Annotated in this window: 54 protein-coding genes (2 of these 54 running past the window's edge); 33 read left to right on the forward strand and 21 right to left on the reverse strand. The window is 71.1% G+C overall.

What is annotated here, in order from left to right; translation table 11 throughout:
- A protein-coding gene (locus tag JMJ55_RS14785) for an HWE histidine kinase domain-containing protein (RefSeq protein WP_202826325.1) crosses the window boundary here: on the reverse strand, window positions 1-17 show its beginning. Its footprint begins 1,378 nt before the window's first position; the window shows 17 of its 1,395 coding nt (coding positions 1-17); the start codon lies at window positions 15-17; its stop codon lies off the left edge, out of view.
- Between the two features lie 495 nt (window positions 18-512).
- Here JMJ55_RS14785 and JMJ55_RS14790 point away from each other — a divergent pair, with 495 nt between their 5' ends.
- The 10 genes from JMJ55_RS14790 (at window position 513) to JMJ55_RS14835 (ending at window position 15,060) form a co-directional block, all read left to right on the forward strand.
- Window positions 513-1,325 carry a glucose 1-dehydrogenase gene (locus JMJ55_RS14790; protein WP_202826326.1) on the forward strand — a complete coding sequence of 271 codons (813 nt, stop codon included), beginning with the start codon at window positions 513-515 and terminating at the stop codon, window positions 1,323-1,325.
- 68 nt (window positions 1,326-1,393) lie between these two features.
- Window positions 1,394-2,389, forward strand: a complete 996-nt coding sequence (locus tag JMJ55_RS14795; protein ID WP_328702655.1) for a Bug family tripartite tricarboxylate transporter substrate binding protein — start codon at window positions 1,394-1,396, stop codon at window positions 2,387-2,389.
- Between the two features lie 89 nt (window positions 2,390-2,478).
- Window positions 2,479-3,510 carry an SDR family oxidoreductase gene (locus JMJ55_RS14800; RefSeq protein ID WP_202826327.1) on the forward strand — a complete coding sequence of 344 codons (1,032 nt, stop codon included), beginning with the start codon at window positions 2,479-2,481 and terminating at the stop codon, window positions 3,508-3,510.
- 2 nt (window positions 3,511-3,512) lie between these two features.
- Window positions 3,513-5,336, forward strand: coding sequence for a glycoside hydrolase family 15 protein (locus JMJ55_RS14805; RefSeq protein ID WP_202826328.1), 1,824 nt, complete (start codon window positions 3,513-3,515; stop codon window positions 5,334-5,336).
- Window positions 5,337-5,462: 126 nt separating this feature from the next.
- Entirely contained in the window at window positions 5,463-6,452 is a 990-nt protein-coding gene (locus tag JMJ55_RS14810; RefSeq protein WP_202826329.1) for an ABC transporter permease, read from the forward strand.
- A complete protein-coding gene (locus JMJ55_RS14815; RefSeq protein WP_202826330.1) occupies window positions 6,452-7,591 on the forward strand; it encodes an ABC transporter permease in 1,140 nt (379 codons plus the stop codon). Before JMJ55_RS14810 ends, JMJ55_RS14815 begins: the two co-directional genes overlap by 1 nt.
- Window positions 7,584-8,588, forward strand: a complete 1,005-nt coding sequence (locus JMJ55_RS14820; protein ID WP_202826331.1) for an ABC transporter ATP-binding protein — start codon at window positions 7,584-7,586, stop codon at window positions 8,586-8,588. The genes JMJ55_RS14815 and JMJ55_RS14820 overlap by 8 nt, the downstream gene beginning before the upstream one ends.
- On the forward strand, window positions 8,585-9,583 hold the full coding sequence (locus JMJ55_RS14825; RefSeq protein WP_202826332.1) for an ABC transporter ATP-binding protein: 999 nt from the start codon (window positions 8,585-8,587) through the stop codon (window positions 9,581-9,583). The genes JMJ55_RS14820 and JMJ55_RS14825 overlap by 4 nt, the downstream gene beginning before the upstream one ends.
- A 23-nt stretch (window positions 9,584-9,606) precedes the next feature.
- Window positions 9,607-11,628, forward strand: a complete 2,022-nt coding sequence (locus JMJ55_RS14830; RefSeq protein ID WP_202826333.1) for an ABC transporter substrate-binding protein — start codon at window positions 9,607-9,609, stop codon at window positions 11,626-11,628.
- 309 nt (window positions 11,629-11,937) lie between these two features.
- Window positions 11,938-15,060, forward strand: coding sequence for a PAS domain S-box protein (locus JMJ55_RS14835; protein WP_202826334.1), 3,123 nt, complete (start codon window positions 11,938-11,940; stop codon window positions 15,058-15,060).
- 10 nt (window positions 15,061-15,070) lie between these two features.
- Here the strand turns inward: JMJ55_RS14835 and JMJ55_RS14840 are convergent, their stop codons facing one another.
- Window positions 15,071-15,817, reverse strand: coding sequence for a sulfite exporter TauE/SafE family protein (locus tag JMJ55_RS14840; RefSeq protein WP_202826335.1), 747 nt, complete (start codon window positions 15,815-15,817; stop codon window positions 15,071-15,073).
- A 94-nt stretch (window positions 15,818-15,911) separates the two neighbouring features.
- Here JMJ55_RS14840 and JMJ55_RS14845 point away from each other — a divergent pair, with 94 nt between their 5' ends.
- A complete protein-coding gene (locus tag JMJ55_RS14845) occupies window positions 15,912-16,796 on the forward strand; it encodes a LysR family transcriptional regulator (RefSeq protein ID WP_202826336.1) in 885 nt (294 codons plus the stop codon).
- Here JMJ55_RS14845 and JMJ55_RS14850 read toward each other — a convergent pair whose 3' ends face one another.
- Complete coding sequence (locus JMJ55_RS14850; protein WP_202826337.1) at window positions 16,797-17,600, reverse strand: IclR family transcriptional regulator; 804 nt, start codon at window positions 17,598-17,600, stop codon at window positions 16,797-16,799. It lies immediately after the preceding gene.
- A gap of 94 nt (window positions 17,601-17,694) precedes the next feature.
- Between JMJ55_RS14850 and JMJ55_RS14855 the strand changes: the two genes are divergently transcribed.
- From JMJ55_RS14855 to JMJ55_RS14865, 3 genes are read left to right on the forward strand one after another with little or no spacing between them, the layout of a single operon-like run.
- On the forward strand, window positions 17,695-18,921 hold the full coding sequence (locus JMJ55_RS14855; RefSeq protein WP_202826338.1) for a Rieske 2Fe-2S domain-containing protein: 1,227 nt from the start codon (window positions 17,695-17,697) through the stop codon (window positions 18,919-18,921).
- 7 nt (window positions 18,922-18,928) lie between these two features.
- Window positions 18,929-19,861, forward strand: coding sequence for a PDR/VanB family oxidoreductase (locus JMJ55_RS14860; protein WP_236033715.1), 933 nt, complete (start codon window positions 18,929-18,931; stop codon window positions 19,859-19,861).
- A gap of 44 nt (window positions 19,862-19,905) precedes the next feature.
- The gene (locus tag JMJ55_RS14865; protein ID WP_202826339.1) at window positions 19,906-20,868 is read left to right on the forward strand and encodes a Bug family tripartite tricarboxylate transporter substrate binding protein; all 963 of its coding nucleotides are present in this window, start codon (window positions 19,906-19,908) and stop codon (window positions 20,866-20,868) included.
- A gap of 12 nt (window positions 20,869-20,880) precedes the next feature.
- Here the strand turns inward: JMJ55_RS14865 and JMJ55_RS14870 are convergent, their stop codons facing one another.
- Both JMJ55_RS14870 and JMJ55_RS14875 read right to left on the reverse strand, forming a co-directional pair.
- Window positions 20,881-21,846, reverse strand: coding sequence for a D-2-hydroxyacid dehydrogenase (locus tag JMJ55_RS14870; protein WP_202826340.1), 966 nt, complete (start codon window positions 21,844-21,846; stop codon window positions 20,881-20,883).
- A complete protein-coding gene (locus JMJ55_RS14875) occupies window positions 21,846-22,631 on the reverse strand; it encodes a class II aldolase/adducin family protein (RefSeq protein WP_202826341.1) in 786 nt (261 codons plus the stop codon). The genes JMJ55_RS14870 and JMJ55_RS14875 overlap by 1 nt, the downstream gene beginning before the upstream one ends.
- Before the next feature lie 309 nt (window positions 22,632-22,940).
- Between JMJ55_RS14875 and JMJ55_RS14880 the strand changes: the two genes are divergently transcribed.
- Window positions 22,941-23,348, forward strand: a complete 408-nt coding sequence (locus JMJ55_RS14880; RefSeq protein WP_202826342.1) for a helix-turn-helix domain-containing protein — start codon at window positions 22,941-22,943, stop codon at window positions 23,346-23,348.
- A 2-nt stretch (window positions 23,349-23,350) separates the two neighbouring features.
- Here JMJ55_RS14880 and JMJ55_RS14885 read toward each other — a convergent pair whose 3' ends face one another.
- The 7 genes from JMJ55_RS14885 to hrpB all read right to left on the reverse strand — a co-directional run bounded on the left by JMJ55_RS14885 (window position 23,351) and on the right by hrpB (window position 30,732).
- Window positions 23,351-24,142 carry an enoyl-CoA hydratase/isomerase family protein gene (locus JMJ55_RS14885; protein WP_202826343.1) on the reverse strand — a complete coding sequence of 264 codons (792 nt, stop codon included), beginning with the start codon at window positions 24,140-24,142 and terminating at the stop codon, window positions 23,351-23,353.
- A gap of 141 nt (window positions 24,143-24,283) precedes the next feature.
- Window positions 24,284-24,547 carry a hypothetical protein gene (locus tag JMJ55_RS14890; protein WP_202826344.1) on the reverse strand — a complete coding sequence of 88 codons (264 nt, stop codon included), beginning with the start codon at window positions 24,545-24,547 and terminating at the stop codon, window positions 24,284-24,286.
- Window positions 24,548-24,606: 59 nt separating this feature from the next.
- Entirely contained in the window at window positions 24,607-25,929 is a 1,323-nt protein-coding gene (locus JMJ55_RS14895; RefSeq protein ID WP_202826345.1) for a sensor histidine kinase, read from the reverse strand.
- 83 nt (window positions 25,930-26,012) lie between these two features.
- Window positions 26,013-26,693 (reverse strand): winged helix-turn-helix domain-containing protein, encoded by a 681-nt coding sequence (locus JMJ55_RS14900; RefSeq protein ID WP_111467902.1) that lies wholly within the window; start codon window positions 26,691-26,693, stop codon window positions 26,013-26,015.
- A 28-nt stretch (window positions 26,694-26,721) separates the two neighbouring features.
- Entirely contained in the window at window positions 26,722-27,801 is a 1,080-nt protein-coding gene (locus tag JMJ55_RS14905; protein WP_236033716.1) for a trypsin-like peptidase domain-containing protein, read from the reverse strand.
- Window positions 27,802-27,910: 109 nt separating this feature from the next.
- Window positions 27,911-28,117, reverse strand: coding sequence for a hypothetical protein (locus JMJ55_RS14910; RefSeq protein WP_202826346.1), 207 nt, complete (start codon window positions 28,115-28,117; stop codon window positions 27,911-27,913).
- Window positions 28,118-28,179: 62 nt separating this feature from the next.
- Window positions 28,180-30,732, reverse strand: a complete 2,553-nt coding sequence (gene hrpB, locus JMJ55_RS14915) for an ATP-dependent helicase HrpB (RefSeq protein ID WP_202826453.1) — start codon at window positions 30,730-30,732, stop codon at window positions 28,180-28,182.
- Between the two features lie 147 nt (window positions 30,733-30,879).
- Between hrpB and JMJ55_RS14920 the strand changes: the two genes are divergently transcribed.
- The 13 genes from JMJ55_RS14920 (at window position 30,880) to JMJ55_RS14980 (ending at window position 41,643) form a co-directional block, all read left to right on the forward strand.
- Entirely contained in the window at window positions 30,880-31,503 is a 624-nt protein-coding gene (locus JMJ55_RS14920; protein ID WP_202826347.1) for a DUF4189 domain-containing protein, read from the forward strand.
- An 87-nt stretch (window positions 31,504-31,590) separates the two neighbouring features.
- On the forward strand, window positions 31,591-31,836 hold the full coding sequence (locus tag JMJ55_RS14925) for a hypothetical protein (protein ID WP_202826348.1): 246 nt from the start codon (window positions 31,591-31,593) through the stop codon (window positions 31,834-31,836).
- A gap of 59 nt (window positions 31,837-31,895) precedes the next feature.
- Entirely contained in the window at window positions 31,896-32,234 is a 339-nt protein-coding gene (locus JMJ55_RS14930; protein WP_202826349.1) for a hypothetical protein, read from the forward strand.
- A gap of 11 nt (window positions 32,235-32,245) precedes the next feature.
- Window positions 32,246-34,336, forward strand: a complete 2,091-nt coding sequence (locus JMJ55_RS14935) for a protein-disulfide reductase DsbD family protein (protein ID WP_236033717.1) — start codon at window positions 32,246-32,248, stop codon at window positions 34,334-34,336.
- An 87-nt stretch (window positions 34,337-34,423) separates the two neighbouring features.
- Window positions 34,424-35,020 (forward strand): PadR family transcriptional regulator, encoded by a 597-nt coding sequence (locus tag JMJ55_RS14940; RefSeq protein ID WP_202826350.1) that lies wholly within the window; start codon window positions 34,424-34,426, stop codon window positions 35,018-35,020.
- A 4-nt stretch (window positions 35,021-35,024) separates the two neighbouring features.
- Window positions 35,025-35,318 carry a DUF2218 domain-containing protein gene (locus JMJ55_RS14945; protein WP_202826351.1) on the forward strand — a complete coding sequence of 98 codons (294 nt, stop codon included), beginning with the start codon at window positions 35,025-35,027 and terminating at the stop codon, window positions 35,316-35,318.
- 70 nt (window positions 35,319-35,388) lie between these two features.
- Window positions 35,389-36,300 carry a lysophospholipid acyltransferase family protein gene (locus tag JMJ55_RS14950; protein ID WP_202826352.1) on the forward strand — a complete coding sequence of 304 codons (912 nt, stop codon included), beginning with the start codon at window positions 35,389-35,391 and terminating at the stop codon, window positions 36,298-36,300.
- Between the two features lie 189 nt (window positions 36,301-36,489).
- Complete coding sequence (gene miaB, locus JMJ55_RS14955) at window positions 36,490-37,896, forward strand: tRNA (N6-isopentenyl adenosine(37)-C2)-methylthiotransferase MiaB (RefSeq protein ID WP_202826353.1); 1,407 nt, start codon at window positions 36,490-36,492, stop codon at window positions 37,894-37,896.
- On the forward strand, window positions 37,893-38,978 hold the full coding sequence (locus JMJ55_RS14960) for a PhoH family protein (protein WP_407927541.1): 1,086 nt from the start codon (window positions 37,893-37,895) through the stop codon (window positions 38,976-38,978). Before miaB ends, JMJ55_RS14960 begins: the two co-directional genes overlap by 4 nt.
- 67 nt (window positions 38,979-39,045) lie before the next feature.
- Window positions 39,046-39,525, forward strand: a complete 480-nt coding sequence (gene ybeY / locus JMJ55_RS14965; RefSeq protein ID WP_236033718.1) for an rRNA maturation RNase YbeY — start codon at window positions 39,046-39,048, stop codon at window positions 39,523-39,525.
- Entirely contained in the window at window positions 39,522-40,439 is a 918-nt protein-coding gene (locus JMJ55_RS14970) for a hemolysin family protein (RefSeq protein ID WP_202826354.1), read from the forward strand. The genes ybeY and JMJ55_RS14970 overlap by 4 nt, the downstream gene beginning before the upstream one ends.
- A gap of 6 nt (window positions 40,440-40,445) precedes the next feature.
- Complete coding sequence (locus JMJ55_RS14975; protein WP_202826355.1) at window positions 40,446-40,880, forward strand: hypothetical protein; 435 nt, start codon at window positions 40,446-40,448, stop codon at window positions 40,878-40,880.
- A 22-nt stretch (window positions 40,881-40,902) separates the two neighbouring features.
- Window positions 40,903-41,643 carry an endonuclease III domain-containing protein gene (locus tag JMJ55_RS14980; protein WP_202826356.1) on the forward strand — a complete coding sequence of 247 codons (741 nt, stop codon included), beginning with the start codon at window positions 40,903-40,905 and terminating at the stop codon, window positions 41,641-41,643.
- Here the strand turns inward: JMJ55_RS14980 and JMJ55_RS14985 are convergent.
- The 6 genes from JMJ55_RS14985 to radA are packed head-to-tail and all read right to left on the reverse strand — an operon-like array spanning window position 41,564 to window position 47,595.
- Window positions 41,564-42,541: an NAD(P)H-dependent glycerol-3-phosphate dehydrogenase gene (locus JMJ55_RS14985; protein WP_202826357.1), complete on the reverse strand. Its 978-nt coding sequence runs from the start codon at window positions 42,539-42,541 to the stop codon at window positions 41,564-41,566. The genes JMJ55_RS14980 and JMJ55_RS14985 overlap by 80 nt on opposite strands.
- A gap of 4 nt (window positions 42,542-42,545) precedes the next feature.
- Window positions 42,546-43,373, reverse strand: a complete 828-nt coding sequence (locus JMJ55_RS14990; protein ID WP_202826358.1) for a 23S rRNA (adenine(2030)-N(6))-methyltransferase RlmJ — start codon at window positions 43,371-43,373, stop codon at window positions 42,546-42,548.
- Window positions 43,370-44,047 carry an SDR family NAD(P)-dependent oxidoreductase gene (locus tag JMJ55_RS14995; RefSeq protein WP_202826359.1) on the reverse strand — a complete coding sequence of 226 codons (678 nt, stop codon included), beginning with the start codon at window positions 44,045-44,047 and terminating at the stop codon, window positions 43,370-43,372. The genes JMJ55_RS14990 and JMJ55_RS14995 overlap by 4 nt, the downstream gene beginning before the upstream one ends.
- Window positions 44,047-45,528, reverse strand: a complete 1,482-nt coding sequence (purF, locus tag JMJ55_RS15000) for an amidophosphoribosyltransferase (RefSeq protein WP_236033719.1) — start codon at window positions 45,526-45,528, stop codon at window positions 44,047-44,049. Before purF ends, JMJ55_RS14995 begins: the two co-directional genes overlap by 1 nt.
- 10 nt (window positions 45,529-45,538) lie before the next feature.
- Window positions 45,539-46,099 (reverse strand): CvpA family protein, encoded by a 561-nt coding sequence (locus JMJ55_RS15005; RefSeq protein ID WP_202826361.1) that lies wholly within the window; start codon window positions 46,097-46,099, stop codon window positions 45,539-45,541.
- Window positions 46,100-46,158: 59 nt separating this feature from the next.
- Entirely contained in the window at window positions 46,159-47,595 is a 1,437-nt protein-coding gene (radA, locus tag JMJ55_RS15010; RefSeq protein WP_202826362.1) for a DNA repair protein RadA, read from the reverse strand.
- 94 nt (window positions 47,596-47,689) lie between these two features.
- On the opposite strand from radA, the gene JMJ55_RS15015 reads away from it, so the two are divergent.
- On the forward strand, window positions 47,690-48,259 hold the full coding sequence (locus JMJ55_RS15015; RefSeq protein ID WP_202826363.1) for a tyrosine phosphatase family protein: 570 nt from the start codon (window positions 47,690-47,692) through the stop codon (window positions 48,257-48,259).
- Here JMJ55_RS15015 and JMJ55_RS15020 read toward each other — a convergent pair.
- From JMJ55_RS15020 to JMJ55_RS15030, 3 genes are read right to left on the reverse strand one after another with little or no spacing between them, the layout of a single operon-like run.
- Window positions 48,256-49,827, reverse strand: coding sequence for an ABC transporter substrate-binding protein (locus JMJ55_RS15020; protein WP_456237076.1), 1,572 nt, complete (start codon window positions 49,825-49,827; stop codon window positions 48,256-48,258). The genes JMJ55_RS15015 and JMJ55_RS15020 overlap by 4 nt on opposite strands.
- 11 nt (window positions 49,828-49,838) lie before the next feature.
- Complete coding sequence (locus JMJ55_RS15025) at window positions 49,839-50,672, reverse strand: creatininase family protein (RefSeq protein WP_202826365.1); 834 nt, start codon at window positions 50,670-50,672, stop codon at window positions 49,839-49,841.
- A complete protein-coding gene (locus JMJ55_RS15030; RefSeq protein WP_202826366.1) occupies window positions 50,669-51,433 on the reverse strand; it encodes an FCD domain-containing protein in 765 nt (254 codons plus the stop codon). The genes JMJ55_RS15025 and JMJ55_RS15030 overlap by 4 nt, the downstream gene beginning before the upstream one ends.
- Before the next feature lie 67 nt (window positions 51,434-51,500).
- On the opposite strand from JMJ55_RS15030, the gene JMJ55_RS15035 reads away from it, so the two are divergent.
- The 4 genes in view from JMJ55_RS15035 to JMJ55_RS15050 are tightly spaced (at most 13 nt apart) and all read left to right on the forward strand, a layout consistent with a single transcriptional unit that may run on beyond the window.
- Window positions 51,501-52,400, forward strand: a complete 900-nt coding sequence (locus JMJ55_RS15035) for an N-acyl homoserine lactonase family protein (RefSeq protein WP_202826367.1) — start codon at window positions 51,501-51,503, stop codon at window positions 52,398-52,400.
- The gene (locus tag JMJ55_RS15040) at window positions 52,397-53,596 is read left to right on the forward strand and encodes an ABC transporter substrate-binding protein (protein WP_236033720.1); all 1,200 of its coding nucleotides are present in this window, start codon (window positions 52,397-52,399) and stop codon (window positions 53,594-53,596) included. The genes JMJ55_RS15035 and JMJ55_RS15040 overlap by 4 nt, the downstream gene beginning before the upstream one ends.
- A 13-nt stretch (window positions 53,597-53,609) precedes the next feature.
- The gene (locus tag JMJ55_RS15045) at window positions 53,610-54,458 is read left to right on the forward strand and encodes a DODA-type extradiol aromatic ring-opening family dioxygenase (protein ID WP_202826368.1); all 849 of its coding nucleotides are present in this window, start codon (window positions 53,610-53,612) and stop codon (window positions 54,456-54,458) included.
- Window positions 54,458-54,539, forward strand: the 5' end (the start) of a protein-coding gene (locus JMJ55_RS15050) for a hypothetical protein (protein ID WP_202826369.1). 242 nt of this gene lie beyond the right edge of the window; only the first 82 of its 324 coding nucleotides appear in the window; it begins with the start codon at window positions 54,458-54,460; its stop codon lies beyond the right edge, outside the window. The genes JMJ55_RS15045 and JMJ55_RS15050 overlap by 1 nt, the downstream gene beginning before the upstream one ends.

The following is a 54,539-nucleotide window of genomic DNA, read 5'->3' on the forward strand; positions in this document are numbered from 1 at the left end:
AGATCGAAGCAGGCCAACAGCTCCGTCGTCCGGTCCGGAGCTTTCCCGGAGGCGGCAGCCTTCCCAGCCGGCGGCGGAGCCGCCTGCCTGCGTCTGCGCTTAGAGGTTGCGATACTGGCCGCAGTCGCCACACCGACAGTTGTGGCCAACCAAAACGCCAGATGGAGCACGACAAGTGCCTTATGGGACGCGGACCGTTGTATCTTCGTATAGATGTCAGCCGCCGGCATCTAGAATCAACCAGACATTACTTCATTCCAATGCGGATCGTCCACTATGGGCCACACATAACCAAAGGTTGAAATATTCGCCCTGTTTCGACTTCTTTACCGCAACCACCGTTCAGCATGCGGCATCCCCGATGGAGATAACCGGCGCGGCGCGCCCGGCACTCCCTGCCTGCATGGCTGAAGCTCGCCGGCCGACATGCAGCCGGGGGGCGGGGCCGCGCGATACAGACCGCGAGCAGGAATACGGAGGGTGCGATGGCAGCTCCTGAGACAGGCCGGGGCATGGCGACGGCCGACAAGCCCCTGGCCGGGCAGATCGCCATCGTGACCGGCGGCAGTTCCGGCATCGGCGCGGGCGTCGTGCTGGCCATGGCCGCGGCCGGGGCGGCGGTGGTGGTGAATTACCGCTCGGGCGTCGAGGGCGCGGAGGCCATGGTCGGCAAGGTCCACGCGGCCGGCGGACGGGCCGTGGCCATCGGGGCGGATGTCTCGGACGAGGCGCAGGTCGAGCAGCTGTTCCGCGAGGCCGAGGCCGCCTTCGGCCCGCCCGATATCCTGGTCGCCAATGCCGGCCTGCAACGCGACGCCGCCTTCGCCGAGATGACGCTGGAGCAGTGGCGCACCGTGCTCGACGCCAATCTCACGGGCCAATTCCTATGCGCCCGCGCGGCGGTGCGGGCTTTCCGCCGCCGCGGCCCGCGCGCAAAGGTCTCGCGGGCGCTCGGCAAAATCATCTGCATGAGCTCGGTGCACGACGTGATCCCCTGGGCGGGGCATGTGAACTACGCATCCTCCAAGGGCGGGGTGTCGCTGCTGATGCGCAGCCTGGCGCAGGAGGTCGCGCCGGAGCGGATCCGGGTGAACGCCATCGCCCCCGGTGCCATCCGCACCCCGATCAACCGCGAGGCCTGGGAGACGCCGGAGGCGGAGGCGCAGCTGCTGCGCCTGATCCCCTACGGCCGGGTGGGCGAGCCGGAGGATATCGCGGAGGCCGCGGTCTGGCTCGCCTCGGACGCATCCGATTATGTGGTCGGCACCACGCTCTATGTCGATGGCGGCATGACGCTCTACCCGGCCTTCCGCGAGGGCGGCTGAGGAAGTTTTGGTTGCACGAGCGGGCGGTTCCGATTCTCTCCGCCCGAATCCTGGGAGGAACCGCATCCGTGACCGCATTCCGCACGCCCTCGCGCCGCCTGCTCCTTTCGGGCGCGGCCGCCCTGGCGCTTCCCGCGCTGTCGCGCGGCGCCCTCGCTCAGGGCGCCTGGCCCGACCGTCCGATCCGGGTGGTGGTTCCCTTCGGCGCGGGCACCAGCACGGATATCATGACCCGCCTGGTCACGCCGCGGATGTCGCAGGAGCTGGGGCAGCCGATGGTGGTGGAGAACCGCGTCGGCGCCGGCGGCATCGTCGGCTCCGAGGCGGTCGCGAAATCGCCGCCCGATGGCTATACCCTCTGCATGGGCAGCATCGCCTCGCATTCGGTGAATGTCTCGCTGATGCCGCGGCTGCCCTATGACGTGCTGCGCGACTTCACCCCGGTTTCCCTGGTGACCAATGCGCCGAACCTGCTGGTGGTCGGCCCCCATGTGCCAGCGACCACGCTGCAGGAATTCCTCGCCTGGGTCCGGGCGCAGCGGGGCGGTGCCTCCTATGCTTCGGCCGGCAATGGTACTTCCTCGCATCTCGCGGGGGAGTTGCTGAAGCTCAAGACCGGCGCGCCGCTCGAGCATGTGCCCTATCGCAGCGGGGCCCAGGTGTTGACGGACATCATCCCCGGCCAGGTCGCCATGACCGTCTATCAGGTGACGGCGGTGCTGCCCTTCGTGCGCGACGGCAAGCTGCGGGCGCTGGCCACCACCTCCGCCCGCCGCCTGTCCTGGACGCCCGATGTGCCGACGGTCGAGGAGCAGGGGGTTCGCCCCTTCGATGTCGCGGCCTGGCATGGGCTGTTCGCGCCCGCGCGCCTGCCGGCGCCGGTCCTCGAGCGCATCTTCCAGGCCCTGACCGTGGCGCTGAACGATGCGGAGCTGCGGCCGAAGCTGGCCGAGCAGGGGCTGGAGCCGGTCGGCATGGCCCCCGCCGAGTTCCGCCCCTGGCTGGAGGGCGACATTGCCAAATGGCGCGAGGTCGTCCGCGCCGGCAATATCAAGCCGGACTGAGCGCCGGCGCCGGAACGGCCCCCGGGATTTGCCGGCAACTCGCGCCTCGCCCCGCATGTTCACTGCCTGCCATTGGCAGGAGGCGCGGCATGGCGCGGGCAAGGATGACAGAGCAGGCAGTGGTGGTGACCGGCGCCTCGGCCGGCGTGGGCCGCGCGACCGCCCTCGCCTTCGCCCGTCGCGGCGCCCGCCTGGCGCTGATCGCGCGCGGGACGGAGGGGCTGGAGGTCGCGCGGCGCGAGGCCGAGGCCGCCGGCGCGGCACAGGCGATCGTCCTGCCCGCCGATACCGCGGATGCAGAGGCCGTCCTCGCTGCAGGTGACCGCGCCGCCGCGGCGCTGGGCGGCATCGATATCTGGGTGAATTGCGCCATGGCCACGGTCTTCGGGCCGGTGGTGGAGACCTCGCCGGAGGAATACCGGCGCGTCACCGAGGTGACCTATCTCGGCTATGTCCATGGCACGCTCGCCGCGCTGCGGCATATGCGGCCGCGCGATGCGGGCACCATCGTGCAGGTCGGCTCCGCCCTCGCCTATCGCGCGATCCCGCTGCAATCCGCCTATTGCGCCGCCAAATTCGCGATCCGCGGCTTCACCGATTCCCTCCGTTGCGAGCTGCACCACGACCGCAGCCGCATCCGGCTGACCATGGTGCAGCTGCCGGCCGTGAACACGCCGCAATTCGACTGGGCCCGCAGCCATATGGACCGCCGCGCCCAGCCCGTGCCGCCAATCCATCAGCCCGAGCCGGTGGCCGAGCGCATCGTGCAGGCAGCCTTGCAGGCGCCGCGCGAGCTTTGGGTCGGCGGGCCCTCGGTGCATGCGATCCTCGGCGAGATGGCAGCCCCCGGCTTGCTGGACCGCCTGCTCGGGCGCAAGGGCTATAGTGGGCAGCTCTCCGCCGAGGCCGAGCGTCCGGGCCGTGACGACAACCTCCTCACGCCCCTGCCCGGCGACCACGGCACGCATGGCCGGTTCGATGCCGAGGCCCGCACCCGCGTCGGCGCCTATGATCCCGCCTGGCTGCGCGGCGCGGCTGGCGCGGCGCTCGCATTGCTGCTGCCCCTGGCCTGGCGCGGCCTCTCGATGCGCGAGCAGCCCTTGCGCCGGCGGCTGCGCTGACCATGGCATTGCGCATCGAGGACTACGCGCTGATCGGCGATACGCATTCGGCTGCGCTGGTCGGGCGGAACGGCTCCATCGACTGGCTCTGCTGGCCACGTTTCGACAGCGGCGCCTGCTTCGCTGCGCTGCTCGGCACGCCGGAGCACGGGTGCTGGCGGATCGCGCCCGCGGATCCCGCGGCCAGCGTGACCCGGCGCTACCGCGACGGCACGCTGATCCTCGAGACCACCTTCCGCACCGGCGATGGCGAGGTGGTGCTGACCGACTGCATGCCGCCGCGCGATGGAGGCCCGGTTCTGCTGCGTCAGATCAGCGGCCGGCGTGGGCGCGTCGCCATGGAGCTCGACCTGGCGCTGCGCTTCGATTACGGCCGCAACGTGCCCTGGGTGACCCGCCTGCCGGAGGCCAATGGCATCCGCGCCATCTCGGGGCCGGACATGGTGGTGCTGCACTCCCCCGTGCCGCTGAAGGGAGAGGATCTCCGCACCCGGGCGCGGTTCGAGGTGGCGGAGGGCCAGACCCTCGTCTTCGAGCTCATCTACAGCCCGTCGCATCTGCCGCTGCCAGCGGCCACCGCGGCGCCGGAGACACTCCTCGCCCATACCGAGGCATCCTGGCGGGGCTGGTCCGACCGCGTGCAGGCGGCGGGACCATGGACCGAGGCGGTGCGGCGCTCGGTGATCACCCTGAAGGGGCTCACCTACCGGCCGACCGGCGGCATCGTCGCCGCGCCGACCGCCGCCCTGCCTGAAGAGATCGGTGGCGTGCGCAATTGGGATTACCGCTATTGCTGGCTGCGCGATGCGACGCTGACGCTGCTCGCACTCCTCCAGGCCGGCTATACCGAGGATGCGGTGGCCTGGCGCGACTGGCTGCTGCGCGCCACCAAGGGCAGCCCGTCCCAGATCCAGATCATGTATGGCATCGGCGGCGAACGCCGCCTGATGGAATGGGAGGCCAACTGGCTGCCCGGCTATGAGGGCTCGCACCCTGTCCGCATCGGCAATGCGGCGCATGACCAGCTTCAGCTCGATGTCTTCGGGGAGCTGATGGATGCGCTGCACCAGGGGCATCTCCGGGGGCTGCCGAACTCGGACGATGCATGGCAGCTGCAGAAGGCGTTGCTCGAGCATCTGGCCACGGTCTGGCAAGAACCCGATGAGGGCATGTGGGAGGTGCGCGACGGCCGCCGCTGCTTCACCTATTCCAAGGTGATGGCCTGGGCGGCGCTGGACCGGGCGGTGCATGGCATAGAATCCTTTGGCCTGTCGGGGCCGCTGGACCGCTGGCGCGCCCTGCGCGCCGAGATCCATGCCGATGTCTGCCGGCATGGCTATGATGCCAGCATCGGCAGCTTCGTCGGAAGCTATGGCTCGCGCGAGCTGGATGCGAGCCTGCTGCTGCTGCCCGCGGTCGGCTTCCTCCCGGCCGAGGATCCGCGCATCCTCGGCACCATCACCGCGGTCGAGCGCGACCTGTTGCAGGATGGGCTGGTGCGCCGCTACCGGCCGGAAAAGGCGCAGGATGGCCTGCCGGGCAGTGAGGGCGTGTTCCTGGCCTGCAGCTTCTGGCTGGCGGATGCCTATGCGCTGACCGGCCGGAAGGACAAGGCCCGCGCCCTGTTTGAGCGGTTGCTCGACCTGCGCAACGATGTCGGCCTTCTCTCCGAGGAATACGATCCTCGGGCGCGCCGCATGCTGGGCAATTTCCCGCAGGCCTTCTCGCATGTCGGGCTGGTCAACACCGCCTATGCCCTGGCCCGCTCCGGTGGCCAGTCGAAACCGGTGCGGTCCGGGACAGGCGATGGGTCGGAGCCGCGCTGAGGCCGCATCGCCCTGCCCGCTTGCCTAGGGCCGACTCTCACCGTCTAATGCCCAGGCAGGCGTGCCGGAGAGCAGCGCCGCCAGAGGAGACGGTGCCGTGATGCCACCCGGCAAGGCCAGGGCTGCATGCTGATCTATCTGCTGCGCCGGCTCGGCCTGGCCATCACGACCTGCGTCTTCATCTCCATCCTGACCTTCATCATCATCCGCCTGCCGCCCGGCGATTTCGTCGATGCCTATATCGCCAACTTGGCGGCCAGCGGCAGCTCCGTCTCCATGGAGCAGGCGGAGGCGATGCGCCGCGACTACGGCCTCGACCAGCCATTGCCGGTGCAATACCTGCGCTGGATGGGCCGCGTCCTGGAGGGCGATTTCGGTGTCTCCATGGTGTGGCGCCGGCCGGTGACGGAGGTGATCGGCGACCGGCTGTGGCTGACCATGCTGGTCTCGCTCGCGGCGCTGTTCCTGACCTGGGCGATCGCGCTGCCGATCGGTATCTATTCCGCAGTCCGGCAGTATTCCATCGCCGACTACATCTTCACCACGCTCGGCTTCATCGGCCTAGCCGTGCCGAATTTCCTGCTGGCGCTGATCCTGATGTATGTCGGCTTCCGCTATCTCGGGCTGAATGTCGGTGGGTTGTTTTCGGCGGAATATGTCCAGGCACCCTGGAGCCTGGCGCGGGCCTGGGACCTGGCGAAGCACCTGCCGCTGCCGGCCGCGGTGCTGGCGCTGGCCGGCACGGCGCAGCTGATCCGCATCATGCGCGCCAACCTGCTGGATGAGCTGCGCAAGCCCTATGTCGTCACCGCCCGCGCCAAGGGCCTGCCGGAGGCGCGCGCCATCCTGAAATACCCGGTGCGGGCTGCGCTGAATCCCTTCGCCAGCTCCATCGCCTATCTGTTTCCCTATCTCGTCTCCGGCAGCATCATCGTCTCCCTGGTGCTGGGGCTGCCGACGGTCGGCCCCCTGCTGCTGCAGGCGCTGGTCGCGCAGGACATGTTCCTGGCCGGCGCCATCGTGCTGCTGCTCGGCGTCATGACGGTGGCCGGCACGCTGGTCTCCGACCTGCTGCTGATGTGGATCGACCCGCGGATTCGGCTGGAGGGCCAGTGATGAGTACCACGGCTCTCGAACCCGCTGCCCTGCCAACCGGCGACGCCGCGGCGGAAGCACGCTATGCCCAGGCGACCCAACTTCAGCTGACATGGTGGCGCTTCCGGCGGCACAAGCTGGCGCTGGTCAGCCTGGTGGTCGTCGCCCTGTTCTATGGCGTCGCGGCCTTCGCCGATTTCCTCGCCATCAGCGACCCGCATGCGACCGATGCCCGGCGCAGCTTCATCCCACCCCAGGGCATCCATCTCTTCGACGAAGGCGGCTTCAACCCGCATGTCTATGGGCTGAAGGGCGTGCGCGACCCGCGGACCTTCAAGCTGGCCTATACGCCCGACCCGGCGCGGAAGCTGCCCGTCCGGCTCTTCGCCCGTGGCTACAGCTACCATCTGTTCGGCCTGTTCGAGACGGATATCCACCTGCTCGGGATCGAAGGCGGCGGCCGCAGCGATGGCATCTTCCTGCTCGGCACGGATCAGCTCGGCCGCGACCTGTTCTCCCGCATGATGGTGGCGACTCGCATCTCCCTGTTTATCGGCCTCGCCGGGGTCACGGTCAGCCTGCTGCTCGGGGTCATCCTGGGCGGCATCTCCGGCCTCTATGGCGGCTGGGTGGATACGTTGATTCAGCGCCTGATCGAGGTGCTGCGGTCGATCCCCACCATCCCGCTCTGGATGGGCCTGGCAGCGGCGCTGCCCAATACCTGGTCGGTGACCCAGGTCTATCTCGCCATCACCGTCATCATCTCCCTGATCGGCTGGACGGAGCTGGCGCGGGTGGTCCGGGGCCGCTTCCTCGCGCTGCGGGAGGAGGATTTCGTGGTGGCGGCGGAGCTGGCCGGGGCCAGCCAGATGCGCATCATCCTGCGCCACATGCTGCCCTCCTTCGCCAGCCATGTGATCGCCGCGGTCAGCCTGGCGCTGCCGGCGATGATCGTCAGCGAGACCTCGCTGAGCTTCCTCGGCCTCGGGCTGCGTCCGCCGGCGATCAGCTGGGGCATCCTGTTGCAGGATGCGCAGAACATCCAGGTTCTGGCCGGCGCGCCCTGGCTGCTCTCGGCCGCGGTGCCGGTGACGGTGGTGATCCTGGCCTTCAACTTCCTCGGTGACGGGCTGCGCGATGCGGCGGATCCCTATGGCTGAACGCAGCGTCCTCTCCATCCGCGACCTCGCGGTGCAGTTCCGCAGCGAACAGGGCACGGTCCGTGCGCTGGACGGCGTCAGCTTCGACCTGCGGGCGGGCCGGACCCTCGGCATCGTCGGCGAGAGCGGCTGTGGCAAGAGCGTGACGGCCCGTTCCATCCTGCGGCTGATCGATTGGCCCGGCCGCATCACCGGCGGGCAGATCCTGCTCGACCCCGAGGAGCCGCAACCGACCGACCTGACGGCGCTGGGCCCGGAATCGCGCCGGATGCGGGAGGTGCGCGGCGGCCGCGTCGGGCTGATCTTCCAGGAGCCGATGACGGCGCTGAGCGCCCACTACACCGTCGGCAACCAGATCATCGAGGCAGTCCTCCAGCACCGCGATCTCTCGAAGGCCGATGCCAAGGCCCAGGCGATTGCCCTGCTCGGGGAGGTCGGCATCCCGCATCCTCAGCGGCGGATCGATGCCTATCCGTTCGAGCTGAGCGGCGGGCTGCGGCAGCGCGTCGGCATCGCCATGGCGCTGGCCGGCGACCCCGACATCCTCATCGCCGATGAGCCGACCACGGCGCTCGACGTCACCACCCAGGCGCAGATCCTCGGCCTGCTGCAGCGGTTGCAGCGGGAGAAGGGGATCGCCCTGATGCTGATCACCCACGATATGGGCGTGATCGCCGAGATGGCCGATGAGGTGGCGGTGATGTATCTCGGCCGCATCGTGGAGACGGCGCCGGTCGCACGGCTCTTCGCCGCACCACGCCATCCCTATACCAGGGCGCTGCTGCGGGCCGTGCCGAGCATCCTGGCGACGCCGCGCCAGCGCCTGTCCACGATCGGCGGCGCCGTGCCGCATCCCGGCCTGCGACCGGGCGGCTGCAGCTTTCATCCGCGCTGTGCGGAGAACCTGGGCGAGCGCTGCCGGCGCGAGGTGCCGGCGCCGGTGCCGCTCAATGAGGATGGCGGGGCGAGCTGTTTCCTGGCGGAGGATGCCGCATGAACCTGCTCGAGGTTGCGGACCTCAAGAAGCATTTCCCGATCCGCGCCGGCCTGCTGCGGCGCGAGGTCGGGCAGGTGCGGGCGGTGGACGGCGTCAGCTTCCACATCGCCGCCGGCGAGACCCTGGCGCTGGTGGGCGAGAGCGGCTGCGGCAAGACGACGGTCTCGCGCTGCATCCTGCGGGCCCAGCGGGCGACCTCGGGCGCCATCCGCTTCATGCCGGAGGATGGCCGGGTGGTCGATCTCGCCACCATCCCGAAGCGGGAGCTGCGGCCGCTGCGGCGGCATGTGCAGATGATCTTCCAGGACCCCTACGCCTCGCTCAACCCACGCATGATGGTCGGCGACATCATCGCCGAGCCGCTCAAGGTGAATGGCGTGCCCGCGGCGGAACGCCGCGCCCGGGTGCTGGAATTGCTGGAGCTGGTGCAGCTTCCCGCCAGCGCCCGCACCCGCTTCCCGCATGCCTTCAGCGGCGGCCAGCGGCAGCGCATCGGCATCGCCCGCGCCCTGGCGCTGAATCCCCGGCTGGTGGTGGCGGATGAGCCGGTCTCGGCGCTCGATGTCTCGGTGCAGGCGCAGATCATCAACCTGCTGCTCGACCTGCAGGACCGGCTGCGCCTGTCCATGCTCTTCGTCGCGCATGACCTGAGCGTGGTGCGCCATGTCAGCGACCGGGTGGCGGTGATGTATGTCGGCCGCATGGCCGAGGTGGCGCCGACCGATGCCCTGTACCGCAGCCCCCGCCATCCCTATACCGAAGCCCTGCTGGCCGCCGTGCCGGCGCCCGATCCCGGACGGCGCGGCCGCCGCGCCCCGGTGGCGGGCGAGGTCGCGGACCCGGCTCGGCCGCCGCCCGGCTGCGCCTTCCATCCGCGCTGCCCCTATGCGGTCGATCGCTGCCGGGTGGAACGGCCGGAGCTGCGCGAGGTCGAGCCGGGCCGTTGGGCCAGCTGCCACCGTGCGCAGGAGTTGAGCCTGGCCGGGGTCACTTAGAACAACGAAATAGGGAGGACGCCATGCGCCGGAGGGAATTGGGGCTGACCGTATTGGCGGGCGTAGCCGCCACCGCCGCCATGGCGCAACCGGGCGGCTTCGAGCAGTCGGGCCTGGTCGGCACGCTGGAAGGACCGGCCCTCATCACCGATCCGGCGCGCCGGCCGGGGCAGTTCAAGGAAGCGCCGATGCTCGCCGAGCAGGTGCGCGCCGGGGCGCTGCCGCCGGTCGAGCAGCGCCTGCCCCAGGACCTGATGGTGGTGCAGCCGCTGCGCAAGGTCGGCACCTATGGCGGCACCTGGCGCCGCGGCTTCATCGGCCCCGGCGACAGCGAGAATGGCAACCGGCTGATGTCGGCCGACAAGCCGCTGTTCTTCGACGAGACCGGCACGAAGGTGCTGCCTTGCCTCGCCCGCGACCATGAGGTGAGCGCGGATGGCCGACGCATCACCCTGCATCTTCGGCGCGGGCTGCGCTGGTCGGATGGCACGCCCTGCACCGCCGATGACTGGCTGTTCTGGTTCGAGGATCTCTACAGCAACAAGGACCTGGTGCCCGCCCCGGCGCCTGAGCTCGCGGCCAATGGCAAGCCGGGGCGCATGGTGAAGGTCGATGACGCGACCATCGCCTTCGAATTCGCGGAACCCTATTTCCTCTTTCCCGCCCTCATGGCGGGGGACACGCTCGTCGGCGGCGGGCAGACGCGGCTGCAATCCAACGGCCAAGCCTATGCGCTCTATGCGCCGGCGCATTACCTGAAGCAGTTCCTGCCGAAATACAGCTCGGTCGAGGCACTGAACGCGCAGGCTCGCGCCGCTGGCTTCGGCAATTGGGTGCAGCTCTTCCAGTACAAGTCGGATTGGCGGCTGAACAAGGAGCTGCCGACGCTCGCGGCCTGGCGGATGGTGCAGCCGATCAACACCAGCCTCTGGGTGCTGGAACGCAATCCCTTCTACTACGCCGTCGATACCGCAGGGAACCAGCTGCCCTATATCGACCGCATCCAGATGACGCTGGCCGAGAATCCGGAGGTGGTGAACCTGCGCGCCATCGCTGGCGAATACGACTACCAGGAACGCTTCATCGACCTCGGCAAGCTGCCGGTGATCGTCGAGAACCAGCAGCGCAGCCGCTACAAGGTGCATCTGGATCTCGGTTTCAACGGGGCCGATTCGGTGCTCTTCCCCAACCCCAATTTCACCGACGACAAGGAGATCGCCCATTGGCTGGGCCAGGCGCAATTCCGCCGCGCTCTCGCCCTCGGCATCGACCGTGAGCAGCTGAACGAGGCCTTCTGGCTCGGGCTCGGCACGCCCGGTTCGGTCATCCCGGCCGAGGTGCTGCCGGAAAGCCCGGGCGAGGAATGGCGGCAGCGCTGGTCCACGCATGACCCGGCGCAGGCGAACAAGATGCTCGACGGGCTGGGCCTGAACCGCAAGGACCGCGAGGGCTTCCGGCTGCGCCGCGACAATGGCCAGCGCCTCCGCATCGAGATCACAGTGGCGCAGACACTCTCGCCGACCTGGCCGCAGCAGGCGGAAATGATCGTGCAGCATTGGCGGCAGATCGGCATCGCCGGCGATGTGAAGGTGCAGGAACGCAGCCTGGCCCTGACGCGCGCCCGCAACGACCAGACCCAGATCCTGCTCTGGACCAATAACGGGACGGAAAGCCTCTATCTCTATCCCCGCTACTGCTTGCCGGTGGACCCGACGGCCGGGGTGATGGGCAACGGCTATGCGCTGTGGTTCGCCTCGAACGGAGAGCGCGGCATCCGCCCGGCGGAGCCGGAGATGCTGAAGGCCTTCGACCTGATGCGCGCCGCGACCGGCCAGCGGGAGGAGGAACGGAACCGCACTGCGCAGGAGATCTGGAAGCTGGCGGTGGACCAGCAATGGGGAATCGGGCTGGTCGGACTGTCGCCGGCCTTCATGGGCGTGCGCGTGGTCAGCGAGCGGCTCGAGAACGTGCCCGGCCGCACTGGCATCTCCCAGCATATCCGCACGCCCTGGGGGGCGCATCCGGAGCAGTGGTATTTCAAATAGGCCGTGCCGGCCATGGAGTTCGGGGTGCCAGTAATGGTCCTGGCACCCACGCCATCTATTGCGGCCCACATGACGGGACATTCATGGAAAGGCCGGTCGGACTGCACTCCTTAGTGCGCTGAAATATTTTTTTCCGGTGACACCCCGCCGACGCCCGCATACGAAGCAGCATGCCTGTCCAGTGCAACTTCGACCTCGCCCCGTCGACGGAACTATTCCGGTTTGACGAGCGACTTGTCCGTTCGGAACATGGCGAGAGCTCCGGCACGCTCCTCTGCGGATCCGACACCCTGTTCCCGAACGGCATCCATGACCAGTCGCAGGGTTGATCTGGACCGCCATCACCTCCCGAGTCCGGGGCGCCTGGCCCAACTCGTCCTCGAAAGCTCCGCCGATTTCGCGGTTCTCACGATCGGCCTCGACGGCATCGTCACCAGCTGGAACAGCGCCGCCGAGCGGGTGATGGGCTGGTCGGCGGCTGAAGCGGTCGGCCAGGACGCCTCCATGATCTTTACGCTTGAAGATCAGGCCGCGGAGGCTTGCGCAACGGAGATGGCGCAGGCCCGGAGAACCGGGCGGGCGGTAGACGAACGCTGGCACCTGCGCAAGGACGGCAGCCGCTTCTGGGGCTCCGGCTCGATGACCCGCCTCCAGGATGACGAGACGGGCGAGCAGATCGGCTATGTGAAGATCGTGCGCGACCGCACGGACCAGCACCTGGCCGGCGAGCAGCTTCGTGCCAGCGAGGCCGTGCTGCGCGGGGTCTTCGAGAACAGCGCCGATTGCCTCAAGCTCCTTACCCCCGATGGGCGGGTGACCTTCATGAATGGCCCGGGCATGGCCATGCTGGGGGTCTGCGGCCTCGAGGAGATCAGGGGCAAGGACTATGCCGCCCTCTGGCCGGAGAAGGAGCAGGCCGGGGTCAGGGCGGCCATCGCCAGGGCCGCCGCCGGGGGCGTGGGCCGCTTTCACGGATTCGCACCCGGCGCCGACGGTATCGGCCGGTGGTGGGACCTCCAGGTCACCGCGGTGCCGGGTGCGGATGGGCAGCCGGATCTCCTGCTGGCCTCCTCGCGCGACGTGACCGAGCGCGAGCGCTCGCGCGAGGCCCTGCGGCTCAGCGAGGCGCGGTTTCGGGCCGCCCTCTCGATCAAGACGGTCGGGGTGATGTTCTGGGGCGAGAGCCTCGGCCTCACGGAGGTGAACGAGGCCTTCCTGCGGATGACCGGCTTCACCCATGAGGAGGCGCTTGGCAAGACCTGGCAGGAACTGACTCCGCCCGAATTCCACCCGCCCTCGCTCAAGGCGGTCGAGGAGGTCACGACGCGCGGCGAGACCACCCCCTACGAGAAGCAATTCTATCGCAAGGACGGCTCGCGCTGGTGGGGCCTGTTCGCGGCGCGGCGAATCGGCGAGGAGGTGGTCGAGTTCGTGCTCGACATCACCGACCGGAAGGAGGCGGAGGCGGCGCTGCGCGTCAGCGAGGAACGTTTCCGGGCTCTGGTGGCAACCTCCGCCGCGACGGTCTGGACCACGGATGCCGCCGGGCTGGTCAGGGAGGATTCGCCGAGTTGGCGCAGCTTCACCGGCCAGACGCTGGAGGAGTGGCTCGGCACAGGCTGGCTGAATGTCGTTCACCCCGCGGATCGCGCCCATGCCGGCACAGGCTGGACCATGGCCGTGACATCGGGAACGCCGCTCGATACCGAATTCCGGCTTCGCCGGGCGGATGGGGAGTGGCGGCTGACGGCCGTGCGTGCTGTCCCGGTCCGCCATGCGGATGGAACCATTCGCGAATGGGTCGGCACGAATGCCGACATCACCGACCGACGCCGGGCGGAAGAGGCGCGGCAGTCCATTGAGGACCGCCATCGCCTCGTCGTTCGGGCGACCAATGACGCCATCTGGGATTGGGACCTGCGGCGGGACCGGATCGAGTGGAACGACGCATTGCACGAGGCCTATGGCTATGCGCCGCAGGAGGTCGATCCCGCCGGCGACTGGTGGATCGAGCATATCCACCCGGACGACCGCGAGCGGGTCAGGACCTCGATCCACGCCGTCATCGATGGGGCCGGCAGCCACTGGGCCGACGAGTACCGCTTCCTGCGGGCCGATGGCAGCTATGCCGATGTGCTCGACCGGGGCTTCATGGTGCGCGGGCCGGATGGCGAGCCGCTGCGGATGATCGGCGCGATGCTGGACGTGACCGAACGGCGGCAATCCGAACGGGCCCTGCGGCGACTGAACGAGGAGCTGGAAATTGAGGTCTCCCGCCGCGCCGAGCAGCTTCGGCAGCAGGAGGAGGCGCTGCGGCAGAGCCAGAAGCTGGAAGCCGTCGGCCAGCTCACGGGCGGGGTGGCGCATGACTTCAACAACCTGCTGACCGTCATCCGCTCCTCGGCCGGGCTGCTGCGCCGCCCTGGCCTGCCGGAGGAGCGGCGGCAGCGCTATGTCGAGGCCATTGCGGAGACCGCCGACCGGGCCGCCAAGCTCACCGGCCAGCTCCTGGCCTTCGCGCGGCGGCAGCCCCTCAAGCCGGAGGTCTTCACGGTGAGCGGGCGGGCCCAGGCCGTCGCGGAGCTCATCCGCCCCCTCGTCGGCGTGCGGGTGGCGATCGAAGTCGTCGTCGAATGCGAGGGCAGCGCGGTCGAGGCCGATCCCAACCAGTTCGAGACGGCGCTGGTCAACCTGGCGGTCAATGCACGCGATGCGATGGATGGCGAAGGACGCCTGACCATCCGGACCTGGCTCGCCGCCGGGGTACCGCCCACGCGCGGGCATGCGGGCACGCCGGGCGCCTTCGTCGCCGTGTCGGTTTCCGATACCGGGGCGGGGATCGCGCCGGAGATGCTCGGCCGGATCTTCGAGCCCTTCTTTACCACCAAGGAGATCGGCAAGGGGACCGGGCTGGGACTGTCGCAGGTCTATGGCTTCGCCAAGCAGTCGGGCGGCGAGTTGCATGTCGAGAGCCGGCTCGACCAAGGCTCGACTTTCGCGCTCTACCTGCCGCGCGCCGATGCCAAGCCGGTGGTGGTGCCCCCGCAGCCCGAGGACCAGGGCGGCCAGCCCGAGGAAGGGCGGCGGAACGTGCTGCTGGTGGAGGACAATGTCCAGGTCGGCGAGTTCGCCCGGCAGATGCTCGAGGATCTCGGCTACCAAGCGACCTGGGCGCCGAATGCCAGGGCCGCGCTCGACCTGCTGGAGGAGGATACGAGCCGCTTCGATGTCGTGTTCTCGGATGTCGTCATGCCCGGCATGAACGGGGTGGAGCTCGGGAAGGAGATTCGCCAGCGCTGGCCGGAGCTGCGGATCGTGCTGACCAGCGGCTATAGCCATATACTCGCCCAGGGCGGCGCCCAGGGCTTCGAGCTGCTGCACAAGCCCTATTCGGTCGAGGGACTATCCCGCGCCCTGAAGTCGAAGCGGTAAGGCTCCGCCGTCAGCGGAACCCCCGCCAGAGCAGCTCCCCCCCGAGCACCAGCAGGCCGAGGAAGAAGCACAAGCGGAAGGTCTCCGGCCGCACCCGGGCGCGGAGCCATCCGCCCGCCGCCATCCCGAGCAGCGCCGGCACCAGGGCGAGCAGGGAGACGCCCGCAGTCCCTGCCCCCAGCGCGCCATGCCAGGCCAGGCCGGCGGCGAGCGCCAGGGTGGAGACGGTGAAGGACAGGCCGAGCGCCTGCACGAGGTCGTCCCGCTCCAGCCCGAGCGAGCCGAGATAGGGCACAGCCGGGACGACGAAGACGCCGGTCGCCCCGGTGACCAGCCCCGTCGCCGCCCCCGCCAGCGGCCCGGCCCAGGGCTCCGCCCCCGCCGGCACGCGAAGGCGCGGCTTGAACAGCCCGACGATGCCATAGAGCAGCAAGGCGCCGCCGAGGGCTGCCGTGGCGGCCGGCCCCGCCGCGCCCGCGATCAGCCCCGCCCCCGCCAGCGTGCCGGCGACGATGCCGAGCATCATGCCCCGGAGGCGATGCAGCAGAGCGCCGAAGCGCGGTCCGGCGAAAAGCTGCCAGAGATTCGTCACGAGCGAAGGCACGAGGAGCAGCGCCGCGGCCTCGACCGGGGGCATCGTCAGGCCGAGCAGGCCCATGGCGACGGTCGGCAGGCCGAGGCCAATGACGCCCTTGACCAATCCGGCAAGGAGGAAGGTGCCCGTGACGAGCAGGATGAGGGGAAGGGAATCGGTCATGGCCCGATGCTGCCGCTCGCCGGCTTCCCTCCACAATGCGGGATCGGTGTAGCCTGCCTTCGTTCAGAACGAAGGCAAGGCGATTGGCCCAGCGATGCATTTCGATCTGACCGACCTGCGCCTGTTCCTCCATGTGGTGGAGGCGGGCAGCATCACCGCGGGCGCCGCCCGATCCGGCCTAGCCCTGGCCTCGGCCAGCGCGCGGGTCCGGGGCATGGAGGAGCAGGCGGGCGTTCCGTTGCTGGAGCGCGGCCGGCGCGGCGTGGAGCCGACGCCGGCGGGCCGGACGCTGCTGCATCACGCGCGGCTGGTGATGGGCCAGGTGGAGCGGATGCGGGGCGAGCTCGGCGATTATGCGCATGGGGTGAAGGGCCATGTCCGGCTGCTGGCCAATACCGCGGCCGCCGCCGAATTTCTGCCCGAGCCGCTGGCCGCCTTCCTCGCCGCCAATCCCAGCGTCGATATCGACCTGGATGAGCGGCCAAGCCGCGAGGTCGCCCGGGCCGTCGCCGAGGGCCTGGCGGAGATCGGCATCGCCGCCGACCATGCCGACCTGTCGGGGCTGGAGGTCAGGCCCTTCCGCCTGGACCGGCTGGTGCTCGTCGTGCCGCGCGGGCATGCGCTCGCCGGTCGGGCGCGGATCGCCTTCGCCGAGGCGCTGGGCAGCGACTTCGTCGGCCTCTCGGGCGATACCGCGCTCGGCGAGCATCTGGCCGGCCATGCGGCCCGGACCGGCACCCGAATGCGGCTGCGCGTGCGGGTCCGGGGGCTGGATGCGGCCTGCCGGATGGTGGCGCTCGGCGCCGGCGTCGCCGTGGTCCCGGAGACCGCGGCGCGACGCTGGGCGGGCGGAGGCGCGCTCATTCTCCTGCCGCTGGAGGAGGCCTGGGCCGAGCGCCGGCTGGTGGTGGTCCTGCGGCGGCTCGATGCCCTGCCATCCCATGCGCGGCGGCTGGCGGAGCATCTGGCGGCGGGCTGATCAGGAACGCCGGCGCGCCGGACGCCGCCCCGCGGCGGAATGGGCCGCAAGGACAGGACGGCGTTCGGCCAAGCCCAGGCAGGCCTGCCGCAAGGCGGCGACCAGGGAGGGTAGTTCCGCCGCCACATGCGCCGTCGGTGCGCCGAGGCCCAGGGCCAGATCGGGCTGCCCTGCCATCCGCGGCAAGGCCGTGGCGACCACCGCGCGCCCCGGCAGCCCGAATGCGGGCCGCATCGACCAGCCTTGCGACCGGGCACGCCGCAGCTCCGCCAGGAAATCCGGCAAGGCCAGCCGCTGCGCCGGGTCTGGGACGGCCGCATTGCTCCGGCGCAGGATGCGCCCGAGCTCCGTATCGCTCTCGCCCAGCAGCAGCATATGGCCGATGGCGGAGGCACAGGCCGGCGCGATGAAGCCCGAGGCCAGCGGCACCGCATCCGGCCGCAATCCCCGCAGCACCAGCACCAGCCTGATCTGCACGCCCTGGCGCATGCCGACGAGGACCGTGAGCCCGGTGGAGCGACGCAGCCCATCCATGGCCGAGACCAGGCTGCCCTCGCCGAAGATCTCATCATGCAGCCAGGCGCCGAGCAGCATCACCCGCACCGTCGGGCGGTAGCTCCGCGTTTCGGCATCATGGCTGAGATAGCCGAGCTGCTCGAGGCTCGAGAGCAGGACGGAGGTGCTGGATTGCGGCCAGCCGAAGCGCCGGCTGATCTCCGCCACGCTGGCCGGCATATGGGTCTGCGCAAAATGCTCCAGCACTTCGAGGACCCGCTGCGCCGATTTCACCACACCGGCCGTCATGTCCCATCCCCAAACATCACATCCATGATGGCCCATTCATGCCCGCCGCGCATTACCTTCCTCGGCAGCGAGAACAAGCGTGAGGGAGCATCCGATGGTCACCAGGGCCGAGAACGAGCTGCTGACGCGCGTCGCGAACGGCGCCCCGATGGGTGCGATGATGCGCGCGCATTACTGGGTGCCGGCGGTGTTGTCCTCGCGGCTCGAAGCGGGCGGCGCCCCCGTGCGGGTCACGCTGTTCGGCGAGCATTTCATCGCTTGGCGCGCGGAGGATGGCCGGGTCGGCTTCTTCGACGAAGCCTGTCCGCACCGCCTCGCCTCCCTCGCGCTGGCGCGCAACGAGGACTGCGCGCTGACCTGCATTTTCCATGGCTGGAGCTTCGGCGTGGATGGCAGCGTGCTCCGCGCGCCGACGCAGCCGGGTGGCGAGGCGGAGTTCTGCCGGACCGTCAAGCTGAACCATTACCGCACGCGCGAGGGTGCCGGTCTCGTCTGGGTCTTCCTCGGCGACCAGGATGCCGCGCCGGATTGCCCGGCCTTTGAATGGATGGATCTCGCGCCGGAGCAGACCGTGGTCGCCGGCACGCTGCTCGGCGTCAATTGGCTGCAGGGCCTGGAGGCGACGATCGACAGCGCGCATGTCGGCCATCTGCACGAGGCCTGGGTCAAGACGGTGCAGGATGGGCGGGATCTCTCGCGCGTCACCAACGAGGTGGTGATGCGCTACGAGATCGACAGCCAGACCTATGGCTATACCGCCGCGGCGCTGCGGCCCACCGGAAACGGCGCCGTGCTGGCGCGCGTCACCGAATATGTCATGCCCTGGTACGGCATGATCCCGCCGAATTACGAAGGCCAGGACGGCGACCACACCGTCATCATCGCGGTGCCGGTCGATGACGAGCACACCATCCAGTGGTACCTCTGGTACAACACGAAGCGCCCGGTCGCGGCGATGCTGCGGGCCCAGTATGCGAACAGCATGGAGATGATCAAGGTCCGCGGCGGGCCCGAGGATATGTGGGGCCAGGACCGTGCGCTGATGCGGCAGGGCCATCCGACCGGCTTCCGCGAGCTGGTGATGGAGGATTTCGTGGTGGAGCTCTCCATGGGCCCCATCGTCGATCGCAGCCGGGAACAGCTCTCGGCCTCCGACCAGGCCATCGTCCGGGCGCGGCGTCTGCTGCTGCAGGCCGCGCGGGACTTCCAGGCCGGCAAGCCTCCGGTCAGCGCCCGGCATGAGGCGGTGGATTACCGCGCCATCCGCTCGCGTGGCGGCATGGTCGCGGCCGGTGCCGATTGGCGCAGCCTGCCCTACTGAGCGCGCCATGCACGCCGTCAGGCTTGAGGCCATCCGCTATGCCGCGCCGGGGGTGAGCCTGTTCGAGCTCGCCCGTCCGGATGGCCGGCCGCTGCCCGCCTGGGATGCGGGAAGCCATGTCGACCTGCATCTGCCGAACGGCCTCGTGCGGCAGTATTCGCTGCTGGGCAGCTCCGACCCGGGCCGCTACCTCCTCGGCGTCAAGCGCGACCCGGTTGGCCGCGGGGGCTCCGCCTGGCTGCACGACAAGGTGCGGGTTGGCGATGTCCTCCAGCTCGACGGGCCGCGCAACCACTTCCCGCTGGCGGAACAGGCTGCCCATTCGGTCCTGATCGCGGGCGGGATCGGCATCACGCCGCTCCTTGCCATGGCCGCGCGGCTGCAGGCGCTCGGGAGCAGCTGGACGCTGCACCATGCCGTGCGCAGCCGCGGGGATGCGGCCTTCACCGCGGAACTGGCCGCCCTCGGCGGCCACTGCCACCTGCATTGCGATGACGAGGCCGGCGCCGTGCTGGACATCCCGGCCCTGGTCGCCGCGGCTCCGGCCGAGGCGCATCTCTATTGCTGCGGCCCGGCGCCCATGCTGGCCAGCTTCGAGGCGGCAACCGCGGGCCGCCCGCCCGATCGCGTGCATGTCGAGTATTTCACCGCCAAGGCGCCGCCCGCGACGCAAGGCGGGTTCACCGTGGAACTGGCGCGATCGCGCCGCGAGCTGCGCGTGGCGCCGGGCCAGAGCATCCTCGATACCGTGCTCGAGGCCGGGATCGACTGCGGCTACGCCTGCATGCAGGGCACCTGCGGCAGTTGCGAGGCGCGGGTCCTCGCCGGCGAGCCCGATCACCGGGACGGGCTGTTGCCGCCCGAGCGGCGCCTCGCCGAGGGCACCATGCTGATCTGCTGTTCCGGCAGCCGCGGCGAGCGCCTCGTCCTGGATCTTTGATGCAAACGGCGGCGACAGACCGCGCCGGGGAGGAAAACATGCCAATGGTGAGCCGCCGGGGCCTGCTGGCCTCGCCCGTCCTGCTCGTCCCTGCATCGCAGGGTCATGCCACGGGCCGCTGGCCGGACCAGCCCATCCGCATCCTGACGCCCTCGCCGCCCGGCAGCAGCGTGGACGCCGCCGCCCGCGTGGTGGCCGATGGCCTGGCGCGGCGCTACGAGCAGAGCTTCGTGGTGGACAACCGCCCCGGCGCGGATGGCGTGGTCGCGGCCGATGCCTTTGCCAAGAGCCGTCCGGGGAGCACCCTGCTGTTCTGCGCCTCCGGCCTCTATACCGCCGCGCCGCTGATGTTCGCGCCCCTGCCCTATGACACCGAGGCGGAGCTGCTGCCGATCGCCTCGGCGGTGACCGATTTCCTCGGCTTCGTCGTGCCGCCCGGCGCCCTCGCCACCACCTTCGACGCCGTGATCGCCAGGGCGCGCGGGAACCCGGGCTGGATGAGCTGGGCAGCTGCGCCCGGCGCCTATCTCGTCATCAACGCCTTCTTCCGCGCCGCCGGAATCGAGGCCAGCTACGTGAACTACCGGGCCCTGACCGCCATGCTGCCGGATGTCGCCATGGGCCGGCTCGATCTCGCCTATGTGCCGCTGACGCCGACCATGCCGCTGGTGCGGGATGGCAAGCTGCGCCTGCTGGCCGTGAGCAACGCCACCCGCGCGCCGGTCGCGCCCGATATCCCGACCGTGCGCGAGGCGGGCTTCCCCGATCTGGAAAATGAAGGCTTCCCGGGCCTGTTCGGCTGGAAGGGCATGCCCATGGCGCTGCGGGAGCAGGTGGCAGCGCATATGCGGGCGATCGTCGGCGACCCGGCCGCCATCGAGCGGTTCGGCAGCCTTGGCCTCGCGCCCCGCCCGGCGACGCCGGCCAGCTTCACGGCGGATCTCCAGCGGGTCACCCGGCGCTATACCGAGGCAGCCAGGCGATACGGCGCGAAGCCGGTGGATTGAGCCCGGGCCGGCTCAGGCCTCCGCCGCCCAGCGGGCGAAGTTGCGGCAGGCGATCTCGGCCACCCGCTCCGCCAAGCCATCGCTGGCGGCGGCGCTATGGGGCGAGACGATGACGTTGGGCAGGTCCCAGAAGGGGCTGTCCGGCGGCAGGGGCTCGGCGGTGAAGACATCGATGAAGGCGCCGGCCAGATGGCCGCTGCGGAGCGCCTCCAGCAGCGCCGCCTCCTCGACCACGCCGCCGCGGGCGACATTCACCAGCTGCGCGCCCGGCGGCAGCAGCGCCAAGGCGGCGGCATCGACCAGGTTGCGGGTGGTCTCGGTCAGCGGACAGGCGAGGATCAGCCAATCCGCCCGTGGCAGCAGCGTCGGCAGGGCAGCAAAGGAGGCTGTCTCGGCGAAGCCGGGCGGCGGCGGGGCGGCGGCGTCGCGGCGGATGCCGACCGGATGGAGACCGAAGACGGCCGAAAGCCGGGCGATCTCCTGCCCGATCGGCCCGGTCCCGATGACGAGGGCGAGCTGGCCATTGAGGTCACGCGGCTCCATCGCGCCATAGAGCGGTTCCCAGGCATGGCGGCGCTGCGCCGCCATCACCGCCGGCAGCCGGCGTGCCAGGGCCAGCAGGCCGGCAATCGCGCTCTGCGCTACCGGCACGGCGCTGGCCCCGGCGGCATTGACGACCTCGATCCCCCGCGCGCGCATCGCCTGATAGGGTGCCATGTCGGTGCCGGCGGAGAAGGTCTGCACCCGGCGGAGATCGGGTGCCGCGAGGACCAGATCGACGAAGCGCTGAAAGCGCGGCGTCAGCCGGTGGCGCGTGCCGCCGAGGAAGAGGTCGCGGGTGATGAAGGCGGTGCCGATGCCCGCCGTCTCCGGCAACGGGCCTTCGGCGACGACGGGGACCAGCCCGACCCCCGGCACGGCGGCGCGGATGCGCGCGCCATGCCGGTCGGCGGCGACGTCGGAGAGGAGAAGGCGCATCAGTCCCGGTAGCTGGGATCGATGCGGTCGAGCTTGCGCAGCAGCGCCGGCCAGTCGAGCAGGCCGAAGGGGCGGCGGACATGTGGCTGGTAGTTCATGTAGGTCTTCTCGACGACATCGTCGGGGACCTTGATCATCGGGCTGTTGCAGGACATCGCCGCGATCTGCGTCTTGCACGACAGTTCGAGGCGATGGAGGGCGTTGAAGGCCTCCGGGATGGTGGTGCCGACGGTCAGCAGGCCGTGATTGCGCAGGATCATGGCGTTGTTGTTGCCAAGGTCGCGCACCAGCCGCTCCTGCTCGGACAAGTCGAGCACCACGCCGCTGAAGTCGTGGTAGCTGATATGGGCGAAGCGCATGCTGGTTTGGGTATTCGGCAGCAGGCCGCATTCCAGCGTCGAGATCGCCATGCCCGCATAGGTATGGGTATGCGCGACGCAGGCGAGGTCGTGCCGCGCCTTGTGGATCGCCGAATGGATGACGAAGCCGGCGCGGTTCACGCCGTAATCCTGGCCGGGGAATTCCGGCTTCAGCAGGATGTTGCCGTCATAATCGATCTTCATCAAGGAGGAGGCGGTGATCTCCTCATAGAGCATGCCATAGGCATTGATGAGGAAGGCGTCCTCGCCGGGCACGCGGACCGAGACATGGTTCGCGATCAGGTCGCTCATGTGATAGAGATCGACCAGCCGGTAGCAGGCGGCGAGATCCACGCGGACCTGCCATTCCTCGGGGCTGACCTTATGGCGCAGCGAGGGGATGCGGTATTCGGTACCGTCGAGCATTGTTCTTCCTTTCCGGAACGCCAGCAGCGGAGCCTATCCCGCACCTGATCCAAGGCTTTGTCCAGCGGCAGGGCGATGGGGACCCGGCATCAACCCGGGGTGAATCAGCCGTCCGATGCGGCAATGCCCGCCAAGCCAGCCCGATGCCGGCTCGAATGTACGGAATATTACGAAACGGAACGGTTTCCTGCCACTTTGTTGCATTACGTCATATCGGTGACAAAATCTCGGGAATACCCTGCCCAATGACTAGGCAATCCTTGGTAGAATGCCTATCGTCCCAGGGTTGATACCGAGTGACTGCACGCCATGGCGCACGCTGCAACGACCCTGCCCAAGCCAGCCCATACCCAGGGCCGGGACGATAGCTTCAGCGACCGCCTGCGCAAGGCGCGGCAGGATGCCGGCGTGACCATGGCGCAGATGGGCATTGCGCTCGGCGTCAGCCCGCAGCAGGTGCTGAAATACGAACGCAGGCAGAACCGCCTCTGCGCCGACCGCCTGCCGATCTGGGCCGCGACCTGCGGCGTCACGGTCGACGATCTCCTCGGCCATACCGGGCGGGACACCATCTCCCTCTTCGGCGCCGAGGGGGTGATGAGCCTGGTCCAGGCCTTCACCGCCATCACCGATGCCTCGGTCCGGCAGACGTTGATCGAGATGGCCCGCGCCCTGGCGATCGTGGACCGCCAGCGGCGGGAGCGTCCGGCCGGCTGAGCTCAGCGGCCACGGAAGGCGGGCTTCCGCTTCTCGGCGAAGGCGGCCGTCGCCTCGCGGTGGTCCTCGGTCGCGCTGACCACGCCGACGCAGCTGGCGGCGAAGGACAGCGCATCGCGGAAGCTGCTGGTCTGGCCCTGCTGCACCATGCGCTTCATCAGCCGGATGCCGACCGTGGGGCCGGCCGCCAGGCGCTCCGCCACCGAATAGGTATGCGCCATGAGTTGGTCGTCCGGCACCGCCTTGTTGATCAGGCCGATGCGCTCTGCCTCCGCCGCACCGACGAAATCGCCGAGCCAGAGCATCTCCAGCGCCTTCGGCGTGCCGACCAGCCGCGGCAGCATCCAGGCGCCGCCATCGCCGGCGACGAAGCCCACCTTGATATAGGTCTCGGCGAAGCGCGCGCTCTCGGCGGCGAAGCGCAGGTCGCCCATCAGCGCCATGTCCATCCCCGCCCCGGTGGCGGCGCCGTTGACCGCGACGAGATAGGGCTTATCCAGCTCCATCAGCGTCAGCGGGATGCGGTGGACATGGTCGGTCAGGTATTTCGCCCGGTCCCAGGGCTGCTGGCCGCCGGCGGTATTCGCCGCCATGCGCTTCACATCGCCGCCCGAGCAGAAGATGCGGCCGGCCCCCGTCAGCACCACGCAGCGGATCGCGTCGTCGCGGATGCATTCGCGCAGCGCCTGTTCCCAGAGCGCCAGCATCTCGGTGGTGAAGGCATTGCCGCTGTCGGGGCGGTTCAGGGTGATGGTGGCGATGCCGCCCTGGGTCTCGAAGAGCAATTCGCTCATGCCGGCGCGTCCTCCTATGCGGCGGGCATCCTGCCCCGGCCGGTGGAGGGCGGCTAGAGCGTGATCGCCGAAGGCTGGAACGGCCGAAGGCATGAATCACGCGACCACACAACACCCTAGACCATGATCCGCGATCATGGTCTAGGGCGCGGCTGCCTGGGCGGCGCGCACGGCGCGGCGCAGCTTGGCGATGCCGGTGCGGACATGGCCGTCGCCGCAGAGCTTCATCCCCGCTGCCGCGAGCGAGCGGGAGGGCTCGCGCGAGGCCGCCGGCATGCCGGAGAGCCGGTTGGCCAAGCTGTGGCAGTACTCCGCCGTGTCGGTGGTGATGCGGGGCCCGGGCTCCGCCATCGCCGTCACGGCCAGCACCAGCAACAGGGCGGGCGAGGAGAGAAGCGGTTGCATGGCGCGCCAGATTGGGCGCCGGCGCCTGATGTAGCAGTGGGCAGCGGATGACGCTTCGGTCATGGCGCCGGCAGCAGGATCACGGCGCGCAGGCCGACCCGCCCATCCGGCTCGTCGGGCTTGGCATCCTCCAGCCGCAGGTCGCCGGCATGCAGATGCGCCACCGCCTGCACCAGCGACAGGCCGAGGCCGGATCCGGGGGTGGCGCGCGCCTTGTCGGCCCGGAAGAAGCGCTCGCCGGCATGGCTTCGGTCGTCGGGTGAGAGGCCTGGCCCGTCATCGGCCACCGAGATCTCCACCCCCTCCGGCACCCGCCGGGCACCGAGGCGCACCACCCCGCCGGCCGGGGTGAATTTGATGGCATTGTCGAGCAGGTTGGCCACCGCCTGCAGCAGCAGGTCGCGGTCACCGACCAGTTCCAGCCGCTCCGGCAGGTCGGTGGCCAGGGTTTGCTCCCGCGCCTCGGCCGCGACTTCGTAGATCTCCGCCGCATCGGCCAGGACCGGCACGAGGTCGAAGGGGGCGAAGGCGGCGCGGCGGGCGCCGGCCTCGGCCTCGGCGATGCGCAGCAGGGCCTGGAAGATGCGGCTGATGCCGTCGAGATCGGCGATCCCCTGTTCCACCGCCGCCCGCAGCGCCGCCTCGTCCGGCGCGTCCGAGAGCGCGTCCTCCAGCTTGGCGCGGGCCCGGGCGATCGGCGTGCGGAGGTCATGGGCGATGGCGTCGGAGACGCCGCGCACGCCCTCCATCAGGGTGCCGATCCGGTCCAGCATGGCGTTCAGGGTCTGAGCCAGCCGGTCGAACTCATCACCCCGTCCGGACAGCGCGACGCGGGCGCCGAGATCGCCGCCGGCGATCGCCGCGGTGGTGGCGAAGACCAGCGACATCCGCGCCTGCAAGGCGTGGCGCAGCAGCCAGGCGCCGAGCAGGGCGAAGAGCACCACGGCGCCGGAGGCCCAGAGCACGCCCTCGGTCAGCAGCCGGCGGAGCTGCTCGCGCTCCGACTCGTCGCGCCCGACCAGCAGCCGGAGGCCGGGGAGTTCCACCCGGTAGAGCCGGGCCTCGGCGGCGATGCCGTCATGCAGGACGCGAGTGCGGAACCAGTTGCCCTCGGCCGGGGTGGTGCCCGGCCAGCGGTCGAGATTGCCCGCCAGGCGCCGCGTGCCCTCCGCCTCCATCAGCAGGTAGATCGACTCATTCTCGACATCGACCGCCAGCCGCTCCTCGATCGCCTCGGCGAGGCCGGTGGCACCGGCCTCGCGCCAGCGCTCCGCCAGGGCCAGGGCATCGGCCCGGATGGCGGCATCAGTCTGCCGGTCGAGCGCACCGGCCGTCGCCCACCAGAGCACGGCAACGAGCGCAATGGCAGCCGAGGCGAACATCGCCGCAAACAGCAGCGCGAAGCGGAAGCCCGCGCTGCGCAGCAGCCGTGGCGGCCCGGGCAGGCTGGGCGCCAGAGTCTGGTTCAGGGCTCGGCCCGGATCATGTAGCCGGCATTGCGGACGGTATGGATCAGCGGCCGGTCGAAGCCCTTGTCGAGCTTCTGCCGCAGCCGCGAGACATGCACGTCGATGACATTGGTCTGCGGATCGAAATGGTAGTCCCACACCTTCTCGAGCAGCATGGTGCGCGTCACCACCTGGCCGGCATGGCGCATCAGATGCTCCAGCAGGCGGAATTCACGCGGCTGCACATCGATCCGCTTGCCCGCCCGCGTCACGGTGCGGGAGAGCAGGTCGAGTTCCAGATCGGCGACGCGCAGCTTGGTGGCCGGGGCATCGACCGAGGGGCGGCGGCCCAGCGCTTCGACCCGCGCCAGCAGCTCGGCGAAGGCGAAGGGCTTGGTCAGGTAGTCGTCGCCGCCGGCCTTCAGGCCCTTCACCCGCTCATCTACCGCCGAGAGGGCGGAGAGGAACAGCACCGGCGTGCGGTTGCCCTGGCTGCGCAGCGTCTCGACCAGCCGGACGCCATCGACGCCGCCAGGCAGCATGCGGTCGAGCACCAGCATGTCGAATTGCTCGGAGGCGGCGAGGAAGAGCCCGTCCCGTCCGTTGGTCGCGTGCTCGACCGTATGGCCGGCTTCCTGCAACCCCTTGCGGACGAAGCGGGCGACCTCGGCGTCGTCCTCGACCAGCAGAATGCGCATGGCGTCCTCGATCCTTATCGCTGCCTTGTTAGCCCTGGCCGGGCCGGCGGCCAACCTGGACGGGCAACTCGCGCTCCCGCCCCTCCCGCAGCACGGTCAGGCGGATGGTCTGGCCGGGCGCCACGGCGGCGACGGTGCGGACCAGGGCGCGGGAGGTCTCGACCCGGTCGCCATTGATCGCCACCACCACATCGCCCTGGCGCAGCCCGGCGCGGCCGGCCGGGCTGTTGCGCTCGATGCCGGCAACCAGCACGCCGCGGCGGGCGGCGCGGCCATCCTCCGGCACCAGATCCTGGACCGAGACGCCGAGCCAGCCGCGCTCCACCCGCCCGTCGCGCCGCAGCTGCTCGATCACCGGCCGGGCGAGGTCGGAGGGGGTGGCGAAGCCGATGCCGGCCGAGGCGCCGGAGGGCGAATAGATGGCGGTATTGATGCCGATCACCTCGCCGGCGGCATTGAACAGCGGCCCGCCGGAATTGCCCGGATTGATGGCGGCGTCGGTTTGGATGAAATCGTCGAAAGGTCCGGCGCCGATCTCCCGCCCGCGGGCGGAGACGATGCCGGAGGTGATGGTGCCGCCCAGGCCAAAGGGATTCCCCGCCGCCAGCACCCAGGACCCGACCCGGGTCGTCGAGGAGGAGCCCCAGGACACCGCGGCCAGCGGCACGCGCGGCTCGACCTTCAGCAGGGCAAGGTCGGTCAGCTCATCCGTGCCGACGACGCGGGCGGCAAGCTCGGTGCCATCCTGCAGTGCCACCACCACGCGCGTCGCGCTGCCGACGACATGGTTGTTGGTGACGATGTAGCCGGTCGGGTCGATGACGAAGCCGGAGCCCGCGCCGGAAACCTCCTGCCGCCGGTTGCGCAGCCGGTCGCGGAAATAGCGCTCGAGCGGGGTGCCGCGCAGCTCGGGGGGAAGCTGGGTGGCGGTCTGCTCGGCAGTGACGGCGATATTGACCACAGCCGGCAGGACCCGCTCGGCCAGGTCGGCGAAATCGGGCAGCAGGCCGCGCTGGGCGCTGGCCGGCCCCGGGACGGTGGCGCAACCGGAAAGCAGGGCAGCGGCAAGAAGGCCGATATGGCGGCGCTGCAGGCAGGGGGGGTTCAAAGGCAGGGTCCTTGGGGGAGGAAGCGGCGAGTCGCCCTGCATCTTGGGAAGATGGATGCGGTCCTTCAACCTCCTGCCCTTGCTTCGCCGCCCGGGATGGCCCCGAGGATTACGGCGCCAACAGGAGCCGGGCCAGGAAGGTCAGTACCGCGACCAGGGCCAGCATCAGCAACAGGCCGCCCAGCATCGAGACCCGGTCGCGGAGGCCGCCGGCATCGGCTGCCTCCTCGGGCAGGACGGCGCCGCGATGCTCGCGCGGCGGCACCTCATCCCCGAGATGGGAGACGTATCGGGTCCGGCGGAACGGTCTGAGCATGGTCGGCCTCCTGCGCTTCCATTACATCTAAGGGCCAGGGCTGGATCATTCCTTGCTCAGGATCAAGCCGGCCGCCCGGGCCGCGGCGGGTCGGCGGCGGCACTGGCCGGGTCCTCAGGCCAATTATGCTTCGGGTAGCGGCCGCGCATCTCCTTCCGCACCTCCAGCCAGCCGCCGCGCCAGAAGCCGGCGAGATCGCCGGTGACGGCGACCGGCCGGCCGGCAGGGGAGAGCAGCGCGACCTGGAGCGGCACGCGGCCCTCGGCCAGGGGCGGCAGGCGGGTCAGGCCATAGAGGTGCTGCGGCCGCGCCTCCAGGGTCGGCACTTCGCCGGTATAGTCGATGGCGGCGCTGCGCCCGGCGGGCAACGGGAGGCGGGCGGGCAGCGCGGCATCCAGCCGCTGGCGGCGATCCCAGGGCAGGCCGGCCAGCAGCAGATCCGGCAGGTTCAGCCCGGCGAGGTCGGCCAGGCGCGACCGGCCGTGCAGATGCGGCGCGAGCCAGTCCTGCACCGTGGCGGCGAGCGCCGCATCCGAAGCGTCCGGCCAGGCCTCGCCCTCCACTCCCCGCATCCAGCGCAGCCGGGCCTGGAGCTGCCGCGCGGCTGGAGTCCAGGGCAGGTCGCGCAGGCCGCGTTCCGCCACCGCCGCGGCCAGAGCGGCGGCGACCAAAGCGGGGTCGGGATTGGGCAGCGGCTGCTCCTCCAGCACCAGCGGCCCGAAGCGGAGGCGGCGGCGGGCCAGCACGGCACCGGCGCGGGCATCGAAGGCGGCGCCTTCCTCACGCCGGAAACGCTCGGGGAAGCGCGCCTCCAGCACGGCGCGGTCGAGGGGCGCGGCCATGCGGATGCGCGCCTCGGTGCCCTGCAATTCGAGATCGGCGACAGCCAGCAGCGGCGATTTGGACAAGGGATCGGTGGCGGGCAGGCGCGCCCCCTGGCCGGAGGCAAGGCGGAAGGCGCCGGCCATCACGCCGCGCACCGCGGCGATGCGGTCGGGGAAGCCGGCGGCCAGCAGGGCGCCGGGATCGCCCTCGGGATGGGTGCCGCCGTGCAGACCGAGCCGGCGGCGATGCAGCGCGGCAGCGCGGCGGATGCGCTGCACCGTCGGGCGATCGGCATTCGGATGATCGCCGCCATGCAGCAGGTCGAGGCGCAGCGTCACATCGCTCGGCGCCTCGCGGCCGCGGATCGGATCGCGCTCCTCCAGCAGCGCGGCGAGGTCGGCGGCCAGCGCCCCCTCCCCCTCCCCCTCGGCGGCGGCCAGCATGCGGGCGAGGCGCGGATGGGTGCCGAGCCGGGCCATGCGCCGGCCGGTCGCGGTGATGCGCCCCTCGGCATCCAGCGCGTCGAGGTCGCGTAGCAGGCTGCGGGCGGCGGCCAGCGCCCCGGCCGGCGGCGGGTCGAGCCAGGCGAGATCGCCCGGCGCGGCGCCCCAGGCGGCGAGATCGAGCGCCAGGCCCGACAGCTCCTCCTCCAGGATCGCCGGCCGGTCCTGCGGGGCGAGGCCGCGATGCAGCGCCTCCGACCAGAGGCGGATGGCGACACCGGGCGCGGTGCGGCCGGCGCGGCCGGCGCGCTGCTCGGCCGCCGCCTTGCTGATGCGCACGGTGACGAGCCGCGTCAGCCCGGTCGCGGGGTCGAGCCGCGGCGCGCGACGGAAGCCGCCATCCACCACGATGCGCACGCCGGGCACGGTCAGCGAGGTCTCGGCGATGGAGGTGGCGAGCACCACCTTGCGCCGCGGACCTGGGGTCAGCGCCCGGTCCTGCTCGGCCGGCGGCATCTCGCCATGCAGCGGCAGCACATCCGCCTCGATCCCCGAAAGGCGTTCCGCGGTGCGCCGGATCTCGCCCCAGCCGGGAAGGAAGGCGAGGACATCACCCTCATGCGCCCGCAGCGCCGTGCGGATGGCGCCGGCCATGGCTTCCGGCAGGTCGCGCGGATCGGCGAGGTCGCGCGGGCGATGCTCGATGCTGACGGGCCAGGCGCGGCCGAGGCTCTCGATGGTCGGCGCGTCGCGCCGTTCAGGCGCGCCGATACCCTCGCGCCGTTCAGGCGCGCCGGGACCAGCGCCGAGCAAGCCGGCGAAGGCGCCGCCATCCAGTGTCGCCGACATGGCCAGCAGGCGCAGTTCCGGCCGCAAGGCGCGCTGCAGGTCGAGGCAGAGGGCGAGCGCCAGGTCGGTGTCGAGATTGCGCTCATGCGCCTCATCGAACAGCACGCCGGCAACGCCATCGAGGCCGGGGTCGGATTGCAGCCGGCGCACCAGCAGCCCCTCCGTCACCACCTCGACCCGCGTCGCGGCGGAGACCGCGCGGTCGAGCCGGGTGGAGAGGCCGATGGTGCCGCCCGGCGCGGATTCGCCGAGCAGCTCGGCCATGCGTCGCGCGGCGGCACGGGCCGCGACGCGGCGCGGCTCCAGCACCAGCAGCTTGCCCCCGGAGGCCCAGTCTTCCTCCTTCAGCACCAGCGGCACCAGCGTGGTCTTGCCCGCGCCGGGCGGGGCGATGAGCACGGCATTGGAGCCGGCGCGCAGCGCGGAGGTGAGTCCCGGCAGGGCCTCGGTGACGGGCAGGTCGGCCAGAGGGAGGGACGAAGGGAGGGACGGAGGCATGGCCGGGGCATAGCCCGAGGCCAGCCGCGCGCCCATGCCGAAGCGACCTTCCGTGACACAGGACTGCGACAAAGCCCCGGGACGCGACATCTGGGCGCGACCTGCGGGCGCGAAAACCCGGACACGCGCTCCACTGCAAGGCTTTCGATGTCCCCCTTCCGCCTCGCTGCCCTGGTCCTGCTTCTCGCCTCATCGGCCGCCGCTGCCGATAGCCCGGCCTGCCGTGCGGCCTGCGGGGCGATGGCGCAGTCCCGGGCGGCCAATCCGGTGCCGGTGCAGGCCTGCCTGATCCGCTGCGAGGCCTCGGCCCGCTACCAGGCCGGGCTGCGCGGTGGGCAGGCGGCGGCGCTCGGCCGGGTCGCGGTGGCGGTGACGGGCCCGGTGCGCGGCATGCCCGTGTCCTTCGCCCAGCCGCATTGGGGCGCGATCTATGCCGCGGCCCCGCCGGCGCCGCAGATCGGCATTGCCTTCGGCGAGGGGGACCGGCTCCTCGCCCATAGCGGGGCAGCGCAGCGCTGCAGTAGCGGGCGCGAGAGCAGCTGCCGGATGCTGCTGGAATTCACTGAGCGCTGCGGCGCGGTGGCGCAGGCGCGGCGGAAGCGCGGCATCCTGCTGACCGACCATCCCAGCACCTATGAGGTCGCGGCTCTCGCCACCGGCACCGGCAGCAGCCGGGCCGCGGCGGAGGAAGACGCGCTGGCGCAATGCCGCGGGCGGGACGGCCAATCGGCCTGTCGCATCGCTGCATCCGCTTGCACAGCGGGAACGTAATTTAGGTGCCGCGGCATTAAAACTTCGCTTGCTCGCGGGACCGTGATCTGGATACAGTATGCAAATCGCGCAAATGTGAGGATGGCCATGCAGACCAAACTCTCCAGCAAGCCGAGGCGCCTGCCTGCCGCAACCGCCGATGCCGCCGAATCGCGGCGTCGCACGCTGAGCGCGGTGATCGCCCATAAGCGCCGCTGCCGCGAGGCCGGGGTGCCGGATGCCGCCACCATCAGCCGCATGGTCGAGGCCTTCCTCGCCAGCGGCGGCTCCGTCACCGCCTGCCCCACCGCCTATGTCCTGCCGGTTCAGAACGGCACCGGCCGCCAGAGCTGACTGCACCCGGCGGCCGGAGCCCGTCCGGCTGCCAGACCCCCTCGATACGGATTCCGCGCATGTCCCAGATCATCGTCTTCCCGCTCGCCCGGCCGGCGCCTCGCAGCGGCGGCGCCGATGTCGCCACCCTGGCCGACCGCCTGCACAAGATCGAGCGCAGCGAGAGCGATGACGAGGCGATCATGGACCTGGTCGTGGATGCCGAGCTGACGGCGCTGGACGCGCTGGCCGCGGCCCCGGCAGCGAGCCAGTCGGATGTGACGCTGAAGCTGGCCGCCCTGCTGCGCCGGCTGGAAGCCGAGGACGGCATGGTCCCCGATGGCGAGATGGCGCTGTTGCGCTCCGCCCTGCGGGACATGCGGCGCCTCGCCCGCCGCCCGGTCGCCGCCCGGGCCTGACCGGGCGCCCCTTGCGGGGGCCCCTGCGCATCCCGTTCTATCCGGGCATGCGCCCCTTCGTTACCCTTCTGATCCTGCTGGCCGGACTGGCCGCCGCTCCGGCCGGGGCGGTGGAGAGCGCGGCGGTGCGCTCCCCCCGGGCCACCGCGACCCTGGTCGCCGACCGGCTGGCACTCGCGCCCGGTGAGGAATTCCGCCTTGGCCTGCGGCTGCGGCTGGCGCCCGGCTGGCACAGCTATTGGCGCAATGCCGGCGATGCCGGGGCGGCGCCGGAACTGGCGCTGACCCTGCCCGAGGGCGCCACGGCCGGGACGCTCGAATTCCCCGCCCCCAGCCGCATCGCCACCGGCCCGCTGATGAGCTTCGGCTATGAGGGCGAGGTGCTGCTGCCTGCGCGCGCCACGGCCTCGGCCACCGCCGATGGCGCCATGCACGTCGAGGCGGAGGCGAATTGGCTGGTCTGCGCCGATCTCTGCATCCCGGAGGAGGGGCGCTTCCGCCTGACCCTGCCGGTGGCGCCGGCCGGCCGGCTGGACCCTGCCCTCGCCCCCCTCTTTGCCGCGACCGAGGCGGCGCTGCCGCGCCCCTCCCCCTGGACGGCGCGGGCAGCGCTGGAAGGGGCGCGCGGCAGCCTCAGGATCGACGGCGCGGGGCTCTCGCCCGGACTGGTCCGCGAGGCCGCATTTTTCCCGGATGAGCCGGGGCTGATCCAGAATGCCGCGCCGCAGGCGCTGCGGCTGCGGGATGGCGGCCTGACCCTCGGCCTGCGACGGCCGGAGGGGGCGGCGGTGCCGGCGACCCTGTCCGGCGTGATGGTGCTGGTCGATGCCGGCGGGCAGCGCTCGGCCTATGCCGTGGCGGCGCCGGTCGGCGGCGCGGTGGAGGCGGCCGAGGCCGGGCTGCCGCTCTGGCAGGTGCTGGGCTCGGCGCTGCTGGGCGGGCTGCTGCTGAACCTGATGCCCTGCGTCTTCCCCATCCTGGCCATGAAGGCGATGGCGCTGGCGCGGCTCTCCGGCGCGGCGCGCGGCGCCGTGCGGGCCCATGCCGCGAGCTATACGGCGGGGGTGCTGGTCAGCTTCCTGGCACTCGCCGGCATGCTGATCGGGCTGCGCGGCGCCGGCCTCGCCGCGGGCTGGGGCTTCCAGTTCACCGCGCCGGCCTTCGTCGCGGTGCTCGCCTGGCTGATGCTGGCGATCGGGCTCAACCTCTCCGGGGTCTATGCGGTTGGGGGACCGGCAGGGGCCGGGGCGGGTCTTGCCGCCCGGGGTGGCCATGCAGGCAGCTTCTTCACCGGGGTGCTGGCGGTGCTGGTAGCGACGCCGTGTACCGCGCCCTTCATGGCAGCGGCGGTCGGGGCGGCGCTCACCCTGCCGCCGGCTGAGACCCTGCTGGTTTTCGCGGCGCTCGGCCTCGGCTTGGCGGCGCCCTATGCGCTGTTGGGCTTGTTCCCCAGCCTCGCCGGGCTTCTGCCGCGGCCGGGTGGCTGGATGGAGGCGCTGCGCGGGGCGCTGGCCTTCCCGATGTATGGCGCGGCGGCCTGGCTGGCCTGGGTGCTGGCGCAGCAGGCCGGGCCGGATGGGCTGCTGCTGCTGCTGGGCGGCGCGGTCTTGATCGGCTTCGCCGCCTGGGCGCTCGGCCTGGCGCAGCGGGGTGGTGGGCGCGCCGGGCGTCTGCTGGCCGGGGCAGCGGCGATCGGCGCGCTGGCCCTGCTGCCGGGGCTGACCTCGGCGCCTCCCGCCATGGCGGGGGCGGAGGCCGCCGCCGAGGCCTGGTCGCCGGCGCGGGTCGCGGCGCTACAGGCCGAGGGAAGGCCGGTCTTCGTCAACATGACCGCGGCCTGGTGCATCACTTGCAAGGTCAACGAGCAGCTCGTGCTGCGGAGCGCGCCGGTGCAGGCGGCCTTCGCGGGCCGGAACCTCGCCTATCTCAAGGGCGACTGGACTGGGGGCGACGCTGTGATCGGCGCCCTGCTGCGGGAGCATGGGCGGGAGGGCGTGCCGCTCTACCTCGTCTATCCCGCTGGCGGCGGGGCACCGCAGGTGCTGCCCCAATTGCTGACCGAAGGCATCGTGCTGCGGGCGGTCGAGGCCGCCGCCGGCTAAAGAAAAAAGTCCAAAGGGTGGGCCTTGCATCCGATCATATCTCGATATATCTGAAATTTAGATATGTCGAAACACAGTCGGAGAGACATGATGAGATTCCACTCCTTCCACCGCCACGACCGGCACCACCCCTTCGGCCATCGCTGCGCCCGCGGCGAATTCGGCCCGCGAGGCGGTCGGCACCATGAGGGCGAGGGGCATCGGCACGGCCGACGCAGCGGCGGCCGGACCGGGCGCCTGCTGGACCATGGCGAGCTGCGCCCGCTGGTCCTGGCCCTGATCGCCGAGAAGCCCCGCCATGGCTACGACATCATCAAGGCCATCGAGGAGCGCGCCGGCGGCGCCTATACCCCGAGCCCCGGCGTGGTCTACCCGACCCTGACCATGCTGGAGGAACTCGGCCATATCGCCATTGGCAGCGAGGACGGGCCGCGCAAGCTCTACGCCATCACGCCCGAAGGCCAGGCCTGGCTGGAGGCCAACCGCCCGACGGCCGAGGCAGTGCTGGCGCGCCTCGCAGCCCATGGGACGGAAGGCGGCCCCTCGCCGCAGATCCTGCGGGCGATGGAGAACCTGAAGCTGGCGCTGCGCCTCAGGCTCGGCCGTGGCCGGCTGGAACCGGCGCAGGTGACGGCCATCGCCGCGGCCATCGACGCCGCCGCCACCGCCGTCGAGCAGGCCTGAGCCGATGCCGCAGTCCGAAGCACGCGTCACGCTGGAGAGCCCGGGCCGATATCTCGGCCAGCTCTGCAAGCATTTCGCCCATAGGCTGCCGGTGACGCAGGAGGCAGCGCAGGGCTCCATCGCCTTCCCCACGGGGCTTTGCCGGTTGGAGGCGGGGGAGGACCTGCTGCTGCTGCGGGCCGAGGCAGCGGATCCGGCGGCGCTGGAGCAGCTTCAGGATGTCGTGGCGCGGCACCTGCTGCGCTTCGCCTTCCGGGCGCCGCCGGAGATCACCTGGCGCCCGATCGAGGGCGGTTGAGCGGATATCATCCCTCCGTCGCCGCGCCGACATTGCGGCGTCACGGAACGCGGGCTATCCGCTCGCCCTCATGGAAGCCGTGGCCCGCGACCCGATCGAAGCCCTCCGCCCCCGCCGGCTGCGCCGGAAGAAGCCCCTGCGCTTCAAAAGCGGCCTGCCGGGCGGGCGGTTGTTCGACGTCTTCGAGGAGCGCCCGCTCGGCGGCCGGATCCGGGCGGTGCGGCGGATCATCGCGGTGCTGCTCTGGACCCTGGTCTCGATCCCGATCCAGGCGGTGCTGCTGCTGCTGCCGGGCCGGCCGAAGATTGTCTTCGCGCGCATCTACCACGCGGTGCTCTGCCGGCTGATCGGCCTCCGGGTGCAGGTCATCGGCCTGCCCACCACGGCGCGGCCGGTGCTGTTCCTCTCGAATCATTCCTCCTGGCTCGATGTGCTGGTGCTCGGCGGCGTGCTGGAAGGCTGCTTCGTCGCCAAGGCCGAGGTCGGGACCTGGCCGCTGATCCGCACCGTGGCGCGGCTCGGCCGCACCGTCTTCGTCAGCCGCAGCCGCGGCCGCACGGGCTCGGAGGCGGGTGCGATGCGGGACCGGCTGAAGGCGGGCGACAGCCTGATCCTCTTCCCCGAGGGCACCAGCAATGACGGCACGCGGGTGCTGCCCTTCCGCAGCTCCTTCCTGGCCACCGCCGGCGCGGCGGAGCAGGTGCAGCCCGTCTCCCTCGTCTATGACCGCCTCGGCGGGCTGCCGGCCTGCCGGCGCGACCGGCCGCTCTTTGCCTGGTACGGCGACATGGAGATCGGCAGCCATTTCTGGCGGCTGGCGCGGCGCAGCGGCGCGCGGGCGACGGTGATCCTGCACGAGCCCTTCGCGCCCGCCCTGCTGCCGGACCGCAAGGCGATGGCCGCCGCCAGCTGGGCCACCGTCTCCGACGGCGCGGCGCGGCTGCGGCAGAATCGCCCGGCCGGGCCGCTGGCGACGGTGTGACCAGCGCGCGCTTGACCTGGCGCCAGCCCGCGGCCGAACCTTGCCGCATGCTGCGATTCGCGCATCCCGTCCGAGACGGTTTCGGGGCCCCGGCGCCCCCCATCCCGGCTTGACCGCGCCCCTCCACCTGCGCATCTGCGCGAGCAAGCCCGGCGCCATGGCGCCGGCGAGGTGGAATGGGGTCTTGGCATGACGGCGAGCGCAGCGGCACCGGCGCGGAAGCGGCTCTTCATCCGCACCTGGGGCTGCCAGATGAATGTCTATGACAGCACCCGCATGGCGGATGTGCTGGCGCCCCTCGGCTATGCCCCGGCCGAGGCGCCCGAGGCGGCCGATATGGTCATCCTCAATACCTGCCACATCCGCGAGAAAGCGGCGGAGAAGCTGTTCTCCGAGCTCGGACGGCTGCGCGAGATGAAGCGGGAGCGCGAGTCCGCCGGCGCCGGGATGGTGCTGGCCGTCGCCGGCTGCGTCGCCCAGGCCGAGGGGGCGGAGATCACCCGCCGCGCCCCCTGGGTCGATATCGTGCTGGGGCCCCAGACCTATCACCGCCTGCCGGAGATGGTGGCGCGGGCGGCCCGGGCCGGCGGCGCGGTGATCGAGACCGAGATGCCGGTCGAGCAGAAATTTGACCACCTGCCGGAACAGGCGGCGCCGCCCGGCATCACCGCCTTCCTGACGGTGCAGGAGGGCTGCGACAAATTCTGCTCCTTCTGCGTCGTTCCCTATACCCGCGGCGCTGAATATTCCCGCCCGGCTTCGGCGGTGCTGGCCGAGGCGCGGCGGCTGGTCGCGGCCGGGGCGCGGGAGATCACGCTGCTCGGGCAGAACGTGAATGCCTATCACGGCGAGGCGGCGGATGGCGGGACCTGGGGCCTGGCGCGGCTGCTGCGGGAGCTGGCGGAAATCCCCGGCCTGCTGCGGCTGCGCTACACCACCTCCCACCCGCGGGACATGGATGAGGCGCTGATCGCGGCGCATCGGGACATCCCCACCCTGCTGCCCTGGCTGCACCTGCCGGTGCAATCGGGCAGCGACCGGGTGCTGGCGGCGATGAACCGCGGCCACAAGGCGGCGGATTTCCTCCGCATCGTGGAGCGGCTGCGGGCAGCGCGGCCGGATATCGCCCTCTCCTCCGACTTCATCGCCGGCCATCCAGGCGAGAGCCGGGAGGATTTCGCGGCGACCCTGGCCCTGGTGCGGGAGGTCGGCTTCGCCGCCTCCTACAGCTTCAAGTATTCGTCCCGCCCGGGGACGCCGGCCGCCGGCGCGCCGCAGCAGGTGCCGGAAGCCGAAAAGGATGCCCGCTTGCAGGAACTTCAGGCCCTGTTGCGGGAACAGCAGGACGCCTTCAATCGTTCCCGTGCCGGGATGGTAGTGCCGGTCCTGCTGACCGGGCCGGGCCGGCATCCCGGTCAGGTGATGGGCCGCTCGCCCTGGCTCCAGCCCGTCCACCTCCAGGCGGATGCGGCACTGGTCGGGCAGGAGGTGCAGGTCCGCATCCTGGCGGCGCATCCGAATTCCCTCTCCGGCGTGCTGGTCTCCGGGGAGGCTGCTTCCCACATCCTGTCCGCAGAGGAGCCCGCCCCCGCTTGAACACCGCCCCCATCGTCCTCCGTGCCGGAGAGAGCCGCGCCGCGCGGCCGTCTCCGCCCGCATCGCCGGAGCAGCGCACCGTGACGCTGCAATTCGACGATAACGCCCTGCTCCCCCTGCTCTATGGGGAACATGACCGCCACCTGGCGCGTATCGAGCAGCGATTGGGAATAAGGCTCGGCTCGCGCGGAAACCGCCTGACCATAGGCGGCACGCCCGAGCGGACGGAGGTGGCCGAGGTGGCCCTGAAGGCGCTGTGGCGCCGGCTGGAAAAGGGCCAGCCGGTCGGCACGGCCGAGGTGGAGGCGGCGCTCAGGATGGCGGAAGGCGATGCCGAGGGCGATCCCCGCCTGCCCCTGCAGGACCGGCCGGAGATCCGCACCCGCAAGGCGGCGATCGCGCCGCGCAGCCCGGCCCAGGCCGCCTATATCGACCTGCTGGCCCGGCAGGAAATGGTCTTCGGCATCGGCCCGGCCGGCACCGGCAAGACCTATCTGGCGGTGGCGCAGGGCGTCGCCTTGCTCCAGGCCGGGCGGGTGGATCGCATCGTGCTGTCCCGCCCCGCGGTCGAGGCCGGGGAGCGGCTCGGCTTCTTGCCCGGCGACCTGAAGGAGAAGGTGGACCCCTATCTTCGCCCCCTGTATGACGCGCTGCACGACATGCTGCCCGCAGAACAGGTTGCCCGCCGGATCACCTCGGGCGAGATCGAAATCGCGCCCCTCGCCTTCATGCGGGGGCGGACGCTCGCGCATTGCTATGCGATCCTGGACGAGGCGCAGAACACCACCCCGGCCCAAATCAAGATGTTCCTCACCCGCATGGGCGAGGGCACGCGGATGGTGATCACCGGCGACCCGACCCAGGTCGACCTGCCGGCGGGGCAGCGGAGCGGGCTGGTCGATGCCCTGAAGATCCTGGACGGTGTTCCAGGCATCGGCGTCGCCCGCTTCGACGAACGCGACGTGGTGCGCCACCCCTTGGTGGCGCGGATCGTCGCAGCCTATGGCCGCGCGGATGGCCAAGCTGCCGACCAGCAGCCGGACCGGGGGCGCAAGAAGGAACGCGATGGAACCGGACAGTAGTCGGCCCGAAGGCCTGCCGGAGGGGCTGGAAGATCCCCTTCAACCGGCTTTCGGGATCATGGATGGGATGCGGCCTGCGCCCATGGTGCAGGTCCCCATGGTGCATATCGATGTAATCGTCGAGGATCCGGCCTGGCGGCGGGCGCTGCCGCGGGCCGAGATCCTGGCCCGCCGCGCCGTCGCCGCGGCGCTGCGCGAAAGCGGCGCCGAGGGGCTGGTGACGGTGCTGCTGGCCGATGACCGGACGCTGCGCCGGCTGAACGGCGAGCATCGCGGCAAGGACAAGCCGACCAATGTGCTGAGCTTTCCCGCCGGCGCGCCGGGGCATCTGGGCGACATCGCCCTCGCCCTCGGTGTGGTCCGGCGCGAGGCGCTGGCCGCGGGCAAGCCCTTCGCGGCCCATGCCGCGCATCTGGTCGCCCATGGCGCCCTGCACCTGATCGGCCATGACCACCTCGCGGCCGGCGAGGCGCGGCGGATGGAGCGGGCCGAGGCACGGGCGATGCACCGCATGCGGCTGCCCAATCCCTGGAGGCACGCGGCATGAGCGCGGCCAACGGCAGCGGCCACCACAACGGCCGCGACGGGCTGCTCTGGCGGCTGCAAGGATTGCTCCGGCGGCGCGAGGCGGAGAGCGTCCGCGACCGCATGGAGGAGCTGATCGAGGAGCCGCACGAGCCCCATGAGCCGGGCCTGCCCGGCCAGCCCGGCACCGACGATCTCGATGCGCAGGAACGCGCCCTGCTCGGCAACGTCCTCAAGCTGCGCGGCAAGACCGCGGGCGATGTGATGCTGCCCCGGGCCGATATCATGGCCATGCCGGAGGACTACACGCTGGAACAGGCCATCCGGCTGATCCAGCGCGACGGGCATAGCCGCTACCCGGTCTTCCGCAAGCAGCTCGACGACATCGTCGGCATGGTCCACATCAAGGACGTCTTCGCCAGCGTCGGCAACGACGCCTCCTTCGACATGAAGGCGATCCTGCGCAAGCCGCTCTTCGTCGTGCCCTCCGTCCCCGTGCTCGACCTGCTGCTGCAGATGCGCCAGGCGCGCATCCATATGGCGCTGGTGGTGGACGAGTATGGCGGCATCGATGGCCTCGTCACGATCGAGGACCTGGTCGAGACCATCGTCGGCGACATCGCCGATGAGCATGACGAGCCGGGGCCGCCGCAACTGGTGGAGAAGCCGGACGGCACCATCGAGCTGGATGCCCGCACTCCGGTCGAGCTGTTCGAGGCGCGGCTGGGCCCGGTGCTGACCGAGGAGGAGCGCGCCTCCGACATCGACACCATGGGCGGGCTGGTCTTCACCCTGGCCGGGCGGGTTCCGGCCAAGGGGGAGCTGGTCTCGCATTCCTCCGGCCTGGAATTCCGGGTGCTGGAGGCCGATCCCCGGCGCATCCGGCGGCTGCGGGTGCGGCGGCCGGGGACGCAGCAGAAGCAGGCAGCGGAGTAGGGCGCCATGGCCTTCAAGGGCAAACCGCCGGGCACCGGTTCGGGCGAGATGTCCCGCACCACCCAGGCGTTGCGCCCGAGCATCGCGCTGACCGAGCAGGAGGCGCGGCGGGCCCGTTCGCTGCGCCGCCAGGGCATGGCGCCGCCGGAGATCGCCGAACGCCTCGCCAAGCCGCTGGAGGAGGTGGAGAAGGCGCTGCTGCAGATGCGCAACCCGCGCCCGGAAACGACGCGCGGGACGCTGAATGTCACGCTGGCTGCGCATCGCTTCGTCATGGGCGAGCGCCAGGGCGATGAGCCGCTCTGGCAGACCATGGACCGGCTTTTCGATGAACTGATCCGCCGCCGCGCCGAGGCCGCACGCCGGGCGACCGCCAGACGGGGCGGCGCCGCGCCCGAGGAAGAGGCGCTGCTGCCGGGGCTGGAACGGCCGAACGGCTAGCGCCGCGCCGCGTTGCGGCAGGATGGATGCCAGCGCGGCGAAGGACCCCTTCGATATCGACCTCGTCTTCCGCCTGCTGCGGGAGGCGGTGGCGAAGCTGCCCAAGGCGGCGATGTTCGAGCTGCGCGACCGCGGCCACGACACCCCTTTCGAGCAGCTTGTCGCCGCGCTGATCTCGGCCCGGACGCGGGACGAGGTGAGCCTGCCCGTCTCCGAACGCCTCTTCGCCGTGGCGCGGACGCCGGAGGCGATGGCGGCGCTCGACGAGGCGCGGCTGATCGGCCTGCTCCATGGCGCGACCTTCCCGGAACCCAAGGCGCGGGACATCCTGGCCCTGTCCCGCCAGATCGCTGCGGCAGGCGCGGTGCCCGACACGCTTGAGGGGCTGATGGCGCTGCGGGGTGTCGGGCCGAAGATCGCGGCGCTGACGCTCGGCGTCGGCTTCGGCAGGGCGGCGATCTCGGTCGACATCCATGTGCACCGCATCGTCAACCGCTGGGGCTATGTCGCGGCGGCGACGCCGGAGCGGACGATGCGGGCGCTGGAGGCGGTGTTGCCCGAGCGCTACTGGATCGAGATCAACGAGCGGCTGGTGCCCTTCGGCAAGGCGATCTGCACCGGCGAGCGGCCGCGCTGCGGCGGGTGCCTGCTGATCCGCCAGTGCCGGCAGGTCGGGGTGGTGCCTATTCGTCCCGGCGCGGACGGGCCAGGAGTTGCGCCATCGCCTCGGCGACCGTCGCCTCGCCGGCCAGCAGCGCGGTGACGGCGGCGCAGATCGGCAATTCGACGCCGGCGGACCCGGCGCGGGCCAGCAGGGCGGGCGCGGTGGCAGCGCCCTCCGCCACGCTGGTCTTGCCCGCGAGCGCCTCCGCGAGGCTGAGGCCACGGCCGAGGGCCAGGCCGAGCGCGGTGTTGCGGCTGGAAGGCCCGGTCGCGGTCAACAGCAGGTCGCCGAGGCCCGACAGGCCGGCCGCGGTCTCGGCACGGCCGCCAAGGGCCACGACCAGACGAGAGAGTTCGGCCAGGCCACGGGTGATGAGGGCGGCGCGAGCGTTCTCGCCCAGCCCGGCGCCGATCACCGCCCCGGCCGCGATGGCGATGACGTTCTTCGCCGCCCCGCCGACCTGCACGCCGATCGGATCCTCGCTGCCATAGAGGCGGAAGCCTGGGGTAGCGAGGTGGTCGGCCACCATCTCCCGCAAATCCGGGTCACGGCTCGCCAGGACGGCGGCGGTGGGCAGGCCGGCGGCGACTTCATGGGCGAAATTCGGGCCGGACAGGATGGCCGAGGGATGGGCGGGGCGGAGCGCCTCGACGAGTTCGAGGGGGAGCAGGAGACTGCCCTGCTCGACACCCTTGGCGGCGAGGATGAGGGGCGGCAGGGCCTCCGGCAGACGGCCAAGCAACGCGCGGAGATGCTGGGTCGGCACGGCGAGCAGGGCGAAGGCGGCGCCGCCCAGCCTCGCCGGGTCGGCGGTGACGGCGATGGCGGGCGGGAGGGACGTGCCGGGCAGGTGAAGCGCATTCTCGCGCGCCGCCTGCATCGCCGCCGCGCGGGCGGGGTAGCGCGCCCAAAGGGCGACGTCATGGCCTGCCCGGGCCGCCTGCACGGCGAGCGCCGTGCCCCAGGCGCCGGCCCCGATGACGGCGATCCGCGGCATCCGCCTATTCCGCCGTGATGCGGGTGACGGCCCAGCCCTCGCCGGCCTCGCGGCTGCCGAGCCGGTCGAGCAGCGCCGGGAGGATGGCACCCGCCTCCTCCTCGAAATGCCAGGGCGGGTTGGCGATGAGGAGACCGCAGCCATTCAGCCGCTGCGGATCGGTCGGCTCGCGCAGCCAGAGCTCGGCGGCGATGAGGTCGCGGACGCCGCTCTCCTGCAAGGCGGTGTGGAAGGCGCGGACCGGGGCACGGTGCTTGATCGGATACCAATGCGCCTGGATGGCGGCACGGAAGCGATGCGCGACGAGGGCGATGCCGGCGGCCATGCGCTCGAACTCGCCCTCCTGCTCGAAGGGCGGATCGACCAGGACCAGGCCGCGGCGCTCCGGGAAGGGGGTCAGGCCGCGCAACGCCTCCCAGCCATCGCGCAGATGGACCGCCACCTGCAGGTCGCCGCGAAAGCGGGCGCGGAGGGCCGCATGGTCCTCCGGATGGAGCTCGCAGGCCAGCAGCCGATCCTCCGGCCGCAGCAAGGCGCGGATCAGGGCCGGCGAGCCGGGATACTGCGCCGGGGCGCCGGCGGCACGGACCAGGGCGAGGTAGTCGGCCAGCGGGCCGGTCTCGAGATCGAGCAGGCGGAGGATGCCGCGCTCTGCCTCGCCGGTGCGGACGGCCTCGGGGGCGGCGAGGCTATAGGCGCCGATTCCGGCATGGGTATCGAGCACGCGGAAGGGCTTGGGCTTGGCTGCCAGGGCGCGCAGCAGCGCGACCAGCAGGGCGTGCTTCATGCAATCGGCAAAATTGCCGGCGTGGAAGGCGTGGCGGTAGTTCACGCCGGCAGGCAGAGCGCCGCGATCTCCGGCGCCACCTCGGCAGGCTGACGCAGCGAGGCTGGCTCCTCGCCCGGCATCGCCGTGGCGCGGAGCTGCGTCGCAACCGGGCCAGGATCGAACAGCCGCACCCGGAGCGGTGTGCTCTCGACCTCGGCCGCCCAGGCGCGGGCCAGATGCGCCTGCCCCGCCTTGCCGAAGCCATAGAGTCCCCAATAGGCGCGTGGCTCCTCCACCACGGAATCGGTCAGGATCACCGCCCGCCCGGCCGGCGCGGCGCGCAACGGCGGATCACAGGTGCGGATCAGGCGCCAGCAGGCGGTGAGGTTGACGGCGACACTCTGCTGCCAGTCGGCGGGCATGATATGGGCGACGGGCGTCAGCTTCGCCAGCAGCCCGGCGGCATGCACCAGGATGTCCAGCCGGCCGAAGCGATGGACGATGGAGGGGCCGAGCATGTCGATCTTCTCGGCATCCTTGGCGAGGTCGAGCGGGAAGAGCGTCGCCTGCCCGCCCTCGGCGCGGATGCTGTCGTCCAACTCCTCCAGCGCGCCCTGGGTGCGGGCGGTCAGCACGCAATGGGCGCCCATCCGGGCGAGTTCCAGCGCCACCGCCGCGCCGATGCCGCGGGACGCGCCGGTGACCAGCGCGACCGAACCCTCCAGCGGCCTGAACATCAGCCGACCTGCAGCAGGGAGAGCTGGCGGTCGCTGTTCGCCTGGGCGTCGCTCAGCGGGATCGCGTAGTCGCCGGTGAAGCAGGCGTCGCAATAGCTCGGGTTGGCGGCATCGCGGCCCGACTTGCCGAGCGCCCGGTAGAGCCCGTCGAGCGAGATATAGGCGAGGCTGTCGACGCCGATGATCTTCGCCATCTGCTCGAGGTCATGCGTCGCGGCCAGCAGCTTGCCGCGCTCCGGCGTGTCGATGCCGTAATAGCAGCTATGGGTCGTCGGCGGGGAGGAGATGCGCATATGCACCTCGCTCGCGCCGGCGGCGCGGACCATCTCGACGATTTTCTTGCTGGTGGTGCCGCGGACGATGCTGTCATCGACCAGGATGACACGCTTGCCCTCCAGCATCGGCCGGTTGGCGCTGTGCTTCAGCTTCACGCCGAGATGGCGGATCTGGTCGGTCGGCTCGATGAAGGTGCGGCCGACATAGTGGTTGCGGATGATGCCGAGCTCGAAGGGGATGCCGCTCTCGATCGCATAGCCCATGGCCGCCGGCACGCCGCTGTCGGGCACCGGGACCACCACATCCGCCGCCACGCCGCTCTCCCGCGCCAGCTCGGCGCCGATGCGCTTGCGGGTCTCGTAGACCGGCGTGCCCTCGACCACCGAATCCGGCCGGGCGAAGTAGATGTATTCGAAGATGCAGAAGCGGTCCTGCTGCTTGCCGAAGGGCTTGATGCTGTGCACGCCCTTGTCGTCGATGATGATGATCTCGCCGGCATCGATGTCGCGGACGAATTCCGCGCCGACGATGTCGAGGGCGCAGGTCTCGCTGCACAGCACCCAGGAGGTCGGCACGCCATCGGTGCCGCCCATGCGGCCGAGCACCAGCGGGCGGACCCCAAAGACGTCCCGCGCGCCGATCAGCGCACCGTCATGCAGCGCGACCAGGCTGTAGGCGCCCTGGACCTGGCGCAGCGCATCGATCAGCCGGTCCACCACGGTGGAATAGAGGCTGATGGCGATGAGGTGGATGAAGACCTCGCTGTCCGTCGTGCTCTGGAACAGGCAGCCGCGGTTCACCAGGCTCCGGCGCAGCGCCATGGCATTGGTGAGGTTGCCGTTATGCGCGACGGCGAAGCCGCCAAAGGCGAAATCGGCATAGAGCGGCTGGACGTTGCGCAACGCCGTCTCGCCGGTGGTGGCGTAGCGGTTGTGGCCGAGCGCAGCGCGGCCGCGGAGGGATGCCATGATCTTGGCATCCGAGAAGGTGTCGCCGACCAGGCCGCGCCCGCGATGGGCATGGAAGATGCCGCCATCATCCAGGCTGACGATGCCCGCGGCCTCCTGGCCCCGGTGCTGCAAGGCATGCAGGCCGAGCGCGGTGAGGGCCGCCGCGTCGTTGGTGTTCCAGATACCGAAGACGCCGCATTCCTCGTGGAATTTGTCGTCATCCTCGGCGGCGGGCCGCATGGACGGGTCGGTCATCGATGGGTCCTCAGGTCCTGTTGCGGGCAGGCGGCCGCTCGAAATCATCCTGCGTCGGCCCCGGGCGGGCGGGCGGGGCGGCCACGCGGGGGCGATACTCGGTCGGCAATTGGGCCACCAGCCATTGCGCGCCTTCGATCACCAGGGGCAGCGACCGGGCATCGCGCACGGGTTCCGGCCAACGTTCCGTTGCGGGCAGGACCATGCCGCCCAGGATATAGGCAAGGACAACCAGAAACGCACCCCGGGCGAGGCCGAAAACCAGCCCCAGCGCCCGGTCGGTGCCGCCGAGGACGGAATTCTGCACCAGCCGCGCGATGGTGCCGATGATCAGCTTCAGCACGATGAGGACGACCACGAAGACGCCGCCGGCGGCCAGGGCATCGGCCAGCCAGGGCGGTTCCACCGTGCCATGCAGCAGGGGTGCGACCGCCGGGCGCAGCATCAGGGCCAGGGCGGCGGCGCCGATCCAGGCCCCCACCCCCAGCACCTCCTGCACCAGTCCGCGCAGGAAAGCGAGCAGCGCCGAGAGGGCGAGCACCGCCAGGACCACAGCATCGACCCAGGTCATCGTGGCGGGGGGTATAGCGGCGGGGTCGGGGGGTGTCCACGCACCGTCACGGGACAGCCTTATTCCGCTGTGGCTGTTGCCTTAGCGCCTGTCTTCGCCGCCTCCTTCCGCACCGTCCGGCCGGCGAAGGGGGCGACGAGATCCGCCAGATGCCCGATCTCCGTGAGGCGCAGCCCTTCCAGCGCGCTCGGGGTGCGGCCGCCGCGGGCGACTCGGCGGGGGAGGACCGAGGCGGCGAAGCCGAGCTTCTGCGCCTCCCGCAGCCGGGCCTCGGCCTGGGAGACCTGCCGCACCTCGCCGGAGAGACCGACCTCCCCGAAATAGACCGTCTCCGGGTCGGTCGGCCGGTCGGTCGCGGCGGAGACCAGGGCGGCAGCGACGGCGAGATCGGCGGCCGGTTCGGCGATGCGCAGGCCCCCGGCGATGTTCAGATAGACGTCGTTCATGCCGAGGGTGAGGCCGCAGCGCGCCTCCAGCACCGCCATCAGCATCGCCAGCCGCCCGGAATCCCAGCCCACCACCTGGCGCCGCGGGCTGCCGCCAGCCGAGGGGGCGAGCAGCGCCTGCACCTCGACCAGCACCGGCCGCGTCCCCTCGATCCCGGCGAAGACCGCCGAGCCGGAGACATTGCCCCGCCGCTCGGCGAGGAACAGGGCGGAGGGGTTCGGCACCTCGACCAGGCCGCGCTCGGTCATCTCGAAGACGCCGATCTCGTCGGTCGCGCCGAAGCGGTTCTTCACCGCCCGCAGGATGCGGAATTGGTGGCCGCGATCGCCTTCGAAATAGAGCGTGGCATCAACCATGTGCTCCAGCACCCGGGGGCCGGCCAGCGTCCCTTCCTTGGTCACATGCCCGACCAGGACCAGAGCGAAGCCCCGGGTCTTGGCGAGGCGGATCAGCTCGGCGGCGCAGGCGCGGACCTGGGCGACGGTGCCGGGGGCGGAATCCAGCGCATCGAGCCAGAGGGTCTGGATCGAGTCGATGACGACCAGCGCCGCTTCCTGCTCCTGCTCCAGGCTGGCGACGATGTCGCGCAGCGCAGTCGCGGCGGCGAGCGCCAGCGGCGCCTTCTCGAGCCCGAGGCGCAGCGCGCGCAGGCGGACCTGCTCGACCGCCTCCTCACCGCTCACATAGAGCGCGCGGTGGCCGGAGGCGGCGATGCGGGCGGCGGCCTGGAGGAGGATGGTCGATTTGCCGATGCCTGGATCACCGCCCACCAGCACGGCGGAGGCCGGAACGATGCCGCCGCCCAGCACCCGGTCGAGCTCCGGCAGGCCGGTCGGGATGCGCGGCGGCGGGGCGGAGGAGCCTTGGAGGCCGACGAATTCCACCCGCCGCCCGCCGGCCACCTTCGCGGCCGGGCCAGGGCCACGAGTCGCGGCGGGCGCTTCCTCCTGCAAGGTGTTCCACTCGCCGCAGGCATCGCAGCGGCCCGCCCATTTCGGATAGACGGCGCCGCAGGACTGGCAAACGTAACGGGCGCGGTCCTTGGCCAAGCAAACCCCCAATCGGCACGAAACAGGAACATGGGCTGGACCGCGCCCCGGCGCAAGCCTGGACCGCGGCCCGGGCCCGGCGCAGGCTGCGGGCATGACCAGCATCGCCCCCTTCCCCATCACCGTCTGCGGCATCGAGGAGCTGGGCGGCCATTGCGCCACCGGCGTCAGCCATGTGCTCTCGATCCTCGATCCCGGGCATCCCGAGCCCGAGGCCTTCGGCAGCTATGGCGAGCATGCCCGGCTGGAGCTGCGCTTCCACGACATCATCGAGCCCGAGGCGGAGCGGCTGGCGCCCGGGCCCGAGCATGCCGCCGCCATCCTGGAATTCGGCCGCGGCCTCACGGCGGAACAAGGCGCCCGGCTGCTGGTGCATTGCCATGTCGGCATCTCCCGCTCCACCGCCGCCATGGCGCTGATCCTGGCCCAGGCCCGGCCGGAGGCGAGCGCGGAGGCGGTGCTGCAGGGCATCCTGGCGATCCGGGAAAAGACCTGGCCCAATCTCCGCCTGCTGGAGCTGGGCGATGCCATGCTCGGCCGTGGCGGGACGCTGCCGCGGGCGGCGGCGGCGATCTATCGCCACCAGCTCGGCATCCGCCCGCATCTGGTCGAGGTGATGCGGAAGGCCGGACGGGGGCGGGAGGTCGATGCGGCGGAAGCCTAGGCCGAGCGCAGCCCCCAGAAGACCGGCAGCCCCTGCACCCGCCCGGTCAGCGACCGCTTGATGGCGGTATTGGCGCGATAGGCGCCGAGGGGCAGGAACAGCACCTCCTCCAGCGCCACCTGCTGCATCTCGGTGGCGATGCGGGCCTCGGCGGCGGCGTCGGGGGCCTGGAACCACTCCTCGCGCAGCGCCTCCAGCCGCTGCGAGCTGGGCCAGCCATTGGCGCCGGCGAGGCCATTGCCGCGCAGCACGAGATGCGCGCCGGGATCGGTGAATTCCAGCCCGGGGAAGAAGGTGCAGTAGGCCGACCAGCCGCCGCGCTCCAGCGGTTCCCGGCTGTTCGTCCGCTGCATCAGCGTGCCCCAGTCCATGGCGGCGAATTCCACCGCCATGCCGAGCCGGCGGAACAGGTCGGCGCCCACCTGGGCCAGCGCCGCCTGGGCCGGGACATCCATTGCCGCCAGCAGCCGCACCGGCTGGCCGGCATAGCCCGCCTCGGCCAGCAGCCGCTTCGCCAGCCCCAGGTCGCGCGGCCCGAGCAGCGCATCGAGCCCGCTGCGGGAGGCGAAGGGCGTGCCGGGCGTATAGACGCCGAAATCGGCGGCGTAGCGGCTGGGCTCCGGCCCCACCAGCGCGGCCATGAACTCCGCCTGGTCGAGCGCCGGCAGCAGGGCCCGGCGGATCCGCACATCCGAGAGCGGCGCGTTCAGGTGGTTGATGCGCATCAGGGCCGGGCGCGGCAGCGGCTCCAGCGGTTCCACGGTGACGCCGCGGGCGCGCGCCAGCAAGGGTTCCAGCTCGGCCGGCGGCGCCTCGAACCAATCCATGGCGCCGGATTGCAGCGCCGCCGCGGCGGTCGCCGAATCCGGGATCACATGCCACTCGACGCGGTCGAGGAAGACCTGCTTCGGCCCGGCGATCAGGCTCGGCGTGCCGGTCTCGACCGGCCGATACCCCTCGAAGCGCTCATAGGCCATGAAGCTGCCGGGGTTGAACTCACCGGGTTTGAAGCGGAAGGGGCCGGAGCCGACCACCTCGCGGAATTGCTGGAAGGGATCGGTCCGCGCCAGCCGCTCCGGCATGATGAAGGGGATCGGCACCGAGGCCTGGCCGAGCCCGCGGATCAGCTGCGGAAAGCGCCGCTTCAGCCGGAAGCGCAGCCGGCGATCGTCGAGCGCGACCAGCTCCTCCGTCACCTCCGCCAGCTTCTGCCCGACCGAGGCGCGGCGCATCCAGCGGCGCAGGCTGGCGACGGCATCCGCGGCGCGCACCGGCTCGCCATCATGGAAGGTCAGCCCCTCCCGCAGGGTGATGGTGCAGATCCGGTCCTCGTCCTCGAACAGGTGGCCGGCGGCCATCTGCGGCTGCGGCCGGTAGTGGTCATCGACGCCGTAGAGCGTGTCGAAGACCATGAAGCCGTGGTTCCGCACCACCGCCGCCGGCGTCCAGATCGGGTCGAGGCTGATGAGGTTGCTGTGCGGGATGAATTTCAGCACCCGCGCCGGCTGGGCACGAACGGCGGGCGCGGCGAGGCTGGCGGCCAGGGCGAGGGCGGTGCGGCGATGCAGCGTCATGGCGCTCAGCCCCCCGCGATCCGGGCCGCGATGGCATCGGCCATCGCCACCGCCTGCGCCTCGAGGCTGCGGCGTCCCAGTTCCGGATCGGCCGCCGCCGGGTCGCCAAGATAGCCATGCGGCGTCTTCCGCCGCGCATGCTCCAGCCCGCGCCGCCATTCCGCCAGATCCTCCGGCCCGAAATTGGTCGGGACGAGGGAGGGCAGCACGGCATCGCGCACCAGCGCCGGATGGGTGGCGAGCATGGCGGAGGTCTCCCATTCGCCGGCATGCACATCGAGGAAGGGACGCGACGGGCCGCTCGGCGCCGGCTCGAAGGGCGTCACCAGCGGGTCATCCGCCGCGAGGCCCAGGCGCCCCACCAGCCGCGTCTCGGCGAGGAAGCTGGCCCGGATCAGCCGGCCGGCGCTGCCGCGGCGCACGCCTTCGTAGATGGTGCGGTTGTGCTCGGCATCGCCATGGCCGGTGACGCAGAACAGATGGCGGAACCCGTCATCGGAGAGGCTGGCGATGACATCCTCCATCAGCGCCGCCATCACCTCCGGCCGCACCCGCGGCGAGGCGGGGAAGGCGCCGGAGACATGGTTCACCCCCCAGTAATAGGCCGGCACGATGACCGCGCCGATGCCGCGCTCGGCCAGCAGTGCGCGGGTGCGGCGCAGCTTGGCGGCGGGCAGGTAGATATCGGTCCCGGTCGGCAGATGCGGCCCATGCTGCTCGATGACGCCGAAGGCCCAGAGCGCGACGGCGCCGGACCGCGCCGCCGCCTCGACCTCGGCATAGGTCATCTCCGCCATGGTGCCGGCGAGGATGGAGGTCCCGGGATCGCGCTCGGTCATGCTCTGTCTCCTGTGCCGATGGAGGTGGGCGATGCCGCCCGGAGCAGGGCGAGCGTCGCCTCCGCCCCCTGCATGATGTGGTCGCCGAGCAGGCCGGTGGCCCGCGCCGCGTCGCGGCCGATGGCCGCCGCCATGATCGCCTCGTGCTGGGCGCGGATCGCCGGGTTGATCGCCGGGTAGCGGACGAAGGCGCGGCGGTAGCGCTCCGACTGGTCGTAGAGGATGTCGCAGAAATGCTGCAGCCAGGGGGAGCCGCAGGCGGCCTCGAGCGCGCGGTGGAAGTCGCGGTTGCGGCGCTCCCACTCATCGGCCGCGTCGTCGGACATGGCCTCCAGCCGCTCCTCGAAGCGGGAGAGGCGGTGGAAGCTGGCGATCACCTCCGCTTCCCAATCCTCGTCGCCGCGCGCGATGGAGAGCGCCAGCGCCTCGGTCGAAAGCCGGCGGCGGAGGCCGGCGATGTCCAGCAGCTCGGCCTCCGAGAGGGGGGAGACGGCGAAGCCGCGCTGGCCTTCGCCATGCACCAGCCCTTCCGTCGCCAGCCGCGACAGCGCCTCGCGGATCGGGCTGCGGCCGAGCCCGTAGCGGACCTCCAGCAGGTCGGGCTGCAACCGCTCCCCGGCGCCCAGCCGGCCGGCGACGATATCGGCGCGGATGCGCAGCAGGGCCTCATCCGCCAGGGTCCGCGGCGGGTTGGACCGCAACAGGCGGCTGGAGGGCCCCCAATCCGGCGGTGCCACGGGTGGGCTCCGCTTGCTGTTCATGCAAAATCGGTCCTTGTATGGACGGAGGGAAGATTTATAAATTTCGTCACCCTGCACAAGCTCATTCGTGCAGGCGATCCTTCGGGAGCGGGCGGGGCGCATGGCCGGGATCGGCGACCACTCCATCTGGAGCTTCTGCTTCGCCAAGGGCGTGCTGCCCTGCGACTTCATCCGCGGCTCGCCAATCGCCAGCAATACCGGCACGCATGAGATCCCGATGATCTATTCGGCGATCCGCCCGGCCGGCACCGATCGCCTCTTCCTGGTCGATACCGGCTTCGCCGGTGGCGATTCCATGACCGGGCGGCGCTTCGCCGATGTGGAGACGCCGGAGGAGGTGCTGGGCAAGGTCGGGCTGGCGCCGGCGCAGGTGGACACCATCCTGCTGACGCATCTGCATTTCGACCATGCCGGTAATATCGACGCCTTCCCAGGGGCCGAAATCATCGTCCAGCGATCGGAATACGAAGGTTGGCAAAGGGCGCTCGCCGAGCTTGAGGACAATGCGGCCGGCAAGCAGTCCTGGGTGCTGTCCTCGCTGAACCTCGACGACATCGCCCGCATGGAACGCGCCGTCGCCGCCGGCCGGGTGCGTTTCGTCGAGGGCGATGTCGAAGTCTTCCCCGGCATCACCCTCCGGCTGGAGCCGGAGAGCCATAGCTTCGGCTCGCAATGGGTGGAGGTGGCGACGCCGGACGGGCCCTTCGTCCTGGCCGGCGACGTGCTCGCCTCCTATGCCAATATCGAACGCATGTGGCCGCCGGGCTACCACCAGGGCAATGGCTGGCGGCTGCTGCAGGGCTATCGCCGGCTGCGGGCGCTGGTGGGGGAGGAGCTGCACCGGATCGTCCCCGGCCATGACATGGAGGTGTTCCGCCGCGTCCCGAGCCGGGTCATCGGCCGCAACCCGGTGGCGGAGCTGCATCTGGCGCGCGGCGACCGGTCCTTCCTGGGGAGCGAGGCATGAGCATGCGGATCACCCGCCGGGCACTGCTCGGCACGGCGCTGGCGGCATCGGCGGCGCGCGCGCAGGCGGCACCGATCAAGATCGGCGATATCAACAGCTATACCGGCCAAGCGGCCTTCACCGTCCCGTACCGCAACGGGCTGCGCCTGGCGCTGGCCGAGATCAATGCCGCGGGCGGCGTGCTCGGCCGGCCGCTGGAGCTGCTGCTGCGCGACGATGGCGGCAAGCCGGAGGATGCGGTGCGCCATGCCGGGGAGCTGACGAGCTCGGAAGGCGTGGTCGCGCTGACCGGCACCTTCGCCTCCAATATCGGCCTCGCCGTCGCCGATTTCGCCAAGCGGAACCGCGTGCCCTTCCTCGCGGCCGAGGCGCTCTCGGATGCGCTGACCTGGCGCCAGGGCAACCGCTACACCTTCCGGGTTCGCAGCAGCACCTATATGCAGGCGGCGATGCTGGCCGAGCAGGCGGCGCGGCTGCCGGCGCGGCGCTGGGCCGTGGTGGCGCCGAACTATGAATTCGGCCTCTCCGCCACCGAGAGCTTCCGCCGGCTGCTCTCGGCCGCCCGCCCCGATGTGGAATGGGTCGCCGAGCAATTCCCGGCGCTCGGCCGGCTGGAGGCGGGGCCGGTGGTGAATGCCCTGCTGGCGGCGCGGCCGGAGGCGATCTTCAACGCCACCTTCGGCGCCGATCTGGTGCGGCTGGTCAGGCAGGGCAACGACGCCGGCCTGTTCGAGGGCCGCAGCGTGGTCAGCGTGATGACCGGCCAGCCGGAATTCCTCGACCCGCTGGGCGACGAGGCGCCGCCCGGCTGGATCGTCACCGGCTATCCCTGGGAACAGATCGCGACGCCGGCGCACCAGGCCTTCGTCGCCGCCTATCGGCGCCTTGCCAATGACACGCCGCGGGCCGGCTCGCTGAGTGGCTATGTCACCCTCCACGCCCTGGCCGCGGCGCTGCGCAAGGCGGGCGGGACGGAGCCCGACCGGATCGTGGCCGCGCTCGAGGATCTGGTGGTGGAGACGCCGCTCGGGCCGATCCGCTTCCGCGCCAGCGACCACCAGTCGACGCTCGGCATGTATGTCGGGCGGCTGGCGGTGCGGGGCGGCCGGGGCGTGATGGTGGATGCCGCCTATGCCGATGGCGCACGCTACCTGCCCCCGGATGACGAGGTGCGGCGGCTGCGGCCGCAGGATTAGGAAAGGAGGGATCATGGCCGAGATCGTCTTCGCCGCCGGCGTGCCGCATGCGCCGGCCACGGTCGGCCTGTTCGAGAAGGCGCCGGACGAGGCGCGCGCCGTGGTCGCCGAGACCTTCGGGGCAGTGGGCCGCGCCCTGCGCGCGGCGCGGCCGGATGTGCTGATCGTCTTCGCCAACGACCACCTGACCAACAGCCGCATCACCGCCTATCCGGACTTCATCATCGGCATGGCCGAACGCCATGCCGGGCCGCATGAGTGGTTCAAGGAATGGATCGGCTGCCGCGACTGGGCGCTGCCCGGCGACCCGGAAGTGGGGCGCAGCCTGTTCCGCGGCCTGACCCGCCGCGGCATCCGCATGAATCTCGAAGCGGGGCCGCTGAAATTCGACGACAACCTCTCGGTCCCGACCGTGCTGACGGATCTCGACCAGGCCGGCATCCGGGTGGTGCCGGTGCTGCAGAATTGCACCGTGCCGCCCTTCCCGGACGGGGCGCGCTGCCTGGAGGTCGGCCGCGCCGTCGCCGCCGTGATCCGGGAGGATCTGCCGCCCGGGCTGCGGGTCGGCCTGCTCGGCTCCGGCGGCCTCAGCCATGAACCGGGCGGGGCGCGCTACTACAAGATCGACGAGGAATTCGACCGGCTCTTCCTCGAGCGCGCCAGCCAGCCCGACCATGCGGCGCTGCTGCGCGACATCACCATCCCGCGGATGGAGGAGGCGGGCATCGGCGGCACGGCCGAGGTGCTGTCCTGGTTCATCGTGCTCGGCGCCATCGGCGAGCGGCGCGGCGAGAGCTTCGGCTATACCGGCTGGCCGAGCTTCCGCTGCGGCATCGGCGGCGTGGTATGGGAGGTGGGGTGATGGCCTGGGACCGCTACGATCCGAGCCTCGCGGCGCATGACCTGGTGCAGGACCTGAAATGGGACCCGGCGCTGCGCGCCC

The sequence above is a fragment of the Belnapia mucosa genome (genome assembly GCF_016775475.1).
Taxonomy (GTDB): domain Bacteria; phylum Pseudomonadota; class Alphaproteobacteria; order Acetobacterales; family Acetobacteraceae; genus Belnapia; species Belnapia mucosa.

What these genes read in the sequence shown, in the direction of transcription:
- JMJ55_RS14875 (WP_202826341.1), bottom strand. Translation starts at nt 22,631, where the DNA reads ATGCTCGACGGTACCGAATACCGCATCCCCTCGCTGCGCCATAAGGTC.
- JMJ55_RS14820 (WP_202826331.1), top strand. Translation starts at nt 7,584, where the DNA reads ATGGCTGAACGCAGCGTCCTCTCCATCCGCGACCTCGCGGTGCAGTTC.
- JMJ55_RS14840 (WP_202826335.1), bottom strand. Translation starts at nt 15,817, where the DNA reads ATGACCGATTCCCTTCCCCTCATCCTGCTCGTCACGGGCACCTTCCTC.
- JMJ55_RS14885 (WP_202826343.1), bottom strand. Translation starts at nt 24,142, where the DNA reads ATGAGCGAATTGCTCTTCGAGACCCAGGGCGGCATCGCCACCATCACC.
- purF (WP_236033719.1), bottom strand. Translation starts at nt 45,528, where the DNA reads ATGACCGACCCGTCCATGCGGCCCGCCGCCGAGGATGACGACAAATTC.
- JMJ55_RS15030 (WP_202826366.1), bottom strand. Translation starts at nt 51,433, where the DNA reads ATGAACAGCAAGCGGAGCCCACCCGTGGCACCGCCGGATTGGGGGCCC.
- JMJ55_RS14995 (WP_202826359.1), bottom strand. Translation starts at nt 44,047, where the DNA reads ATGTTCAGGCCGCTGGAGGGTTCGGTCGCGCTGGTCACCGGCGCGTCC.
- miaB (WP_202826353.1), top strand. Translation starts at nt 36,490, where the DNA reads ATGACGGCGAGCGCAGCGGCACCGGCGCGGAAGCGGCTCTTCATCCGC.
- hrpB (WP_202826453.1), bottom strand. Translation starts at nt 30,732, where the DNA reads ATGCCTCCGTCCCTCCCTTCGTCCCTCCCTCTGGCCGACCTGCCCGTC.
- JMJ55_RS14895 (WP_202826345.1), bottom strand. Translation starts at nt 25,929, where the DNA reads ATGTTCGCCTCGGCTGCCATTGCGCTCGTTGCCGTGCTCTGGTGGGCG.
- JMJ55_RS14805 (WP_202826328.1), top strand. Translation starts at nt 3,513, where the DNA reads ATGGCATTGCGCATCGAGGACTACGCGCTGATCGGCGATACGCATTCG.
- JMJ55_RS14980 (WP_202826356.1), top strand. Translation starts at nt 40,903, where the DNA reads ATGGATGCCAGCGCGGCGAAGGACCCCTTCGATATCGACCTCGTCTTC.
- JMJ55_RS14890 (WP_202826344.1), bottom strand. Translation starts at nt 24,547, where the DNA reads ATGCAACCGCTTCTCTCCTCGCCCGCCCTGTTGCTGGTGCTGGCCGTG.
- JMJ55_RS14800 (WP_202826327.1), top strand. Translation starts at nt 2,479, where the DNA reads ATGGCGCGGGCAAGGATGACAGAGCAGGCAGTGGTGGTGACCGGCGCC.
- JMJ55_RS14940 (WP_202826350.1), top strand. Translation starts at nt 34,424, where the DNA reads ATGATGAGATTCCACTCCTTCCACCGCCACGACCGGCACCACCCCTTC.
- JMJ55_RS14900 (WP_111467902.1), bottom strand. Translation starts at nt 26,693, where the DNA reads ATGCGCATTCTGCTGGTCGAGGACGACGCCGAGGTCGCCCGCTTCGTC.
- JMJ55_RS14845 (WP_202826336.1), top strand. Translation starts at nt 15,912, where the DNA reads ATGCATTTCGATCTGACCGACCTGCGCCTGTTCCTCCATGTGGTGGAG.
- ybeY (WP_236033718.1), top strand. Translation starts at nt 39,046, where the DNA reads ATGCGGCCTGCGCCCATGGTGCAGGTCCCCATGGTGCATATCGATGTA.
- JMJ55_RS14970 (WP_202826354.1), top strand. Translation starts at nt 39,522, where the DNA reads ATGAGCGCGGCCAACGGCAGCGGCCACCACAACGGCCGCGACGGGCTG.
- JMJ55_RS15040 (WP_236033720.1), top strand. Translation starts at nt 52,397, where the DNA reads ATGAGCATGCGGATCACCCGCCGGGCACTGCTCGGCACGGCGCTGGCG.
- JMJ55_RS14945 (WP_202826351.1), top strand. Translation starts at nt 35,025, where the DNA reads ATGCCGCAGTCCGAAGCACGCGTCACGCTGGAGAGCCCGGGCCGATAT.
- JMJ55_RS14925 (WP_202826348.1), top strand. Translation starts at nt 31,591, where the DNA reads ATGCAGACCAAACTCTCCAGCAAGCCGAGGCGCCTGCCTGCCGCAACC.
- JMJ55_RS14810 (WP_202826329.1), top strand. Translation starts at nt 5,463, where the DNA reads ATGCTGATCTATCTGCTGCGCCGGCTCGGCCTGGCCATCACGACCTGC.
- JMJ55_RS14850 (WP_202826337.1), bottom strand. Translation starts at nt 17,600, where the DNA reads ATGACGGCCGGTGTGGTGAAATCGGCGCAGCGGGTCCTCGAAGTGCTG.
- JMJ55_RS14790 (WP_202826326.1), top strand. Translation starts at nt 513, where the DNA reads ATGGCGACGGCCGACAAGCCCCTGGCCGGGCAGATCGCCATCGTGACC.
- JMJ55_RS14930 (WP_202826349.1), top strand. Translation starts at nt 31,896, where the DNA reads ATGTCCCAGATCATCGTCTTCCCGCTCGCCCGGCCGGCGCCTCGCAGC.
- JMJ55_RS14815 (WP_202826330.1), top strand. Translation starts at nt 6,452, where the DNA reads ATGAGTACCACGGCTCTCGAACCCGCTGCCCTGCCAACCGGCGACGCC.
- JMJ55_RS14830 (WP_202826333.1), top strand. Translation starts at nt 9,607, where the DNA reads ATGCGCCGGAGGGAATTGGGGCTGACCGTATTGGCGGGCGTAGCCGCC.
- JMJ55_RS15005 (WP_202826361.1), bottom strand. Translation starts at nt 46,099, where the DNA reads ATGACCTGGGTCGATGCTGTGGTCCTGGCGGTGCTCGCCCTCTCGGCG.
- JMJ55_RS14920 (WP_202826347.1), top strand. Translation starts at nt 30,880, where the DNA reads ATGTCCCCCTTCCGCCTCGCTGCCCTGGTCCTGCTTCTCGCCTCATCG.
- JMJ55_RS14825 (WP_202826332.1), top strand. Translation starts at nt 8,585, where the DNA reads ATGAACCTGCTCGAGGTTGCGGACCTCAAGAAGCATTTCCCGATCCGC.
- JMJ55_RS14855 (WP_202826338.1), top strand. Translation starts at nt 17,695, where the DNA reads ATGGTCACCAGGGCCGAGAACGAGCTGCTGACGCGCGTCGCGAACGGC.
- JMJ55_RS14985 (WP_202826357.1), bottom strand. Translation starts at nt 42,541, where the DNA reads ATGCCGCGGATCGCCGTCATCGGGGCCGGCGCCTGGGGCACGGCGCTC.
- JMJ55_RS15045 (WP_202826368.1), top strand. Translation starts at nt 53,610, where the DNA reads ATGGCCGAGATCGTCTTCGCCGCCGGCGTGCCGCATGCGCCGGCCACG.
- JMJ55_RS14880 (WP_202826342.1), top strand. Translation starts at nt 22,941, where the DNA reads ATGGCGCACGCTGCAACGACCCTGCCCAAGCCAGCCCATACCCAGGGC.
- JMJ55_RS14975 (WP_202826355.1), top strand. Translation starts at nt 40,446, where the DNA reads ATGGCCTTCAAGGGCAAACCGCCGGGCACCGGTTCGGGCGAGATGTCC.
- JMJ55_RS15025 (WP_202826365.1), bottom strand. Translation starts at nt 50,672, where the DNA reads ATGACCGAGCGCGATCCCGGGACCTCCATCCTCGCCGGCACCATGGCG.
- JMJ55_RS14860 (WP_236033715.1), top strand. Translation starts at nt 18,929, where the DNA reads ATGCACGCCGTCAGGCTTGAGGCCATCCGCTATGCCGCGCCGGGGGTG.
- JMJ55_RS15015 (WP_202826363.1), top strand. Translation starts at nt 47,690, where the DNA reads ATGACCAGCATCGCCCCCTTCCCCATCACCGTCTGCGGCATCGAGGAG.
- JMJ55_RS14950 (WP_202826352.1), top strand. Translation starts at nt 35,389, where the DNA reads ATGGAAGCCGTGGCCCGCGACCCGATCGAAGCCCTCCGCCCCCGCCGG.
- JMJ55_RS14865 (WP_202826339.1), top strand. Translation starts at nt 19,906, where the DNA reads ATGGTGAGCCGCCGGGGCCTGCTGGCCTCGCCCGTCCTGCTCGTCCCT.
- JMJ55_RS14910 (WP_202826346.1), bottom strand. Translation starts at nt 28,117, where the DNA reads ATGCTCAGACCGTTCCGCCGGACCCGATACGTCTCCCATCTCGGGGAT.
- JMJ55_RS14835 (WP_202826334.1), top strand. Translation starts at nt 11,938, where the DNA reads ATGACCAGTCGCAGGGTTGATCTGGACCGCCATCACCTCCCGAGTCCG.
- JMJ55_RS14870 (WP_202826340.1), bottom strand. Translation starts at nt 21,846, where the DNA reads ATGCGCCTTCTCCTCTCCGACGTCGCCGCCGACCGGCATGGCGCGCGC.